Source organism: Beijerinckia sp. 28-YEA-48 (genome assembly GCF_900104955.1).
Taxonomy (GTDB): Bacteria; Pseudomonadota; Alphaproteobacteria; order Rhizobiales; family Beijerinckiaceae; genus Terripilifer.
In genome coordinates this window covers 344839-402509 of record NZ_FNSI01000002.1, presented here as the reverse complement: position 1 = coordinate 402509, position 57671 = coordinate 344839, and the positions used below count along the sequence as shown (strand labels likewise).

Below are 57671 nucleotides of genomic sequence, written 5' to 3'. Positions count from 1 at the left end.
TGCGAACGCAGCGAGAGCGCCGTGATAGTACGGCGCCATCGGCCCGCGTAGTTGCGCAAAGCGAAGCATCAGCCGAGGGGAGGGACTTGCAAGCTCATGATCGATGTAATGTGAGACGCCAGCGGCCCGCGCGCCCGGAACAAGCGCGTCCGAAAGGGACTCGACCGCGGCGACTTCGTCCGGAGACAGGATTTTAAAGGGAAGGTTTTTCGCCCGCGCTTCGCGCGGATTGAAGAGTGACAGGGGGGTGGCGACGGCCAACGACGCGCCGCTGACTTTCAACAATTGCCGGCGATCCATGAGGATAATGTCTCCCACAAAACCCGCAGCGGACGGAAACATCCGCCCCCTCAAGCCCAGACTTCTTTAGACTAGCTCTAATATTGGACGGAGAAAATGTTCCAGGCTAGCTCGCTGGAGCAACCCTGCAATGCATTGGGTATGCGCGCGGCAGCCATGATGGGAGCAGAGCTAACGGATGCTATCGACGCTCCCTCATCCGTGCATGCCGGAATTTCCACGAGGCTCATTGAAATCATATTGCTTCTGACGATCGCGGGATCCTCCGCGGGACGATTTCGAGCATTCTAATTACTGCGCTTCCGGCCGGCGCCCGCGAGGAGGCGTTGGCGGCGGGGTCGACAATTTCTGTACCAAACCGGTTGATTTCGATCGGATCGCCTCCAATCCTCTTTCACGCTCCAGATCACAACGCCCCAAACCGGCTGTTGACCTTCCAGTCACTGAAAGCACTAGCGTCGCCAGACATCATCAAGCGGTGTCGTCGCAGACGTCGCGCATTCTGACGACGAGGCGGTTAAATGACTAGGAAGTTCAAGATATTGCTCTTCACTTTAGCGGCCGTAGGCTGTGCGGTGTTTGTTTATCTCAATGGGATACCCGCCATCGTCAGCCAAACACTGACCTTGAGCGAAACTGGCAAGAGCGTGTCGATGACCCCGCGACCACCGCAGGTCCCGGTCGCCGAAGTCGTCACGCGGATGATCGCGCGATCGTCGGATTTTACCGGTGTCGTCGCAGCCACCAAAACGATCGAGCTACGGCCGCGTGTCGGCGGTATGCTTGAATCCGTCAGCGTGCCGGAGGGTGGCCTCGTTGAGCGGGGCCAGTTGCTCTTCCAGATCGACCCTCGTTCATTTGAGGTTGCGCTCCAGAACGCGGAGGCGCAACTGCAACGGGCCGAGGTTCTGCTTTCTCAATCCGAGACTGATCTCGACCGATCACAGCGGCTGCTCCCGACCGGAGCCATCTCTAGCAAGACCTTTGATGACGCCTTGTCCAGGAAGCGGGAGCGGCAAGCACAGGTGCTGGAGGCGAAGGCAGCAGTAGCTGCAAACAAGCTCAATCTTTCCTATTCCCGGGTGACCGCCCCGATCGCCGGACGTGTCGACAGGGTACTTGTGACGGAAGGAAACCTCGTCACCGGGGCATCCGGAGCTGCGGCGACATTGCTCACCACGATCGTGTCGGTTGACCCTGTATATGTCTATTTTGATATCGATGAAGCGACCTACCTGAGTTTTCTGAGCCAAATCCGTCCCGAGACCGTTGGGCGCAAAGGCACTTCATTCCCGGTGGAAGTCGGGCTGACCGCCGAGAGCGGCTATCCGCATACAGGCACCTTGGACTTCCTCGGGAATCGCATCGATCGTAGTACCGGGACGATCCGCGCCCGAGCTGTACTAGCCAATCCCGACGGCCGACTTACACCAGGGCTGTTTGCGCGGGTGAAACTTGCGACGAGCGCGCCCCGAGAGACCGTTCTCATCGATGACCAGGCGGTCGGAACCGATCAGGGACGCCGCTACGTCCTGGTGCTGGGGGCCGAAGACAAGGTCGAATATCGACCGGTTGAATTGGGCGCGATGAACCAGGGACTGCGCGTCGTTGCAAGCGGCCTCAACCCTGGGGACACGATCATCATTAAGGGGCTTGTCCGCCCTGGCATGCAGGTTATCCCGAACCGGATCGCGATGGCGCTCGATCTGCGTTCAGGTGGCGGCGTTGCCAATGGCGACACGCAGGAGGCCCGTCGATGAACCTGCCACGTTTTTTTATTAATCGTCCGATCTTCGCGATTGTCCTCTCGGCCCTCATGCTGATCGCGGGAGCGATAGCATTGTTTCGGCTCTCGTTGAGCGAATATCCGTCCGTCACCCCGCCGACCGTGCAGGTGACAGCCAGCTATCCGGGAGCCAACCCGCAGGTGATCGCGGAGACTGTGGCCTCGCCACTCGAGCAGTCGATCAATGGTGTCGAGGGCATGCTCTATATGAGCTCACAGGCTGCCACAGACGGCAGAATGACGCTCACCGTCACTTTCGCTCAAGGCACCGATCCCGACATTGCCCAGATCCAGGTGCAAAACCGCGTGTCGCGTGCGCTGCCGCGCCTGCCCGAGGAGGTTCAACGCATCGGCGTCGTGACCCAAAAGACGTCGCCCGATGTCCTGATGGTGGTGCATCTTGTATCGCCCGACAAACGCTATGACCCTCTCTATATCTCCAACTTTGTGACCCTTCAGGTCCGCGACTCAGTCGCCCGCCTACCAGGAGTCGGCGACGTCCTCATATGGGGCGCTGGTGAATATGCCATGCGCATCTGGCTGGACCCCGCCAAGATTGCCGCACGCGGACTAACCGCAAGGGATGTGGTCGCCGCCATTCGCGAGCAAAACGTCCAGGTTGCCGCCGGCTCGGTTGGCCAGCAGCCGTCCGATGCGGCCAGCTATCAGGTCACGGTCAATACGCTGGGGCGGTTGTCCAGCGAGGAACAATTCGGCGAAATAGTGATCAAGACGGGCGATGACGGGCAGATCGTGCGCCTGCGCGACGTGGCGCGGATTGGTCTCGGTGCTGATGCCTATGCGTTGCGTAGCCTGCTCGACGGTGAGCCGGCCGTCGCGATGCAGATCATTCAGCGACCCGGTGCAAATGCACTGGACGTCTCGAATGCCGTGCGGGCTGAGATGAAGCAGCTGCAACGAGGTTTTCCGGAGGGTCTGGAATACCGGATTGCTTACGATCCGACCGTTTTCGTGCGCGCATCCTTGGCGGCTGTCGTGCAGACATTGCTCGAAGCGATCATTCTCGTCGTCATTGTCGTTGTCTTGTTCCTGCAGACGTGGCGAGCTTCCATCATTCCGCTGGCGGCCGTGCCCATATCGCTTATCGGCACGCTTGCGGTAATGTATCTACTAGGCTTCTCCCTCAACACCTTGTCGCTGTTTGGGCTCGTTCTTTCGATTGGCATCGTGGTCGACGACGCCATCGTTGTCGTCGAGAATGTCGAACGGCACATCGGTCTTGGCGAAACGCCGAAGGAAGCGGCCCGCAAGGCGATGGACGAGGTGACCGCGCCGATCATCGCGATCACCTCCGTTCTCGCCGCGGTATTTATTCCGTCCGCATTTCTGTCGGGCCTTCAGGGAGAGTTCTATCGGCAGTTCGCCGTCACGATTGCGATCTCGACCGTTCTTTCGGCGATCAACTCGCTGACGCTTTCGCCGGCGCTGGCGGGCGTTCTCTTGAAGCCGCACGACGGCGGGTCAAGTCGCGATTGGCTCACCCGTGGCATCGATTTCGCCTTCGGCTGGTTCTTTCGCCTGTTCAATCGCTTTTTCGAGAGGGCCTCGAACGCCTATGTCGGCGCGGCACGGCGCGCCATCCGCATCAGCGGTGTGATCCTGGCACTTTATGCAGGACTTGTCGGAATGACCTGGATGGGGTTCCAGAGCATTCCGACCGGTTTCGTACCTGCGCAGGACAAATACTATCTCGTCGGTATTGCCCAACTGCCGTCTGGGGCATCGCTCGATCGGACGGAGGCTGCCGTCAAAGAAATGTCCAGGATCGCCATGGCGGAACCGGGCGTTGAAAGCGTCGTGGCCTTTCCGGGGCTCTCTGTGAACGGCTTCGTCAACCTGCCAAATGCAGCCGTCGTCTTCGCTATGCTCGATCCATTCGACCAGCGCAAGGATCCGTCGCTTTCGGCCAATGCGATCGCTGGACGGCTGATGGGCAAGTACAGCCAGATTCCGGACGGTTTCGTCGGCATTTTTCCGCCACCGCCAGTGCCAGGGCTCGGAACAATCGGCGGTTTCAAGCTCCAGATCGAAGACCGCGCCGGCCTGGGGCTTGAAGCTCTTGCCAAGGTGCAGGGCGAGATCATAGCGAAGGCTTCGCAAGCGCCGGAGCTCACCGGCATGATGGCGAGCTTCCAGTTGAACGCGCCGCTGGTTCAGGTCGATCTCGATCGGGTTAAGGCCAAAGCACAAGGTGTTCCGTTGACGGCCATCTTCGAGACACTGCAAGTCAATCTGGGCTCTTTGTACGCAAACGATTTCAACCGTTTTGGCCGCACCTATCGCGTGATCGTCCAGGCGGATGCGCCATTCCGCGCGGAAGTAGACGACATTGCGCGCCTGAAGGTTCGCAATGCCGCAGGCGAGATGGTGCCCCTCGCGGCCCTTGCGGCTGTCGTGACCAGTTCGGGACCAGACCGGGTGATGCACTACAATGGTTATCCCTCGTTCGATCTCACAGGAGGTCCGGCGCCGGGCTATTCGTCCGGACAGGCGACAGCGGCGATCGAGCGGATCGCGCGTGAGACGCTGCCTGCCGGCATGACATTCGAGTGGACCGATCTGACCTTCCAGGAGAAACAGGCTGGAAACACGGCGATGATTGTGTTTCCGCTCGCGGTCTTGCTGGCTTTCCTGATCCTGGCAGCGCAGTACAACAGCTGGTCATTGCCTTTCACGGTCCTGCTGATCGCGCCGTTGGCGTTGTTATCTGCCATCGTCGGTGTTTGGCTCTCGAATAGCGACAACAACATCTTCACCCAGATCGCATTTGTCGTCTTGGTCGGTCTTGCGGCCAAGAATGCCATTTTGATCGTCGAGTTCGCCCATGAAGAGGAAAAGAAGGGTCGCGCTCCTGTTGCAGCTGTGCTCGAAGCGGCACGCCTGCGTCTGAGGCCGATCCTGATGACGTCACTCGCCTTCATCGCGGGTGTCGTGCCACTGGTCGTTGCGACGGGAGCCGGTGCGGAGATGCGCCATGCCATGGGCATCGCTGTGTTCGCCGGCATGCTGGGCGTGACATTCTTTGGGTTGATCCTGACGCCTGTGTTCTACGTCGTCATCCGAAAGCTGGTGTTGCGGCGAGCCGCCAAATCCGGGGTCAACGCGGTGGCGGCTGTCGAAGGCGATCCCCTGGGCTAACGCGTGAAGCGCAAGAGACAATGCTGTGTTGGAGGCGGAGAGATGAAGCTCCGCCCCCGAAATAGCTCGTTAGCTTGCGCCGCTCACGGTGGCGGGATAGCCGGCCACTTCGAGCGCGTGTGCGAAAGCCGCGCCGTCGGAATTGGCTTCGATGGTTACGGTCTGGGTCTCGAGGTCGACATCGACCTTGGCGCCCGCGTCGATGCTCTGGATCGCTTTCGTGACGGTTCCGGCGCAGTGGCCACAGGTCATGTCGGGTACGTTCAATTTTAACATTGGCTTCTCGTGTCTCGTCATCGGCATAAGCGCCGTTTCTTGAAGCTGCACGTTCCGGCCAGGGGAAGGTCAAGTGGCATATCGTCCTCGTAATCTTCAAACACTCCGCTGACTGAATTCGATAAATATCATTTTAAAACAGCATCTTAATGAGGTGATGAAAATCTTGTTCGTTTCCTGTTGACCTTCCCGTAACTGGAAGCCCTAGCCTCCGTTCATCAAATTCGAACAGAGGACAGAAACGATGAACGCCGCGCCCCAAATACCGCCCGCAGCTGTCAGGCAAAACTTCCCGATCGAGGGCATGACCTGCGCATCCTGCGTGCGTCGTGTCGAAAAGGCGATCGCAGCCGTGCCGGGTGTTACAGCGGCCACCGTCAACCTCGCCACCGAAAGCGCCGATGTGACCTTTAGCGGCGCCATCGATTCCGCTGGTATCATCGCAGCGATCCGCGGGGCCGGCTATGACGTGCCCGTCGAGAAGATTGAAGTCGATATAGAGGGCATGACTCGCGCGTCATGTGTGAACCGTGTCGAAAAGGCGATTGCCGCTGTTCCAGGCGTGAAGTCTGCCTCGGTCAATCTTGCTACCGAACGCGCGACCGTCGAACTGCTTGCGGGCTCCGCGCCACGCGCGGCGATTGACGCCGCCATCCGCAAAGCCGGCTATGAGCCGCGCCGCGCGGAGGCAGCGGCGACTTCAGCTGGAACCGACAGTCGCGAGGACTCCCGCAAGCGCGAATTCTTCACCCTCAAGCGCGATTTTAGTATCGCTGCTGTGCTGACGCTGCCGATCTTCGTGCTGGAAATGGGCTCCCACGCCTTCCCGGCGCTGCACCACTGGCTGATGGCGAATTTCGACGATCAGCCGCGCTACATCGCCTTTTTCGTCCTGGCGACCATCGTCCAGTTTGGCCCCGGCCTGCGCTTCTACAAGAAGGGCGTGCCGGCGCTTATGCGTCTCGCGCCCGACATGAACTCCCTGGTCGTTGTGGGCTCGACCGCGGCCTGGGCCTATTCCGTCGTTGCGACCTTCGCGCCGGGCGTGTTGCCGGACGGCACGGCCAACATCTACTACGAGGCCTCCGCTGTCATCGTCACACTCATCCTGCTCGGGCGCCTTCTCGAAGCCAAGGCCAAGGGCCGCACCAGTGAAGCGATCAAGCGGCTGATGGGCCTGCAGGCCAAGTCCGCCCGCGTCGAGCGCAACGGTCAGTTTGTTGAGATCTCGCTCGATGAGGTGATCGCGGGCGACGTCATCCAGGTGCGCCCCGGCGACAAGGTGCCGGTCGATGGCATCGTGCTGTCGGGTTCCTCGTTCGTCGACGAAGCGATGATCTCCGGCGAGCCTATCCCGGTCAGCAAGGGAGAAGGTGCTGAGGTCATCGGCGGTACGATCAACAAGACCGGCAGCTTCACCTATCGCGCCACCAAGGTCGGCGCCGATACACTACTCGCCCAAATCATCCGCATGGTCGAATCTGCGCAGGGCTCAAAGCTGCCGATCCAAGCGGTCGTCGACAAGGTGACGGCCTGGTTCGTGCCGGCCGTCATGGCCGCAGCCGCATTGACCTTCCTGGTCTGGCTGTTCTTCGGTCCGCAGCCGGCTGTCGCCTTCGCACTGGTCAACGCCGTTGCCGTGCTGATCATCGCTTGCCCCTGCGCCATGGGGCTTGCTACCCCGACCTCGATCATGGTTGGCACGGGTCGCGCGGCCGAACTCGGTGTGCTCTTCCGCAATGGCGAGGCGCTACAGTCCCTGAAGTCGACGGAGGTCGTCGCTCTCGACAAGACCGGTACGCTCACCGCCGGCAAGCCGGTGATGACCGATCTCGAAGTCACCAGCGGTTTCGAGCGGGCGAAGGTCCTGGCGCTCGTCGCTTCTGTCGAAGCCCAGTCCGAACACCCGGTTGCCGCCGCCATCGTCACTGCCGCTCAGGCTGAACGCCATTCATTGGGTGAAGTCAGCGCCTTCGAAGCTGTGCCTGGTTTTGGTGTCAGCGCAAAGGTTGGTCCGCACCAAGTTGCTGTTGGTGCTGACCGCTACATGGCGAGGCTCGGCATTGCCGTGGACACTTTTGCCGATATCGCAAGTCGTATGGGCAAGCAGGCCAAGACGCCGCTCTATGCGGCCCTCGACGGCAAGCTCGCCGCCGTGATCGCGGTTTCCGATCCGATCAAGCGTTCGACCCCGCAAGCCATACGTGCCCTGCAGGCCATGGGTCTGAAGGTCGCGATGATCACCGGCGATAATCGTCGCACCGCGGAAGCGATCGCCGCCCAGCTCGGCATCGACGAAGTCGTCGCCGAAGTTCTGCCCGACGGCAAGGTCGACGCGATCAAGCGCCTCCAGGCCAACGGCCGCACCGTCACCTTCGTCGGCGACGGCATCAACGATGCGCCGGCCCTGGCCGAGGCTGACGTTGGCATGGCGATAGGCACGGGCACGGACGTTGCGATCGAAAGCGCTGATGTTGTGTTGATGTCTGGAGATCTGCTCGGTGTCGCCAATGCGATCGCTTTGTCGAAGGCGACGATCCGCAACATCCAGCAGAACCTGTTCTGGGCCTTCGCCTATAACGCGGCCCTGATCCCGGTCGCGGCCGGCGTTCTCTATCCCGTTAGCGGCACGCTGCTGTCGCCGATGCTGGCGGCTGGCGCGATGGCCCTGTCCAGTGTCTTCGTCCTCGGCAATGCGATGCGGCTGAAGCGCTTCCAGGCGCCCGTCAAGGAGACCGGCACAGCTGTTGGTGCTCCTATGTTTGCCCCAGCCGAGTAGCAACCTACGGCCCGCCATCCTGGCGGGCCGATCCTCCTCTTCCTGCCATGAGGATTGTCATGTCGAAAGCGCTCCATATTGAAATCTACACCACGGTGACCTGCCCGGACTGTCTGGCACTGAAGCGTTGGCTGAACACGCAGAACCTGCCTTTCATCGAGCATGACTTGAGCAAGCCAGAGATCGCGGAGGAAGCCAAACGCCGAACCGGTGTACGTGTCGCGCCCATCACCATCATCGACGGCAAGTTCATCTTTTTCGGCACGTTTGCCATGCAACGCAGCGGCATCGAGGCGCTTCTCGATCTCAGGAAGAGCGCCTGACCATCGCCCTCTCTCTTTCACGCCGACGTCTTCTTAACGACCACAATGGATCTACATCATGCATCGTCGGGAATTCTTGAAACTTTCAGCAACAGGCGCTCTGACAATGACAGCCCCCGCTCTCTTCGCTTCTCCCGGCAACGGCCCCAAGATCGTCACGGCGGCCAAACGTGTCATCGAAGTCAAGGGCAAAGCAGCCAATGTCTTTGGCTTGAGCCAGCCTGGGGGCGACCATGCTCTGGTGATGAATGCGGGCGAAAACTTCCGCGTGCGGCTCGAAAATCGCATTGGTGAGCCAACCGCTATTCACTGGCACGGGCTCACCCCGCCGTGGCGGCAGGACGGGGTCGCTGGTCTTTCACAGGAGGCGATCCCGGACGGAGGGCGCCACGACTATGATTTTCCGGTCGTCCGTCCCGGCACATTCTGGATGCATTCACATATGGGATTGCAGGAGCAACGTCTGCTTGCCGCACCTCTGATCGTCCTCGATCCAGCAGAGGCTTCAAAGGATGTCCAGGAGGTTGTGGTGCTGTTCCATGATTTCACTTTCCGCGACCCAGAAGAGATCCTCGCCGAGCTCAAGGCTGGCGGTCACGACATGGCGGCTGGCGCGGCGCCGGGACATGCGGCAATGGGACATGGCGCAAAAAGCCGGAGACCGATGGTTCACGGCGGAATGAATCATGGTGGCATGCAGATGGCCCGTGCGCCTCATCTGCAGGATGTGCGATATGACGCGCTCCTTGCCAATGACCGTGCGATGGATGATCCGGATGTCATTTCCGTCGAGCGAGGTGGATGCATCCGTCTTCGCCTTATCAATGGCGCCGCCAGCACCAATATGTGGATCGATCTGGGCAGGCTGTCGGGTAAACTGATCACGGTCGACGGCATGCCGGTGGAGCCGATCGCCGGCTCACGCTTTGAGTTCGCGGTCGCGCAGCGGCTCGACATTCTGCTCGATCTCCCAAAAGAACGCTCCGCCTGGCCTATCTTCGCGATCCAGGAAGGAGGCCAGATGCGAACCGGAGTGATGCTCGCCGCCAAGGGCGCGTCGGTCGGCAAACTCGCAGCTACGGCTGACGAAAACTTTCCCGCTGTCGGCGCTGAATTGGAACAGCGGCTACGGGCCGCAAAGCCGCTGTTGGAACGAGCGGCAACCCGCAAGCACACCATGATGCTGGGCGAGGCGGGGAACTATGTCTGGACGCTCGATGGCGTGGTTCACGGCCAGGACAAGCCTTTGACCGTGCGGAGCGGTGATCGTGTGGAGCTGACCTTCATGAATCATACGTCGATGTCCCATCCGATGCATCTTCACGGGCATCATTTCCAGGTGGTGGCGATAAATGGGCGGCGTCTCGCCGGCGCGGTGCGCGATACGGTATTGGTGCCCGCTCATATGGGGGCGGTCACGATCGCCTTCGATGCCGACAATCCCGGCAAATGGGCGCTCCATTGCCACCATCTCTATCACATGGCCGGCGGCATGATGACATCGCTGGCCTATGAAGGTTGAGTGCGCGCTAGGGAAGCATTTTTACGGCGGCCCTGGAGAACAAAACACTTGAGCTTCCAGTAACTGGAAGCATTATATAATCTCCAGGTCACTCCAGAGAGAACCAGATGAATATCGGGGCTGCATCGGAAAAATCGGGACTTCCGGCCAAGACCATCCGCTATTACGAGGATATAGGTCTGCTGACGGCTGACCGCGCCAGTAACGGCTATCGCGACTATTCGATCGCCGACGTGCATCGCATGCGCTTCATCCAACGCTCGCGCCGCCTCGGCTTTTCAGTTGAGGAATGCCGGCAACTGCTTTCGCTCTACAATGACAAGGAGCGCGAAAGCGCCGACGTAAAAGCGCTGGCTAAGACGAAACTCGCCGAAATCGACCGCAGGCTGGTGGAGCTTACGGAGTTGCGCGATACGCTTCGCCATCTTGTCCGCAGTTGCCAAGGCGATAGCCGCCCCGACTGCCCGATCATTGAGGGGCTATCGAGTTCTCAACGCAAGCAGTGATTGACAACCTAGCACGACGAAAGAGCAGGCTGGCAATCCAACGGATCTTGATGAAGGAAGCAACTTCAGCTGTCAGTGAAGATCGCCGCGCTGAATGCCTCTTTATCGGATTTTCCCGCAGCCTCGCCAGCTCAAGGTTTTTGGGAAGTTTGTGCAATAAGTTGCTCGCGGAAGACGAGGTGTTCGTCATCACCTTCGTGAAGACTCTCCAAGCTGGGGAGGTATTTCGCCTGTCGCCCAACCGTTTCAGAATCCGGGCGGGCCGCGCTTCCTAGGGAACAATTTAAATTGACGATCCGCACCCTTGTGATTAGTGTATGCACGAATATATATCAAGCATACACGGAACGAGATCATGACTTGGCATGCTTTGGCGATAGCGGATGTTGGCGGACAATATTGCACCGCAATTGTCGTGGGTGGAGCGCTTTACGATCTAACGGGGGCGGCCAAGCACTTCGGCGTCAGCGAAGATCTTTCATCCATGGCAGCTATCATCGACCATTGGGGCAGCCTCCAACCGAAGCTCGCCGAAATTGCCGCCCAAATCGAGGAGAAGCGGCATGGTTTGGTGCCGCTGCCCGAAAGGGCCGTCGTTAAGGCGCCACTCGTGCCCAAGCGTATCTTCTGTGCTGCGTCGAACTTCGTCGAGCATGCGGAAGAGATGGGCACTGCCTTGGCGGCCAAGACGGACAGTCAGCCCTATATTTTCATGAAGGCGGATACCTCGGTTGTTGGGCCGCACGAGGCGATCTTGCTGCCTGATGAATCCACCATGGTGGACTGGGAAGTGGAACTGGCTGCCGTCATTGGCTTGCGCGGGCGCGACATTCCCCTGGAACGGGCGCTGGCCCATGTCGCCGCCTACACGGTATTCAACGACATTAGCGCGCGCGATCTTAGCCGCCGGACGGACTTTCCATTTAAGAACGACTGGTTCCGTGGCAAGAGCTACGACACGTTTGGCCCGACAGGCCCCTGGCTCGTCCCGGCCGCGCTCATTCCCGATCCGCAGAACGTTCAACTCAAACTGAGCGTTAACGATCAGATGATGCAGAACGGCAATACGAACGAGATGATTTTTACTTTGGCGGAACAGATCGCCTATCTCTCGCGTATGCTCACCTTGCAGCCAGGCGATATGATCGCCACTGGAACGCCGACCGGTGTTGGAATGGGCCGCAATATGTTCCTGAAACCAGGCGACACTGTTTCGGCGGAAATCCCCGCAATCGGTAGGCTGACCAACCCGGTAGAGTTGCTGGTGCGCGCCCGGGCTTGAACCCGGGCGATTCTATTTCGCCGGTGCCATTTCCACATTGCGAGACAGTAGACGCAGTACGCCGGAACTGAGGCGGGCATTGTGCTTGCGCATAGCCTCATAAGCCGCTTCCGGCTGCCCCGCCAGGATCGCCTGGACGATCGCCTCATGTTCCTCGTTGGAGCGTTCCATGCGCTCTTTCAGAGTGCCCGACTGTGACTGCCGGAAGGCCGCGAGGCGTTCGCGCAGCTCACGCGCCGATGTCGCGATTGTCTGGTTGCGAGCGCCGGCGCAGATGAGGTCGTGGAATTCGTGGTTGAGCTGAAGGTAAACCGCTTCCGATCTTGCCCCGCCCAGCTTCAGGGCCTGGCGGTGAATCTCCATTAGATTGCCCTTGTCGAGGGCAGTCATGCGCTGTGCCGCCAGTCTGGCGCAAAGGCCCTCGATCTCGCATTCCGCTTCCAGCATGTCGGCCAGTTGTGGAATGCCGATCTCCGCGACGATACCGCCTCGGCGGGGAATGAAATCAACGAGCCCGCGTGCGCCAAGCTCCCTCAATGCCTCGCGAATCGGCGTGCGGGACACGCCGAATTGTTCAGCCAGAACTTTTTCTTCAAGTTTCTGGCCTGGCGGCAGCGAGCCGCTGATGATTTGCTGCGCCAGTTCTTTGTAAATGCGCGATGAGTTCGTGCTCATGGCCTACGACGTCGCCGTTCTATTCCGAAATGATAACAATCGGCACGAAGCACTTTCAAGCTTCTGATGCAACCACGTTCTTGACTGCACCTTTCCAACCGGATTCGGTGATATCGAAGACAAATCCCTCGGGGGTCTTGTATTTGACCTCATAATAAACGTTCGGATCCTTTTCTTTCCGGCCGGTTAAATAGCTGCCGCCGGCAGCCTCGATCTTGTTGGCCGCATCGTCGAGATTGTCGACCCACATGCCGAAATGGATGAGGCCGTAATGCTCGCCGGCATCCTCGAACCCCGGAACCGGCTCCCCGGTGAATTTCAGCAGCGCGACATTGAACACGCCGTCGGTCATATACCAGCCGCGCATGGCCTTGCCGGCGCGGGTCATGCCAAAAGCGTTCTCGAAGAAGACTGCGGCCGCTTCCGGATCCGGAACCGAAATGGCGATGTGGCGAAGCTTGCTGGTCATGGATTACCCCTGAGTCTATGGCTGATTATAGCAGCCCTATGTGTATGCACAAAATATTATACGTATACTCGACTGGGTGCCGACACATCGCATGGCGAGGCATCGAGGCAGAACGATCATTCAGGTCACACCCATGATCTTGCTCAGGGTGGTGACATATTGGCCGAAAAGCGGATTGAGCCGCGTGGCGTCAGGCTGGCGGGGGCGGGGCAAGTCGATCTCGATCTCCTCGATAATCTTGCCGGGATGCGGCGACATCACAACGACCCGATCGGATAGGAACACCGCCTCGGAAATGCTGTGAGTGATCAGCACGACGGTTTTCATTTGTTCCTGCCAGATGCGCAGGAGTTCGACGTTCAGGCGATCGCGGGTGAGGGCGTCGAGCGCGCCGAACGGTTCATCCATCAATAGGATTTTTGGATTGAGCACGAGCGCCTGTCCGATCGCCGCCCGCTGCCGCATGCCACCGGACAATTGATGCGGATAGCTCTTGGCGAATTTGTCGAGCGACAAAAGTTTCAGCATGTCGTCGACGATCTGGCCGTTTGGGCCTGTGGAGATACCGCGGATCTTGGCGCCGAGCGCCACATTGTCTCGTACCGAGAGCCACGGCAGCATATTGCTCGACTGGAACACCACGCCAACTGACGTGCTAGCTTCCGATACCGATCCGCCGTCGAGTTCAACGGTGCCCGTGTCCCAAGGCAACAGGCCGGCAAGGATGCGTAGTAGCGTGCTCTTGCCGCAACCGCTCGGCCCGATGATCGAAACGAACTGCCGTTCGGGAATCGATAGATCGATATCTTCGAGCGCGACGACATCGGACGAGAAGGACTTATGCAAGCCGCGAATGTTGATCGCCGCCTTGTCGGAGATGAGTGCCTTTGTCTTGTTGTCCACTGCGAGCATCACTTCCTCGATTAAAACTGAATTCCGCGCCACCACACCCAGCGGCCGATGATTTCGAGCATCCAGTACAGCACCATGGATGTGGCGGTGATCACCAGAATGGCGGCGAACATCAGGTCCGTCCGCGAACTCGAGGCCGCCATCATCAAGTAGTTGCCAAGCCCATCCTGCGAGCCGACGAATTCGCCAATGATGGCGCCGATAATGGCGAGCGGCATGGCTACCTTGCACCCATCGATAAAGTTCGGCAGCGTCGCCGGTAGACGCAGCATCGTGAACGTCTGCCAGGAGGAGGCACGCAAGGCGCGGAAATGTTCTTCCAGATTGGCTGGCGTGCCGAGAAACCCGCCGAGTGTTGCCACCACGATCGGAAAGAAGGCGAAAAGGAAGGCCATGGCGCTTTTCGAAAACAGGCCATAACCGAACCAGACCACCATCAACGGGGCGAGGGCGCTTTTCGGCATTGCCTGTAGCGCCGTCACGAACGGATAGACTGTGCGCCGCGCGACCGGCGACGCATAAATCAGGACGCCGAGCAGCGCTCCGCCGATAACGGCCGCGACGAAGCCGAATGCAACTTCGATCATCGTGATGCCGACATTGTGCAGAAGATCTACCCGCGCGGTCCACAGCGCACTGGCGACTACGCTGAAGCGGGGCAGGAGATACGGCCGCACATTGAGGGCGGTAACAGCCACTTCCCAGGCCAGGAACAAAAGCGCGAAGAAGACGACAGGCTGCCAGACGTTCGGCGAGAGTGTAAACCACCTTCTTGCGGGCCGTTTGGCACGTTTCTGCCCGAATTGTTGTGTCGCGAGCGCCATGCCTCAGCTTCCCTTTTTCGCGGCCACGACTTGCGCCGGCGGCGGATTGATAAAGCGCGCAAACCGCCAACGATCGAAAGACTCGATGTTGCGCTCCCATACCTCCGGCTTGTGATTGGCATTGCGGGGAATCTGCAGCATCTCGCAATAGATCTCGACGTTGTTGCCATCGGGATCTTTGAAAACCAGAAAGCAGTTTTCACCGGGGCCGTGCTTGCCGATGCCGCGCACGATATCGATGCCTTTGTCCTGCAGAAACGTGGCGGCCTGTTCCATCTCTTCGAGCGAGTCGACGAGATAGGAGAAATGTTCGAGGCCAGGGCGGCGACCCGCTCCGGGCGCGTCATAATCCCAATCGCCATCCACCTGCGACAAGGCGAGATCGTGGTGATCCTCGCCAGCGCGGAGGAACACCATCTTGTCGTCGATCCAATCGGAGACTTTCAGCCCCAGAATGTCCGTGTAGAATTCGCAGGATTTCTTCACGTCCCGCACCATCAACACGATATGTCCGAGCTTCAATGGTTTAATGCCGATCATCGACGACCCTCCCGATGCCATGCTGCCGCATCGTCCTCACTTGAGAAATTCGTTCGTGTATAATTGTTTCACATCCAGCTTTTCGCCGACGCCAAAGGCCTCTGTGGTGAATTTGAAGGTGCTGGCCATGCGGTCATCGCGCAGGAAGCCCATATCCTTGCCCGGATGTTCGGGATCGCTGAGAAGATCCGCTGTCTGCTTGATCTGGCCAGCGAGGACGCCCTTATTCAGGGTCGGATAGAGGCCAGCGATGGCATTGACGCTGTCGTCGATGTTGGCGGCCATATAGCGATAGCCGCGATAACTTGCGCGCAGGAATTTTCGCAGCGCCTCCGGCCGTTCCTTCATCATCTTCTGGCTCGTCACGAAACCATTGCCATAGATATGCAGGCCGAAATCGCGATAGAGGATGTGGTTGACCTTCTTATTGGCCTGGGCGGCGGTGAAATCCAACAACGGCATGTTGGCGCCTTCCCAGCATTCGGCGAGATCGACACGTCCCTCGATTAAGGCGCCATTGATCACCGCCGGCTCCATGCGCAACAGCTTGATGCTGTCGGGCGGCAGGCCATTCATCTTGAGCCAGGCCGGCACAATGTTCTGTACCGGCGAGCCCGCGCCGCCGGCAACCGTCATCCCCTTGAGATCTGCGGGCGTTTTGGGATGCCGCTTGCCGTCCTCGACATAGCAGAGCCCGGCCGGCCAGCGCGCGTTGATGGCGCCGATGAGCACCGTGCGGCCACCATTGGCGTTGTTCAGAATGACGCTCGGGGGATCACCGTAGCCGACGTCGAAAACGCCCTGGTCAACCTCGTTCACGGTGCGCTGGCCGCCGTAGCCGCGCGTCAGCTCGACGTCCAGACCTTCCTCAGCGAAGAAGCCCTTGGCCTTGGCAACGATCGTTCCGCCGACGCTGCCTTGCGGCAACCACGCCATATTGTAAGTGATTTTTTCGGCAGCGCCGGCCGCAGCCGGCATGAAAGACAGAACACACAGAAGACCAGTCGCAACCTTCAATCGAAACATCTTGAAGTTCCCCGCCACGAGCAACAGTCAGCCGATATGGCTTGCGCCATCCGTGTATACGTTGACATCATTACGTATGCACGTCAATGGCTGCGTTTTGCTGCCGATGCGAAAGCCCGAAACGACCGGTCAAAGAGAGGGAAAAATAGAGTATTTATACGGGTATCTTGCGCCTCTGCGCGGTCGCGACAATCACCGATTTGCCGCGCTTCTGATCGTCACTGACGAGCTCAAGCAGGCCCTGGATATCAACGAGAGTGTTTCGTGTATACGTTAGCCGACGGCGGCCGCAGGGGGCTTGCCTGGTCCGCGACCGCCTGAGCTAGAACTTCGTCGGTGCGTGTTTGCAACAGCGTTGCTTCTTCCTGTAGCCACGACAGGAAGGCGGTCACGGCACTGTTCGCCGCATGGATCCGCATGAACACCGCATGATAGCTGCCGGCACTCGCTATCGGCGTGAAAGGCAAGATCTGCAGTTCCTGCCGGTATTCCAGATTGGCCAGGATCAGGGCTGGGACGAGGGCAATCCCCTGTCTGTCGCGCATGGCATCGAGCGCCATGAAGAAATGCCCGCATTCAACGTCGTCGGGGCACTTGGGCTCGTTGATCGCCTGGGTTGCGAGCCAGTCCGGCCAGGCATGCCGGCGCGATGACACGTGAATGCGGGGAAAGAGCGATAGGGCCTCGCTTAGGGTCAGCTTATGGTCCGAGGGGATCAGGCTTTTCGATATCACGGGAACCAGCGTGTCGGGCATGAGCTCAATGAACGAGAGCCCATCCCATTTTGTCGCCATGGTCAGATCGATCCGCGGCCCCTCAACCCCCGTCGTCTGCCCCATGGCTCGTCCAGGAGGCTGGCCGACCCGGATGGCGATCTCGATCTCGTTGCCGCCAGGGCTGAACGGCTCGATCGAGCTGATAAGCCGCAGATCGATCTTCGGATGTTTCTTCCGGAACCGGTGCAGCTTCGGCATCAGCCAGAGCGCGCCGATCGTCGGCAATACGGAAACGGTCAGCCGTGCCCCGTCGCTATCGGCGCCAAGCCGTGTGGCTGCCTCGTCTAAGACCCGTAACGCGGTCTTCGTCGCGTCGTAAAAATCCTTGCCGGCCGTGGTGAGGAGCAGGCGGCGAATTCGTCTCTGAAACAAGGCGATGCCAAGATCGCGTTCAAGTTGCATCACCTGACGGCTGACGGCCCCTTGCGTCACGTTCAGTTCTTGGGCGGCGAGCGTGAAAGACAGGTGGCGGGCGGCCGCCTCAAATCCCCTGAGGGTTCCGAGATTGAAACGCGGTGCGCGATCGGCATGCATTACCATTAGTCATGCATACGTTGAAAACAAATGGTTTGTCCAGCATCGCCGAAAACTCCATTTCTCGATCATTGGTTTCGTAAACAGGAAGCAAAATGATGCAGAAAGCGGGCGCTCCTCTGCGGGTCGCAATCGCCGGCCTTGGCGCGGTTGGCCTCAAGCTGGCCGAAGAACTCGACAAAGGCATCCCAGGCCTCAGCCTTGTGGCGGTCTCGGCCAAGAACATCGCGGCGGCGAAAGAGCGGCTGCGTCACCTCAAGACCCCACCTGCGGTGGTGGAGCTGGCGTCGCTCGAAGGCCTCGCCGACATCGTCATCGAATGCGCGCCGGCCGCGCTCGTGCGTCAGATCGTTGAACCGTTCGTGAGCGCCGGCAAGACCGCGGTCGTGTTGAGCTGTGGCGCGCTGCTCAACAACATGGATCTCGTCGACGTCGCCAAAGCGCATGGCGGGCAGATCGGCGTGCCGACCGGCGCTTTGCTCGGCCTCGACGCGGTGACGGCCGCCGCTGAGAGCACCATTCGCAAAGTGACCATGGTGACGCGCAAGCCGGTCAAGGGTCTGATGGGTGCGCCCTTCCTCGAAGAGAACAACATCAAGATCGAGGACATCAAGGAGCCGATGAAAATCTTCTCGGGTTCCCCACGTGAAGCGGCGGTGGGTTTCCCGGCCAACCTCAATGTTGCTGTCGCGCTCGGCCTCGCCGGCATCGGCGTCGACAAGACGACTCTCGAGATATGGGCCGACCCCGGCATCGACCGCAACACACACAGTATCGAAGTCGACGCGGATTCCGCCAGCTTCACGATGAGCATCGCCAACATTCCCAGCGAAAATCCAAAGACTGGGCGGATCACCGCGCTGTCGGTCATCGCCTATCTCCGGAAAATAAACGCGCCGCTGCGTGTCGGCACATAGGATCGCCCCATGGATCTCGGTATTGAAAAGAAAGTCGCGCTTGTTCTTGGTGCGGGCGGAGGGCTTGGGTCAGCGATCGCTGAGGCTTTGGCGCGGGAAGGGGCCATTGTCGTGGGCGGCGGCATTCGCGACGAAAGCCTGCAGCGCACGGCTGCACGGCTCAAGGATGCGCGCGGCCGTTTCCTGCCACTGGTATGGGATCTCGCGAACCAGTCGCTGATCGACGAGAAATTCGCCTGGATCGAACAGAATGTCGGTGCGGTCGATATTCTCGTCAATAACACGGGCGGGCCGCCACCGAGCGAGGCGCGCAACGTGCCGTCCGCCACATGGAGCGCGCAGTTCGAGAGCATGGCCCTGTCGGTGTTCAAGATTACCGATCGCGCGCTCCCCCATATGATCGACAAGAAATGGGGCCGGATCATCACCAGCACGTCGTCGGGCGTTGTAGCGCCGATTCCAAATCTCGGCGTGTCCAACACACTGCGCGCCGCGCTTGTTGCCTGGTCAAAAACCCTGGCACGTGAAGTGGCGCCCCATGGCATAACCTCGAACATCATTCTGCCTGGTCGTATCGCCACGGTGCGCATTCGCGCCCTCGACGAGGCGAAAGCCAAGCGGGAAGGGAAGTCGGTTGAGGATGTCGTCGCGCAGAGCGTCGAAACCATCCCCATGAACCGCTATGGCGATCCCGCCGAATATGGCGATGTCGCCGCCTTCCTGGCCGGCAATCGCGCCTCCTATGTGACCGGCACCGTCGTGCGCGTCGACGGCGGCTACATCCCCAGCATTTAACGAGATCACATCATGACGACGATCAATAGAGACGACATCATCGCCCGCTACTCCAAGGTCGACACCTCCAACGTGGCCGATGTGCTCGACGAGATGGGCTATCCCGACCAAGGCCTGGCGGCGGACTTTCTGCCTTATGTGTCTGGCGCCGAGAAGATCGCGGGTTTCGCCTATACGATCCGCGGCCAGATGACCCCCTATCCGCTGGGTGGCGACGCCGAGAAGATGAAAGCCTGCCAGGGCCTGTCGCCAGGCGACGTCTCGGTGTGGAGCGGCGATGGCGCGGGCATTTGCTATTTCGGTGAGCTCATCGCCATCGGCATGAAGGAGCGCGGTTGCGTCGGCGCGCTTGTTGACGGTGGCATTCGCGATTTACGCTATCTCAGCCAGCACGGCTTTCCCGTCTTCGCCAAATATCGCACTCCGGTTCAGTCGATCGGGCGCTGGAAGGTGAACGGCTATAACATCCCGGTGTCGGTGAGCGGTGCCACCCGCAAGGATGTGACGATTACGCCCGGAGACTTCATCCTGGCGGATGAGGACGGCGCCATCGCTATTCCGGCGGCCTTGATCGAACCTGTCTTGATCCGCACGGAAGAGCTGACGCGTCGCGAAGAGGATATTCGCGCCGAAATTCTCGGCGGCTTGTCCCTTGCCGAAGCTCTGAAGAAGTACGGCCACGTTTGACAGTAACGGATTGCGCGATGGACGGGGTACCAACAGTGGTGGAGTTTTCGATCGAGGAGAGTGTCTATCACACGCCTCGGGGCATCCCACTGATCGCGCGCATCTACCGACCAAAGGTTGAACGTAAAACAGCGGCTGTCGTTGACGCCCATGGCGGCCGCTGGTGCGCTGAAGATCGCCTGACCAATCAGGCGATCGATGGTGCCTTGGCTGCCGCCGGCGTTCTGGTGATGGCGATCGATTTTCGCGTGCCGCCCCAGGGGCGCTATCCGCTGCCGGTATCAGACATTAATTTCGCCATCCGCTGGCTCAAGCACCATGCGCAGGAGCTGAACGTCGACCCCGATTGTATCGGCGCCGTCGGCACGTCGAGCGGCGGCCATCAACTGTTGCTGACGGCCTTGCGGCCGGACGATCCTGATTTCGCTATCGATCAGCCCGAGATGAAGGAAAGTGCCAGTCTAGCATTTCTCGTCGCCTGCTGGCCGGTGTCTGATCCGGCAATCCGTTATGACTATGCGTTGAGCAAGGGCATGCACGATCATGTCGCTTGCCATGACGCCTATTGGACCAGCCGTGAGCAAATGGAGGAGGGCAGCCCGATGCGGCTGGTACGCGAGCGGCAGGCGACGCACTGGCCACCGCTCATGCTCGTCCAGGGAGCGGCCGACATTATTCTGTCACCTCACATGTCGCAGATTTTTGCCCGGGCTTACGCGGAGCAGGGCGGTTCCATCGCGCTGAACGAATACGAGGGACAGGGGCACACGTTCATCACCAAGGACCCAACGACAGCGGCTTCGCGCCAGGCGATCGCCGATATCATCGCCTTTGTTCAAGCGAGGCAGCCGCAAACGGAATGATGCGTCGGGTCGGCACAGGCCCGATGACGACCAACAACGCCTATGTGCAAAATGGGGGGATCTCGATGCGTTCATTCAACCGACGGACCGTCATCGCTGGCAGCGCGGCATTCGGCGCCGGCCTTGTTGCCACAAGATATGCGCGGGCACAGAGCCCGCAGGACTTCGCGGCCTCGAAGGCGTCTGCGAATCCGCTGGCGCAGCGCCGCGAGTATGTCATTCGCAACGCGCATCTGCTCACCATGGATAGTCAGCTCGGTGAAATCCCAGCCGGCGACGTCCACGTCCGCAACGGTGCTATCGTCGCGGTCGGCTCCAATATCAGCGCGCCGAACGCCGAAGTGATCGAGGGCAGAGGCATGATCTGCATGCCCGGCTTCGTCGATACCCATTGGCATTTGTGGAACTGCAATTGCCGGCAATGGGTGCGCACCACCGACAATCGCTATTCTTATTTTCCCCTGACCTCGCGCATCGGCGTCAGGACCACACCCGCCGACGCTTATCGCGCCGCGCGCTTTGGTCTGGCCGAAGGCCTGCTCTCGGGCATCACCACGGTTCATAACTGGTGCCACAACACCCGTGGCCCCGGCTGGGCCGATGCCGAGATCAGCGCCATGCGCGATATGGGCATTCGAGGCCGCTACTCCTATGGTGGCCCGCAACAGGGCCCGACCGACAAGGCCATGGATCTGGTCGATCTGGCGCGCGCCAAGAAAGACTGGTTCGCCGATCCCGCAACAACCGACAGCCGACTGTCGCTCGGCATTTGCTCGCGCAATCTGGTGCCCGGCCAGAGCCTGCGCGGCACCATCACCTTCGACATTGCCCAGCGTGATTGGGGTGGCGCGCGCGAACTTGGCTTGCCGATCACTTTACATGCCTCGCCCAAAGACCTGGTCTTCGAGCTGGAGAAACAGCGCCTGCTCGGCTCCGATGTGCAGCTCGTCCACCCCATGTTCACGGCCGCCGAGGAGCGGGCAATCCTCAAAAGCCGAGGCACCAGCTTCAGCTCGTCACCGATCGGCGAAGTACAGCGCCCGCCGGACGGGGGTGTGGTGCAGATCAACGAACTGTTGCAATCGGGCGTTCTGACCAGTCTCTCGCTCGACGAAACAGTCGCCGGTAATGCCGACTTCTTCAACGTCATGCGCGTCATGTTCAAATACGACAAGCATCGTGTCGGCGAAGGCGCCGACAATCTCGTCACCACCAAGCGGCTGGTCGAGTTGGCGACCATAGAAGGCGCCAAGGCACTCGGCCTCGATAAGCTCACAGGGTCGCTGACGGTCGGCAAGCGTGCCGATCTTATCCTGGTTGGAGGCGACGAGTTTAATATCGCACCCATGGCAAATCCCTGGGATGCGATCGTGCTTCACGCCCAGCCAAGCAATCTGTCACTGGTCATGGCAGATGGTCGCGTTCTGGCGAAGGGCGGCAAATTGAGTGGCATCGATCACGGCAAGATATTGCATGAGGTCCGGGAATCAAACACCCGTCTCGCTGCTTTCGCCGATCCGGCCTGAGCGAGAAACAGGTCAGACGTGAAGACGCAACTTGTGTAGGCAGTGCCTGCACAAGTTGCTTTCTTTTGACTGCAACATATGCAACCTGCAGATTATCGATGCAGCGCAGACATTGGACTTCATTTCATCTGCTTCTCATCGAGATTAGTTTTCCTACTATAGGGCATATAGCGCCCCCGATAGTCCTTCGAAGACTTGTGACGTTGGTTTCCTGATCCATAGTGCTCTGCACCGAGACAGCATTATGGGATCAGAAACATGGTGCCTTATGAATGCATCCTGCGCGCAGGTCTTTTCGCTACGGCAATCTTAACTTCATTGAACACCGGCCAAGCTCTTGCTGATGACAAGGGCGATGCCTTTTTCAAAGGCAAGCGGATGACGATGCTGATCGGCTCGTCTGCCGGCGGCGGTTATGATGTCTATGCCCGTCTCATCACCCGACATCTGGGGAAGCATATTCCCGGAAATCCAATCGTCGTTGCGTCCAACATGGCAGGGGCGGGGAGTAATGTCGCGGCGGCCTTCATCGCCAACTCGGCACCGAAGGACGGGACGACAATTGGAGCCCTCTATATGGGCGCCATCGTCGAGCAGCTCTTTTACGACAAGACGCGCCCGACCCATAATCCCCTGGAGTTCAACTACGTCGGCAACGCGAATACGGACTACGACGTTTGCGCCGTTCGCAGTGATGCCGGCATCAATTCCCTGTCGGATCTGTTTCAGAAGGAGATCATTTTGGGTGCGAGCGCACCAGGTGGCGCGACTTATGATTTCCCGATGCTTCTGAAGGAGCTGCTCGGCGCGAAGCTGAAGATCGTTTCTGGCTATCCCGGCTCCAGAGAGGTCAATCTCGCTTTGGAGAAAGGCGAGGTGCAGGGCATTTGCGGCCAGTCGTGGGGCGGCGTCGCCGCCATGTATGAGCCGATGATCCGTAGCGGCGCCATAAAATTACTCGCACAGGAGGCTGTCAGCGGGCATCCCTATCTGGACAGCATGAAAATACCGCTCACAAAAGTGTTCGCGTCCAACGATACGCAACGCGCCATCATGAATCTTTTCTATTCGCAAACAAGTTTTTCGAGGCCCTATGTGGTTGCCAAGGACGTGCCCGCGTCGAGGGTCACTCTGCTCCGCCAAGCCTTTATGAAGACGATGACGGATCCGGCCCTCGTCGCCGAGGCCGCGCGCGCGCAGATCGATATCGACGCGACGCCCGGAGAGGTCATGCAGAAGACGTTGGCGGAACTCTATGATGCCCCTGCTGATCAGATTCAGGCGATCCGCAAGATATACGCGGCCAAATAGGGATGGCTTCATGAGGCATTTTAAATGCTTGATTTAGAAATTCTAATAGTCGCGGTTTCGGCTCGAAGCGGCGCTGCGGCAATGCTAATCGAAAATGATGCCATAGGAGTTGTGATCATGTCGAAGTTACGTCACGTGGCGCTTATCGTCTCTGACCCGGAAGCCTCCGCAGCCTTCTATGAAAAGGCATTTGGAATGACGCGTTGCGGCACAGCCAGGCGTGGCATCTACCTGACAGACGGAACGATGAATCTCGCTCTCCTCAAAAAGGAAGGCGATAAAGAAAGGCTTGGTGTCTATCACTTCGGCATGTGGGTCGATGACCTCGACGACGCCGAAAAGGCCATTCAAGATGCCGGCGGTTCTTATCTGACGGGTCGACCGACTTCACCGAACTCCTACTATGAAGCCAAATACCGGGATCCTGACGGCATCGTCTTCGATGTTACTCACACAGGATGGGCTGGCGCCAAACAATAACCTCTGCATTGAGGCGACATCGATGACATCCAAACAAGTTGTTATTATTGGTGCCGGTCCGGTTGGGTTGAGCCTTGCTTTGGTTCTGACAAAATCAGGTGTTCCGGTCACCGTTATAGAGACATTGAACGAGTCCAACTTTCTCGACCAGGTTCCGCGCGCTGGGACTAATCACCCCGCGACCCTGGAAATGTTCGATCGCATCGGTCTCTATGAAAAGATCGAGCCGCGCGGCTTTCGCGCCCCGCTCTTTCACTATTGGGACCGGGGCGGCCCCACATTGATCGCAGAGTTTGATCACGCACTGCTGCGAAACGATACGAAATTTCCCTATGTGCTTCAGTGTGAGCGTATCAAGATCTGCGAGGAGGCGCTGGCCCTTGCGCTCGAGGAACCATTGTGCACGGTGTTGATGGACACGACATTCGTTTCTTTCACCCAGGATGCCAACGGAATCGTCGCAACCGCGAAAACATCGGACGGTGACGAAATCAAAGTTGAAGGTTCTTATATCGTCAGCGCGGAGGGCGCGCGCAGTATTGTCCGCCGCGATCTTGGTATCGACTTCGAGGGGTTCACCTATCCCGACCGCACCCTGAATATCGAAGTCGTCCACGATTTTAGACAATACGGCTTCGCGGACCGAAACTATATTTCGGATCCCGATGAATGGTCCAACCTGTTCCGTTGGGCTGGCCCCCCGGAACGTTGGCGCGTGCATTTTCCGACCAATCCCGACGATGATCCAGAGGTCATCACACAGCCCGAGGCCCTGCAGGCACGCCTGCAAGCCTTTATGCCGAGTTCGGAAAACTACGACATTCGCGGCAGTAATCTCTACACGGTGCATCAGCGCGTGGCCGCGAGCTTCCGAAAAGGTCGGGCGATTCTGGCCGGCGATTCCGCGCATGTGAACAGCCCGATCGGCGGCATGGGCATGAATAGCGGGATCCATGACGCATTCAATTTGGCCGATAAATTGATCGCGATTCTGCAAGACCACGTGGACGACGATATTCTCGATCACTATGACCGGCAGCGCCGGCAGATCGCCGTCAGCCATACTCAGGCACAGACCATTCGAAACAAACGGCTGCTCCAAGAGAAAGACCCGACGATACGTCAGCAAAATCAAGATGAGCTCAAGCGCACGGCCGGCGATCCCGATTTAGCCCGTAAGTTCCTGTTGCGCACATCGTTGTTACAAAGCATCCGCGACGCGGCGCTGATACAGTAGAATCTGTTCAGGAATCGCTGAGAATGCGGAAATGCGGGACCAGTGCCGTTGCCACGGCGCGCAGGCGGGGCAGGCATTCGTCCTGCAGCGCCGCGCGACAGACACTTGTCAGTTCCATCATCGCAGTCGGCATTTCACGCTTACGCCAGACGAGCCCCATCGTCCGGCTCAGACCTGGCGACGGCATCTCATGAATAGCAATTTCGGCGCCGGCTTCCAGTGGACCGAGCAGTTGCGAGGGTGACAGGATCGACCAGCCATAGCCGCGCGCGATGGCGCGCACGAGATCGCTCGACGATTCAAATGAATTGCCTCGAGGAATCTCCAGGCGGAGACGTCGCAGGTGTCGTTCGATACGCTGGCCGGACTGGGTGCGGCCAGAATATCCTAGGAAGGGGTGGGCTTTGATCAAGGCCTTCAGGTCGTCCACTTTAGCCACGACGCCCTTCGGCGTCGCAATCACATAGGACTCTTGTAGCAGTTCGAGATGGTCGAATGCGCTCGCATCTTCCAAGGCATCGGACGTGAAGGCGACATCGATCTCGCGGTTGATCAGATCCTGGGCGTGATTGATGGATAGTCCGCGAATGACCGCGACGTTCTGCGCGATCAATGATCGCGTCATGGTCGCGTACAGGATCGCCGGAACGAGATATTGCGCAAAGGTCGACAGGATTGCGATACGCAGGTGAGGCAATCGCCCGGCCGCCACATGTCTGACCTCATCGCGCATTTCTCTGGCCGCGAGAAGAACGGAGGTCGCTCGGTTCTGCAGAAGTTGTCCGGCAGGGGTCAGGCGAAGCGGGCGGATATCGCGATGAAACAGTGGCGCGCCAAAATGCGCTTCCAGAAGCTTGATCTGCTGCGAGATCGCGGACTGGGTGATCCCCAGCTGGCTGGCGGCCACCGTCATGCTTCCCGACTCTGCCACGCCGACAAAGGCTTCCAGGCTCTTCAGGAAATCAAAATCGCGGGCGGCGGGCTCACTCATCAGCGGTTCCAAATCATAAAGCCTGTCGGGTCGTCGTTTTAATCGGACCTCAGGGAGATACTGGCACGAACAGGTCTTCTGGCAAAAGCCGGACAGAGGCCATGTTCTGCTCATGGACATATTGACAGAGCGCGGACAAAGCAGCTCGGTTCTTTTCTATCCCATATGAAAAGAAATCCTTGCCAAACACACGTTTTGCCTCCTCGATGTGATCGATCAAGAATGGCAGCCCGAGTTGCAGCGCATCGGTATCGTAAAGTCCGTTCAGGGCGAAATCCTTGGCCTTTTCGAAAGCGGCGTAAACCGCAGCTGCGACCCAGGGGGTACGCTCGTAGACATCATTGCGAATGGCGATCGTATGCATGACGGGAAAGATCCCCGTCTTGCGATAATAAGCGATTTCGGCTTCCTTGACGTTTGGAAATAGCCGGTCGACGTTTGGATCGCGGTTCCGGAAGCTTTCGGGCATGTCCTGCGAGATCAGAGCGTCAATCTCGCCGCTGAGAAGCATCGCGTTTAGGCATTGCGTCGCTCCCAGCAAGGTCACTTTCAGGCCGGGCTCAATGGGCGAGGGCATAACCGGGGCAATGCCGTGATCGATTCCGCCGATAAACCAGTCTATCTCGTTAGCTGCTACGCCATACTCGTGCTTCAGCAGGCCCCGGGCATAGACGAGCGCGGTTGAGGTAAACCGCATCGTGCCGACCCGCCGTCCTCTCAAATCGCCGGGTTCGCGAATTCCACTTCCACGACGAATATAGATTATATCGTGGCGGAACATCTTGGAGAGAATGACGGGAATTGCCACGAACGGACAATTCGGGCCGCTCTTCATGCTGACGAGGGTAGCAAAAGACATTTCAGACATGTCGAAGTCGCCAGCGAGCATGCGCTCAAATGCTAGGCGTGGTCGCATGACGTCCACACGAAGATCAATGCCGGCAGGCTTGATGCGTCCATCGATGAGGGAGCGGGTTCGATCGTAGTTCCAGCAAGCGACGGAAAGGGGAAGATCGCTCATGCTTCAAGCCCTCACTGTGGGAAGCATGGACCGTAAGGGAAGACGAACGAGCTTGAAAGTCTCGCGGCAAATCATTTCATTTCGTTTTCCAGTTTTCGCGAATTTTGCTTAAGCGAGCTGGCTCGCCTATGTGTCTGAATGGCGACTGCTTCGCGATCATGTCGGTACGAAGCCAAGCAAGGTTGCTGCTGCATTCCAGGCATACGCGAATGGAATGCTATCGCCTGAGAGATTCGATGGCCGAACGATTTTTATAGGCCTCCCGGCGACGGCCTGCTAAGAAATCAGCGTAGCCGTTTGAACCCCTCTGACCTCCAGCGCATCCGAATTCTAGAATTAGGTTCCATAAGATAAATTATGCGAACTACATGTGTAGATGGGTGGATTCTACCTTGAAGTGGGACTTGCTAGAAGAGGGCGTGAAACGCAGATCCGCGACCCTGCGGTCTAATGTCTAAATGGGCGGTGTCTCAAAGAACGCCACTTCAGGCCGTCGATCCGTACGCGTTGTGATGATGCACTCAAGTGGTATATCGATTTTGTTGAAACAATATGGTTGGAGGAGCTAGACGTGACTGAGGGGCCCCCTCGATATGCCGAGATTGATCCAAACATTCATTCGCCGCTGCTGCAGGACGTTTTGAAGCGGGCCATTGCCGGTAGAGGTCGTGTTCCCACACCGTTCAAGGTTTGGTTGCACAGTGAAAAGCTGGCGGATGCGATCGAGCATCTGGGTACCATGCTCAACACTCAATCTAGCCTCTCTGAACGAGAATTCGAATTGGCGATCGTGTTGATTGCGCAGCATTGGGAATCGCCCTTTGTCATCGATGCTCATTTACGCTTTGTATCGAAAGCGGGAATGCCGGCACCTACCGTCGAGGCGTTAAAAGCGCGCTATGTTCCGTATTTAGAAACCGAGCGAGAGAAGGCCATCTACGAGATCTTCAAGGCCTTTGATCGGAAGGACGTAGCCACCGACGAAGTGTTCAACCACGCGGTCAAACATCTTGGTCGCAATGGTTTGGCTGAACTATTGGCATTCCTAGGTTATTACACCGCCGTTGCTATGGCGATGAAACTGCACCGGGAGCCCGTGCCCGAAGCGTGAGATCATCAGTGCAACTTAATGCCACTGGTTGCGATGATTGAATATCAGAATTTGCAACTCGAGGGTGCGGAACGTTCTTTGCAGGGTTAATTGGCACCAGCTGTTCGCAATAGTGCGTTGGTCTTGATCATAGCTATTAGCGGACGGACGCTATTGTTCGCCGAACTCCACGTAGCCACGCTGAGATTTCTGGCGAAGTATTTTTGTCAGCTCCGTGCTGCTGTAATTGAAGTTGCTACCACGCGGCTCTTGATTGGTTTGTCCACTCAGATTTTCCTCAAGCCGAAACTAGATTCTTGAAAGATCGCTCGAGTATCGCATCACTTGCCGCGTCGGATCTTGGATTGGGAGGCGCTGAAATTGTCACGGAGGGCGCTGCGCCAATTTTCTTCTCCTCGTGGCTGTCTCACGACACGGCCATGAATCAAGAAATGCCACCCGTGCGTGGCCGTGTGCATATGAACGACGACGCAATTCATCGCTTCGCAGATTACTCCGACCATTCGAATGAAATCCGCACCACGACCGGTTTCACGGCGCGAATAGCGGCATCAGAAGAACGAAATTCCCGATCACCGGAGACGGCCTCGAGAGCGGAGCCTGATGCCCCTCGGTCCGCGTCGAAGAGCATAGTCAGGCTGCACCCGCCAACGGGTCGGGCGAGCGCGCCGTTGCCCCAGTCGGCAGCGTAACCGGCATTGTCCCAATCGAATCCTAGGATCGTGAACGGCTCGCCATTTGCGGCCTCGACTTCCGCCAGCGTCGCACCGATGGCAAGGCGCCGCTCACCGGATCCAGGCAGTCGAATACTCCAAGCGCTGCCCTGCCGAAAGCGGATTGTGCTCGGTTGGCGGTGCCTCGACTTATCACGCCAGATGATTTCGATACGGCGCTTTGGGTCCTCAGGAAAAATAGTGGCGCCGGACTCCGTGAATCCTTCCCCGACATCGATGTCAGTGCGCTTCACATTAGTAGCGCCGAAAGCTTTCGCCAGCGCAACTTCGTCGGCGTTACGGGCGAAGGGACCGGTGCAATCAAGAACGGTAGGTGTTTGTGCGTAAACTGGCATCACTAACATTATGCCGGCCAAGGCCAAAACACGAATTGCCGGCAGAGCCGGCATACCTGAAGCGTCCCGCGTCATTCGAAGTCGCATGCTTTCTTCGTTTCGCTCAGTCAATTCGTGCTCCCTTTTGAAAACGCCGCTGGTGCACTTCAAATTCTGAAGCGGAATCTCTACCTCTTTATGACGACAGAAAGAATCAGTCCAAACCGCGGCATCGCTTTAACAATGTACGAAACCACTGGTGAGCCGCGTTGGACTGTTCCCGCTCATGCCAAACCACTGAGACATCAAACGGCGTAACTAAAAACGGGGAAGGGTAAGTAATGATCTCTTCTGGATCGGTAAAGGCTTGAGCGACTGACTTCGGCACCGACGAAATCAGATCGGAGTTGCGCACGATGTTGACCGCCATCAAATGGCTCGCGACCGAAATTGCGACCTTGCGCGAATGGCCCAATTTTTGGAGCGCATGATCGATCGGGGAATAGCGCCAGGTTTGAAAGGGCCGCAGAACGACATGCTTTGCGGCAACGTAGTCTTCCAGTGTCAGCGTCGCGGATGGGGTGCGATGACGCCGTGAAGCAATCACCACGGAAGATTCCCGGAATAGACGCATGACCCTGAAATTGTCAGGCGGCGGTTCGAATGCGTAGCTGATGAGGAAATCCAGGCGTCCGGATCGCAAATGCTCCGGACCATCGTTGCCGTATGTGGACTGCAGATCGAGCGTCACCTGTGGCGCTTCTGAGTTCAGCAAGGGCAGCAGGCGAGGAAGCAAAAGGGATATGACATGCTCCGGCGCATGGACGCGAAAATGATAGTCGCTCGATTGCGGATCAAATTCTTGATTGAGTGATGCCGCCTGACCGATCTGTTGCAAGGCATTGATGATTGGCCCTGCCAAGTCCTCGGCGCGGGCCGTCGCCGCCAAGCCGTGAGCGGTCCGGACGAAAAGCTTGTCTTTGAACACGATCCGCAACCGGGCCAGAGCGCTGCTGGTTGTTGATTGCGTCTGTCCAAGTTGCTGTGCGGCCTTCGTGACATTCCGTTCCTGAAACAGAGCAACGAAGACGCGCAACAGATTAAGGTCGAATGTTTGCATATCCAGTCCGCGCAAGCAGAAATAAAGGGGAGCATTTTCTGTCGCCCCCGCAAAATTGCAATGCGTGATTTTCCAAACGCCAGGTGGCCTGTTCTCAAATGGCCCGTTTTTATGTCCAAATTCTCGCAGAATGCGTTGGTGCGGCTGCCACGGTGAAGGCGGATGGATCGATGCCGTCGTCTTATCCTGCGTCTGGACGGCAAGCCATCCGGCCCCATCGACCGCATCGATAATGGTTATGGGATCAATTCGAAACCGTTTCCGAGACGCGACGCTAATGTGCACGCGAATGGGAGGTCGAGAATGACTGTCGTAAACCAGGCTCAATTTTCAACCGGCGGCACCGACGTCGATCGGCGTCTTCAAATTGGCGTTGATATTGGCGGCACGTTCACCGACGTCGTTCTTGAGGCGCCTCAATCCAGCCGGGTCAGCACCAAGGTGCTCACAACCCATACGGCGCCTGAACTTGGCGTCTTCGCCGGTATTCAATCGGTTCTGTCTCAGGCAGGGGCCGAGCCGCAACAGGTTGGCCTCATCGTGCACGGCACCACTTTGGCGACCAATGCCTTGATCGAGCGCCGAGGCGCCCGGACGGCTTTGCTGACGACCGCGGGTTTTCGCGACGTTGTCGAGACGCGATCTGAGGAGCGCTTCGAGCAATATGATCTGACGATCGATCTGCCGCAGCCGCTGGTGCCGCGAAAATGGCGATTTGGCATCGAGGAGAGGGTGGACGTAGAGGGAAATGTTCTGAAATCCCTCGCCACTGACGATGTCATGCGGCTCGTTGAAACACTGCGGCGGCAGGAGATCGAATCCATCGCGATAGGGTTCCTGCACAGCTACCGTTTTCCCGATCATGAGCGTCGTGTGCGCGATATCCTGCGCGCCTCCCTGCCGGATCTTTGGGTGACGATGTCCAGCGACGTTTCGCCAGAGATGCGGGAGTATGAACGTTTCTCGACAGCCTGCGCCAATGCCTATGTTCAACCGCTGATTGCAAGCTATCTTGAACGCTTGCAGGCGAAGCTCCGGGCGGACGGCATGACCGCGCCGTTGCGGCTGATGTTGTCGGGTGGCGGACTGACAACGGTTGAGACCGCGCAACGCTATCCGGTGCGATTGGTTGAATCCGGTCCTGCGGGTGGTGCCCTGTTCGCTGCCAGCATCGCCAAGCAATGTGAGCTCGATCGTGTCTTGTCGTTTGATATGGGTGGGACCACGGCGAAGATTTGCTTGATCGATGATCAAAAGCCCCTGATGTCGCGATCCTTTGAAGTGGCGCGCGTCTATCGCTTCAAAAAGGGCAGCGGGCTTCCGCTGCGCATCCCAGTGATCGAGATGGTCGAGATCGGTGCAGGAGGCGGCAGCATCGCGGGCGTCGATCGGCTTGGGCGCGTGACTGTCGGACCGGAAAGCGCTGGCAGCGAACCAGGGCCGGCATGCTATGGCCGCGGCGGCAGCCATCCCACTGTGACCGATGCTGACTTGGCGCTGGGCCGCCTCGACGCCCAGGCTTTCGCTGGCGGCTCCTTTATCTTGAACAGGGACGCCAGCGCCGACGTTTTGCACCGCGATATCGCGGCGAAACAGGGCCTTGATGTCGAAATGGCCGCATGGACCATCAGCGAAGTGGTCGAGGAGAATATGGCCAGCGCCGCGCGGGTGCATGCCATCGAAAGCGGCGTGGCGCTTTCCGATCGCACGATGATCGCCTTTGGCGGAGCTGCACCCTTGCATGCTTTGCGCATGGCTGAAAAAGTCGGCATCAACCGTGTGATTATCCCGTCCGGCGCCGGCGTCGGATCGGCTGTCGGCTTTCTCAAAGCGCCCTTGTCGTTTGAAATCGCGCGATCTCAGCATTCCCCACTCTCGCAGCTCGATATCGCCGAAACCAAAGCGATGCTGAATGAGATCACGAGCGATGCCTGGAAGGTCGTCGCCGAAACGGCGGGGCATGACCGGCTCACGACAAGTCTGACTGCTTTCATGCGCTATGCCGGACAGGGGCATGAAATCTCGGTTCCGGTTCACGCCTTTGTCGACAAGGCCGACGATGTCGCTACTTTGCGGGAAAGCTTCGAAGCGGAATATCTCAGGGTCTATAGCCGCGCGGTTCCCGCGGCCGATGTCGAACTTCTGAGCTGGGCCGTCACTGTCTCGGCTGATCGCGAAGCATCTGCGCCAGATCCGTCCGAATGTCGCCTGCGCCGTCCAAGCCCGTTGCGGATCGATAAACTGTTCGATCCGGATCGCGGTGGCTGGACTGAGGTCCAAATATATCACCGGGACTCCCTTGCGGCCGGTGATATCATCGATGGTCCCGCCGTCATTCAGGAGCGTGAAACCTCGACGTTGATTACCGCGGCCTTCCGCGCGCGCATCAACGAATGGGACTGTATCGACTGCACGAGGAAATCACAATGACCGTTGCGCAAGCCCTCGCCGCCGTTCATCGGCAAATCATGTGGACGCGTTTGATCGCGGTTGTGGAAGAGCAGGCGCGAACGCTGGTCAGGACATCCTTCAGCACTGCGGTACGCGAGGCCGGTGATCTGTCCGCCGGTGTTTTCGATCTGCAGGGGCGGATGCTGGCCCAAGCGGTGACTGGAACACCGGGCCACGTCAATACGATGGCCATCGCGGTTCAGGGCTTTCTCAAGAAGTTCCCCGCTGCGATCATGAAGAAAGGCGATGCTTATATCACTAACGATCCCTGGTTGGCGTCAGGCCATTTGCACGACATCACGGTCGTTGCTCCCGCATTCTATCGCGGAAAACTGGTGGCGTTTTTTGCATCGGTCATTCATCTCGTCGACGTGGGCGGTCGAGGCATGGGCCCTGATGCGCGGCAGGTGTTCGAGGAAGGCATCGCCATCCCCATGATGCCTTTGGTTCGCGGTGAGCGGCTGAACGCGGATCTGCTGGAAATTCTCCTCGCCAATACGCGCGAACCCACCCAAGTCGAGGGTGATGTTCATGCGGTGCTGACTGCTAGCGCCGAAGGAGAGCGACGGCTGGTCGAAATGCTCGAAGAGTTTGCGATCGACGATCTCGAGGAACTTGGCGTCTATATCATCGAGCAATCCTACAAAGCGACGCTGGACATCATCCGCACGCTCAAGCCCGGCGTCTATTCCAATAAAATGACGGTCGATGGCTACGGCGTCCCCATCACATTGCGGGCGACCTGCACGATCGAACCCGACAGAATCAAGGTCGACTGGGCGGGCACATCGCCGATGAGCCGCTTTGGTATCAATGTGGTGGAACCTTACACCACCGCCTACACCTGTTTCGGACTGCGCTGTGCCCTCGCGCCAGAAATTCCGAATAACTACGGCTCGCTTTCCCCTTTCGAGGTGACGGCCCCACCGGGAAGCATTCTGCATGCGGTTCGCCCTGCGCCGGTTGCCGCGCGCCATATCATCGGCTTGATGCTGCCCGACGTCGTCTTCGGTTGCCTTGAGCAAGTACTGCCCGGTGGCGTGCAGGCCGAGGGCGGCTTGATGTGGAATCCTTATGTGCGGGGCACGCGTTTGCCCGACGGCTCGCACAAGGCGTGGGAATCCTTCTTCTTCTCCAATGGCGGCACGGGGGCGCGTCCGACAAAGGACGGGATGTCGGCGACGGCTTTTCCGGCGGGAACCAGAAGCGTGCAGGTGGAAGCGGCCGAAATGGTCGCGCCCGTGATCATACTGAAGAAGGAACTGCGCACGGATTCAGGTGGGGCGGGCCGGTATCGCGGTGGCCTTGGCCAGACGATTCATATCTCCTCTCGCTCTCCTGGCTCATTCAGCGTTCAGGCCATGTTTGACCGGATCGATCATCCGGCCTTGGGCCGAAGCGGCGGGCAGCCCGGCGCCGTGGGCGCATGCCATTTGCTGTCCGGCGCCGCGATCGCTGGCATGGGTCTTCAGGAAATACCGGAAGGCGGAATCCTCGTTCTGGAGCTTCCGGGCGGTGCCGGCCATGGCGATCCGCGCGAGCGAGATCCGGAATTGCTGCGTCAGGATATTGCCAATGGCTACGTCACGGAACAGTCGGCCGCACGCCTTTACAGTGAAGCGACGCCCAGCGGCACAAGAGACGAGCAGCCAGCATACGATCATCCAGGCGTGGCGCGATGATGATGAACAGTCTCGCCAGAGGACACCATACCAGCGCGCCGGCACCAAGGCGGATTGCCAGCCGAATTTTGCGTCGACCGAAGCGGCAGGAACTGCAGAAGATCAGGTGTGATGTTTGCGTGGTCGGCTCAGGGGCCGCGGGCATATCCGCTGCCCTGGAGTCCGTCCGTCTTGGCAACAAGGTTTTGCTCGTAGAGGCTTCGCCGAGTCTGGGTGGTCAGTCGGTTCATAGCATCGTCGGAACGTTCTGCGGGTTCTATTCAAACGGAGCCGATCCCTATCAGCTTGTTTACGGCATAGCTTCCGAAATCATCACGGAACTGGGCTCGCGGGGTGCCATCAAAACCCGCAAAGGCCGTAACACAATCATACATGTCTACGACGAGGTCGCTTTATCCCGTTGGGTCGAGCAAAGTGTCGCGGCGACGGGAATTACGCCATTGCTGGGTGCGACCATCCGCGAAGTGTCGCTCAAGGCGCGCAAACTAGGTTCGATTGTCGCGGCCACCCGTTTCGGCGACGTCGAAATCGAGGCCGATCACTATATCGACGCGTCGGGCGACGCGGTGTTGAGCTGGTTGGCAGGATTGCAGGTTCAGGAAGCCGAGATACCGATCCGCGGCACGCAGATGATGACGCTCGATGGGGTCGATACGCCATCCCTGTTGCAGACGTCGCGCGATGAGGTGAACAGGCGCGCGCAATTGCTGTCGAACGAATATGGAATTTCCCGCAGGGACGGATTTACCTTCTCGGCGCCCGCCAGCGGCGTTGCTCTCGTGAATATGACGCATCTGGCGACGCCTATGGACGCCGTGAAAATGTCACGCGCGGTGTTGGAGGGGCGCGAGCAGGCGGATCGTGTGCTGAAGTTTCTCCAAACGGAGTTTCCGGCTGCGTTCGGAGCTGCACGCGTACGTAGTTATGGAACGGTAGGCGTCAGGCAAACGCGGATGATCAAGGGAACGCGGACACTGACTGCGGATCAGGTCCGCCAGGGAGCCCGGTTCGATGATGCTGTCGCCAGATGTAGCTGGCCCATCGAGCTGCACGATAACGACGAAGAAGGCTATTGGGAGGAGTTCTCGAGCGATCACATGCATTATGTGCCGCTCGGCAGCCTGCTTCCGCAGGAATGCGACAATCTGGTCACCGCAGGCCGATGCATCGATGCGGACCCGGTTGCGCTGTCGAGCGTTCGGGTCATCGGCCCCTGCATCGCCATGGGCGCCGCCGCAGCCCATGCCTGCGACCTCGCCGGGGCGAAGCCCATACGAGAAATCAACTTCGAGAGCCTGCGACATCGAATTCGAGACAATCTTGAACGCGCCGATGTCTGGGCTGGATCTGTAGCGCCGTAGGCGGGGAGAAATCCATGCGTGAAGAGTGCATCACCGATGAGACTGCGGACGTGCCTGTCAATGGGCCGGGTGTCTGGACGGGCGAGACATTTCGGAATGACACGTCCTGGCTTCATGTTCTCAATGGCGAACAACTGCGAGAGCTGCAGGCAGGAATCAAAATTTGGCAAGGCCAGGATATCCACGCTATCCGCAATCCCGCGGATATTCTGCCGAGCCTGCTGCCGCTCGTCGAGACAACGAAGGAGGAGATCGCTCGCCGCGGATTCGTGATGCTGCGCGGCTTTCCAATCTCGGAGTTGAGCGATGACGACAGCCGTCGCCTCTATTGGGCCATCGGCTTGCTGTATGGTCGAGGGTTGAGCCAGAACAGTCACGGAGACTTCGTGTGTCCGGTCACCAATACAGGTGTCGACTTTGGCTATGATGGAAGGCATTCGGCCAATGACGTGCGCGGCTACCAGAGCAGCGCGGATCTGAATTTCCATTGCGACCCAACCGATATCGTCGGGCTGCTATGCCTGCGCAAGGCCAAGAGTGGCGGCGAAAGCGCGATTGTCAGCTCAGGGGCCATCTATAACGAGATTGTTCGTCAGCGGCCGGACTGTCTGGCACGACTGAAACGCGGCTTTTTCTATGACCGCAAGGGCCAGAATTGGGGGGAGGAGCCGCCGACAACGCCGCGAATCCCCGTCTTCGTTAGGCATCCGGACCGCGTGAGCTGTCGCTACGGCCGTTCCTATATCAATGGTGGGGGCGGGAAAGCCGACGCACCACTCGACAATATGGATCGGGAAGCCCTGGACTTCTTTGATCTCACCGCGCGCCGAGACGATCTGGCGATGCAGATGGCGTTCGAGCCGGGCGACATCCAGCTCCTGAACAATCTGTCGGTGCTGCACGGACGCAGGTCCTACGTCGATCATCCGGAACCGCAGCGGCGGCGCTACTTGTTCCGGCTATGGCTAGAATGTTCGAACGATACGATCTGGGGCGAGGAAGATGACGTCATGCGTCACGCCTATGCGCGTTTTGGAAATCTGGGCTGGGACAGCGCGAACCGCCATCGGATCCGAGGTGTTGCTTAGCAAAAGTCTTGTTTCAATCAGAGAGTGGGAGATATCTGGATGAATCGTTTTTTCCTTTGTGCCGCGGTGTTGACGCTGGCGACGCACGCCTTCGCCGCCGATCCGTTGAAGATCGGGATGATCACCACCCTTTCGGGGCCAGCCGGTTATCTGGGGCAGGATATCCGCGATGGGTTTAATCTGCGGGTTGAGATCGAGAATGGGAAGCTTGGCGGCGTGCCGGTCGATGTCATCGTTCAGGACGATGCCCTGAAACCGGGTCAAGGCAAGCAGATCGCCGAACGGATGTTGAAGACGGATCATATTCGTCTATTCACGGGCATCGCATTTTCTAACGTGTTGGAAGCTGTTGCGCCAGATATCTTGGATGCGAAGGCCGTCATCATCGGCGCCAACGCGGCCCCGTCGTCCTATGCTGGCGCGGACTGCGACGCGAATTATTTTGTTGTCCCTTGGCAGAACACGGCGGTGCACGAAGCCGTTGCGAGCAATGCGAACGATTTGAACTTCCAAAAGGTTTTTATCGTCATGCCAAACTATCAGGCAGGGAAGGACGCCGTCGATGGCTTCAAGCGCTATTTCAAAGGTAAGGTCGTTGGAGAAATTTACACCCGCCTTGACCAGACCGACTTCTCGGTTGAATTGACCCAGATTCGTGCCGCCAAGCCGGACGCCGTCCTAGAGTTTCAACCGGGCGGATTGGGGATCACCTTCATCCGCCAGTACCAACAAGCCGGGCTTGAGGCTTCGATACCGCTCATCGTCTCGGCACAGGCCATTGATTCTCATATTCTAGCGGCAGTCGGGGACGCGGCGGTTGGTATCAATGTCTCGACGCACTGGAATAGCGATTTTGAGAATGCAGCGAACAAGTTGTTCGTCACAGAGTATACGAAGAAATACGGTCGTACGCCCAGCATCTATGCCAGCCAGGGATATGACACCGCTGTCGCCATTTCAGCGGCGCTGAAGCAGAACGGTGAAAAATTCGGCGACGTTACGTCCTTTCGCAAAGCGATGCTGAGCGCAAAGATCGAGTCCATCAGGGGCAATTTTCGCTTCGGAAAAAATCAGCACCCTGTTCAGGATTGGTGGGCGGCCACCGTGGTGAAGGGCGAGGACGGCAAGCCGAAGCTTGTGACGCGGAAGAAAATCATGTCCGACTACGGCGACAGCTTCGCCGCGTCGTGCAAAATATAGTCGAAAAGAGCGACCAGTGCTGTGCGAGAACGATTCCCGCATGGCCGGCGGTACCTCGCGCAATACCGTTTCAGGCGTTCTCCATGCGGTGGGTACGAAGGTTCCAGCGACGACGGTCTTCGAAAATCTCGGGCTGTTCTTGAACCAGGGTCGGTTGCGATGGTGAATGGCATCGGCGGCGACATCATCCAGACCAGCGGCAATGCGCGCTTCGAGAGCGGCTCCATCTAGTGATCGACATCGGCGCAGGCGCGTCGGACCGGTTCATTGCGGTGGGGGCGCGCGCACATGGCACGACATCCATAACAGCCACTCCGTCGCCTTCATGGGCTTCAACGACGCCTTGCGCGGCCATTGTGATGCCCGCACCTCCCCAAGGGTTCGGGGATCTCGGCTATCGGATCGATGCGGGGCGCTTCGGTTTCGAGTCCTTCGCCAATCTGGCTTACGTCGACCTGAGCACCACGGCTTCCAGGAGATGGGCGGCGCGGCGGCTGTGACGGGCCAGGGTAGAACCAGCAGCGTTACCTTCTCGACGCTGGGGCTGCGCGTCGCGAGCCAGTTTGATCTGGGTGGCATGGCCTTGACGGCGCGTGACACCTTGGGCTGGCGCCATACCTTCGGCGGGATGACGCCGCAGGCGTCTTCGCCTTCGCCGGCGGCGAGCGGTTTGCCTTCTCCGGTATCGCCATCGCGCGAAACGCGACGGCGGTAGGGCTCGATGTACAGATCACAGCGGCGGCGAGGCTTGGGATCAGCTATACTGGCTAATGCGCTGGACCGTACCTCGCGCTGAGAGGCGTTGGATCGGGGCGTCGTGCGAGAGAATGACGAACTGCGTTAGAAGGGTGATTGGCAATTTTAGCTCCACTGCAGAAATAATATACCTGTCGTGTTCTTTACTCTTGGCGGTTTCCACGCGAGACGTTCTGCGATCAGCTTTCTGGACTGACGAATAGTGCACTTGTCGTATTCCTAACTATCATACAGGTGGGATGCTCAAACGCCCTTAAGGGCCCGACTATTGAGTTCGCTGATTGTCGATTGGCACACCTAAGAAGGGAACGACAGGGAGATCGCAGCGACTGCTCAGTCCGAATTCGACACGAACGCGGCTCAATGCGTCGAGCGAGGTCGTTCTTGCAAGCCAATTTGCCGATGGCGTCACAAAAAGCGTTGAAAGGGACCAGCGGGCGCATCGTGGCAAACTCGAAGCTGCAGACGCAGTTCAAACAGGAGGGCGCCGATTTGATGGATGCGCGATCCATCGATTTCAAGGCGGAGTAGGCATGCCCGCCGAGGGGCATACGAGATCTAACCAGCGCGGCACGAACGGCGAGTGATCTCAATGATCCTCGCCGAATTCTTTCGCGGAATGCAGGCCATGTTGCCAGAAAGGCCTGCCGACATCGTCGATTCCTTGCACCCGCTCATCGACAAGACGTTGAATTAGAGCGTAGCTTGTTTTTCCGCGAGACGGCTCCGCTTCTTGTCGGTCCACTCCTGTAGATGCTGATGTGCCGATTTGGCGGCTTCAGCCATGTAAGCATCATCCACGGTCCAGCAGGTAAGCTCGACCCGCAAACCATTTGGATCGAAGAAGTAAATCGAATTCAGCGTGTGATGATCGGTGATCCCTAAAACGGAGATACCGGCTGCTTCCAGCCGCTTCTTGTATGAGACCAATTCATCTTTCGTGGCGACTTCCAAAGCCAGGTGATTGACCCAGGCAGGGGTATTTGCCGAAGGTTCGGGGGCGACGTTGTCGCCCAGATCAAAGAACGCTACGAACGAGCCGTCGTTCATTTTGAAAAAGAGGTGGCAATAGGGATTATATTCGCCAGTCGAGGGTACATGGTCTTCGCGCACGATGTGGGCCAGGGGAAGCCCGAGAATATCCTCGTAGAAGTGACGTGTTTCCTCGGCGTCACGACACCGATAAGCGAAATGATTGAGCTTCTGGATCGCGATGGTCATGCATCTCTCCTTAAGGCTTCGACATGATGCGAGCGAGTGAAAGACTTAAAGGCTCTTGGCGAAACTGAGCAGCCGATCAGCTGTCTCCGTGATCAGGTCCGTGCGGCCTGCCAGGTAATGATCGCCCCCTACGAGACGGTGGCGCTGTATCCGCCCCTTCGCGGCGCCTGCCCATGTGTCATTGTCGCATGGAAAGATGGAAGGGTCAGCCGTATGTTCGAAGAGCAAAACCGGAATGCTGGTCCGCGCCAGGTTGCTCGGTCCGTCGCCACGGCTGCGCGGTGACCACTGGCTTAAATAGCCTGTGAGCGAGGTGTAACGCCCCATGCTGTTGGCCGCATAGTTGAGTTGGCGGGGAGGTCCCCAGATGGTGATGCCGGGCGTACGGTCGTTCGGATCGATCGTCGGATCGAGGTTGCGCGGGTCAGCCAACGTGCGGTGGATGACAAAGGCCATATCGCGCGGCCCATCCGGCATGGAGCGCAGCTGACGCAGTTTGGCGTCGACCCAGGTGGTGATCCGTTCGACACGCTGTTTCTGCGCACGGCGGTATTTGTCCATGAAGGCCGGCGAATAGGCCGGGCCATTGGCAGGATTGAACATGTCGAGCGCCGGGTCGGTCGCAAGCAGGTCGTTCTCGTCGATCATTGAGGGGTCAAGCCAGGTCTCGATGATGCGAGAGCGGCCGAGATGGGCGGCGCTCAAGGCGACGCCATTGGCCGGCGGCATGTCCTCGGGAAACTGCTCGATCGGATCGCCAGCCGGCGTCGCCGTGATGTCGGGATTTTCGGCCTGGGCCTGATAGAAGCTCACCAGAGCGCCGCCACCGGAGTTGCCGATGAGCAGAACGCGCTCAAATCCCTGGCGGCGCAGCCAACTGACGCCGGCGCCGAGATCCTGGATGGCGCGTTCGAGGATCAGAACGGAATCGTTGCCGACATAGCGGGTGTTCAGGCCTAGCGTTGCGATGCCGCGTTCCGCCAGGGGTTCCAAGAGATAATGGGCGTGAAAATTGGAAGTCGGATGAATGACGATGGCAGCACAACGAGCCCCAGCGGGACGTCTGAAGACGCCCCAGATGCGGGGATTCATCATCTGTAGCCCGGATTGACTCTCCTGCATCGCACCTTGGCGAACAGTGATGCTGACCAATTCAGGCGTCATGCTTAGGCTCCTGTTGTTCTTGGGCGGCCGCGTAACCCGCCGCTGCCTTGTCAATAAATGCCGTCGCCCGGGCGACGTCCGTCATGTCCTGAAGCAGCAGCATGGTCAGGCGCGCCAGGACGGCGTTGGTGTTTTCTTCGCCCGCATCGGCAAGGCGTTTACATAATGTTGCGTAGAGATGTTCCAGGTCGTCCCGCGTCATGCTGAAAGCGCCTCCGTCTTGTGGCTCGTTGGCAGGCATTTCAGCGCGGCTTCAAAATGATGCGCCTGAGCTTGCTTCCAGCGCCCCATGACGTGGCCGTCGGGGCGCACGAGATAAAGGGTTCCAGGCTGGGCATCATAAAGGGTGAAAAGCCGCCCGGTTTCGTCCTGTGCGGACATGTCTTCCGGCGCTGCGGCACCGCGTGATAGTATGCGCACCGCGAGTGGAAATTTTTCGCCAAAGCTTTGGCAGGCTTTTTTGAGCGGTGCTGGCATTTCCGCTGTTTCGCCAAAATACAAAGCCGTGAAATGTGGGCCCAGCAGATCCGTCAGATGGCCATTCACGACGCTGCCATTCCGACCAATGCGCAGAGGGCATTCCGGCAGGACGGCACCGGGCACGGGGCCGGCGGCGAATGCGCCGGGCTCGTCGGTCATCGTCAACGGAGATTCAGTCAGTGGTGTGGCCGCATGCTGACGTGGAATGATGAGCTCGCGCAAGGCGGGTGTATCCTGAGCCAGCGACAGAACCGCGTCGCGGATGATGCGATGCGGCGTTGTCGGCGGCGACATGAATTCCGCACCCTGGGAGGCGTATCGCATATTGCCCAGCGCGGCGAAGTGCCGTTCGGCTGAGAAGCCGTCGAGCAGTTCGTCATTGGTCAGGCCTTTGATGACGAAAGCTAGCTTCCAAGCTAGATTATGCGCATCCTCAACCGCCGAATTCATGCCGCGAACACCGAAGATCGGCACCAGATGAGCCGCGTCGCCGCAGAACAGGACGCGCCCGTAGCGATAGCGCTCCAATGTCAGCGCGCTGGCTCGGTAGAGGCTGATCCAGACCGGTTCCCAGGAGCCCGTGATGCCGATCATGTCCAGATGCTTCTGGACGCGCTTCAGCACTTCTTCCGGTTTTGAGGCCCAGGCCTCCTCTTCCTCGCTGATCTGGTAGTCGAAGCGGATCATGCCACGCGGCTGCTTGTACATGAGCAACGTGCCGCCCGGCAGGGATGGCGGGTTGAACCAGCAATGGCGGCCGGCCCGGATGCTGTCGTTGTCGACACGAATGTCGATAATCACATAGCGGCCAACATGCCGCTGTCCCTGCATCCGCAGGCCGAGTTCCTTGCGCACGGTGCTCTGTCCGCCGTCGCAAGCAATCAACCAATCGGTGTCGAGTTCGTAGGCGCCGATGGGTGTTTCAACCGCGAGGCGTGCCCCAGCGTTCGACGATGTGACTTTGGTGACACGTGTCTGCCAGCGGATGTCGATCAGGCCGTCTTTGCGCTCGGCTTCCTTGACCATGCAATGTTCGATATAATTCTGCAGTTGGCTGATCGAGGGAGGGAACTTCTGTGTTTCATCCCCGGGCAGCTGCAAGCGGGCAATCTCGGTCAGACCGAGAAATGTCCAGGCTTCATTCCAGCGCAGGCACGTATCGAGAACGGCATCGGAGACGCCCAAGCGATCGAATATCTCCATGGTTCGGCGGGTGAAAGCCCCGGCGCGGCTGCCGGTGCAGATGGTTTCATCGGCTTCCAGAACGACGCTTGGAATTCCATAGTTTGCGAGGCCCAAGGCCACGGCAAGCCCGGTCGGCCCGCCGCCGGCGATCACGACCTTATGGCGCTTCCGCTCTTGTCCGTTCTCCAGATCGGGCAGGGCCGCGGCGTGGTGCTCATACGGAAAATACTCGGAAAATGTCGCTTCCACAGCGCTTCCCTATTGCTTGATCACTTTCGAAAAGATGCTGGTTCGGTCGTGACCGAACCAGCGCATTGAATCGCTTATTGATCCCGGCTCAGCGCGGGGCTCCGGTCATGATGTCGCCGGTCGGCGTCAACACGCCGCCGCGCACCGTCACGATTTGCATTTGGGTGATGGGGAAACCGTTGGTCGAAGCGGTGTTGAAGGTGATGCCCGGCAGCAGGTAATCGTTCTGCTGCTTGTCGACCTTCCGCGCGATTTCCATCAGTTCGGCGCGCTGGCCGGTCTTGAGTTGTTCAAGAAGCTTCACGAACGCTTCACCCAAGACAGCGCCCATCGGCTGCGCGGTGGGATCGAAGCCAGCACCGAAAAATTTCGCCATCGCGTCCTGGTAGGTCTTCATGGCATTGTCGTTCTTCCACTGCTCGGACGTCGGGTCCTTCAAATAGACAGCGCTGACGACACCTTCGATCATCGGTGCCGGCAGACGCTTGAGCAGGCCGGATGACGCGGTTGAGGTTTCAACGAGACGCAGAGGCGACCAGCCGATTTCGCTCGCCTTCTGCAGAGCTTGGGCTGCCGGGCGGCCGACGGCGAAGTTGAGGAAGACGTCGGCGCCGCTGGCCGCCAGTTTCACGATTTGCGAGTCGACGGTGGTGTCGGTGTATTCATAGCTTTCCGCCGCAACCACTTTTGCATTGCTGCCGGCCAGAGCGCGTTTCATGCCTTCCAGGCCGTCTTTGCCGTATTCATCGTTGGCATAAAGGATCGCGACCTTGGCGTCGGGCTTCACCTGTTTCAGATAGGCGCCGAAAATGCCGGTCTGCGTGGCGGGGACAGGCGGGAAGCCGATGGTCCACGGCCGTGCTTTGGGATCGGCGCCCCAGGCCGTCGCCGCGCTCAGAAGGTAAAGATGTGGGACCTTCTTGGCGTTCATATAGTCGACGATCGCCTGGTTTTCGTTGGTGCCGAAGACGCCGATAATGGCGAAGACTTGGTTTTGATCGACCAACTCGCGGGCGCCCGAGACAGCACGTGAAGGCTGGCCCGCGGCATCAATGACACGAAAGGCGATCTTTCGCGTCTTGCCGTCCGCCATTTTCACGCCGCCCTTTTCATTGATGTATTTGAAATAGGCGTCGATCTGGCGGTTGTAGATCGAGAGCGGAGCCGTCGGGCCGGAGAGCGGCGCGATCGTGCCGAGGGAAACCGTATCGTCGGTAATGCCTGGAGAGCGCGACTGCGCCGATGCCGGCGTGCCAAGCAACGAGATGGATAAGCCAAAGGCTGTCACAAGAAGAGATTTATGAAGCATTTCCCAGTTTCCTGCTTGCACGACGATGAGAGGAGAAGAAGTGCGGGAGCGATTGCACGCCCCGCATCAGGCGGCTGGGGAGGCTGACAAGCCCGCCAGGCAACAACAGAATGGTGAAAACGACGGCAACGGCGAAGCAAAGACCGGAGAGCGCCGGATCGATACGGCCAGTGTAGATCGGCAGAACGACAATGAAGAGGCTGCCAATAATCGCGCCCCATTCGGACGTCTTGCCTCCAATTACGAGCCCGATGATCAAGAGCGTGGCGAGGCCGATGGTGAAGTTCTCGGGCGCGACATAGCCGACCGTGATCGTGAAGCAGCTGCCCCCCAGTCCGGCGAGCAGGGTGCTGAAACCGAATGCCGCTACTTTCAATCGCGCAATATTGACGCCAAGAGACGTGGCAACCAGTTCGTTCTCTTGAATTCCGCGTAGGGCGCGTCCCAGCCGGCTGTTTCTGACTGAATAGGTGGCGATGAAACTGGCAATCGTAACAAGCAGCGCTACATAGTAAGCGCGCTGGTTGGCATCGATACCGAGCCATTCCGGCGGGTCCGGAAGGATCACGTTGATGCCGCGCACGCCATTAGTGAGCCAATCGAAATATTTGATGATCTGCGGTGCTGCGACGGCGATCGTCAAAGTGAGCGCGGCAAGAAAATGTCCGCGCAGCCGCAGGCTCGGAATGCCGACCAGCACGCCGAGGGCGAGCGACAAAATGGCGGCGACCGGGAACGTCGCCCAATAGGGAAAGTCGTATGTCTTGACGAGAACCGCCGTGGTGTAAGCACCCAGGGCGAAGAAGGCGCCGTTTCCCAGAGCGAGCTGTCCAGCAAGGCCCGTGATGATCACTAGGCCGAGCACGGCCGGGGCGTAAGAGAAGGCGGTCGCAAGCTGGAATGTCGCAAAAGAACTGACGACGAACGGCGCCACGATGGCGAGGACGAGCACGCCGGCGGTGCGCATCCAGCTTCCAATGTTGGATTGAGGCATCATACGCGCACCGTCCATTTCCGGCCGAACAATCCTTGTGGCCGCAGCGTCAGGATGGCGATGATCGACAGAAGCGGAATGCAGACACGCAGGTCCGAGCCGACAAGATAGCTTCCGGCGAGATTTTCCAGGACGCCGATGCCGAGACCTGCAACGACCGCGCCCACTGCGCTGTCGAGCCCGCCAACCGTGGCGGCCGCGATCGCAAAGATAATGATCCCTTGCATCACGTTGGGATCAAGGAACAGCCGCGGCGTGACCAGTACGCCGGCCAAGCAGCCAAGCGCCGCGGCAAGGCCCCATCCCAGCCCGAGCATGGTGCCGGGATTGATGCCCAGGATGCGGCAGGATTCTCCGTTCGAGACGGCAGCGCGCATCATCAGCCCAAGCTTGGTGTGCGAGAACAGGAAGTGAAGAACGAGGCAGATCAGCAGAAGAACGAGTAGGGTGCCGATCATCTGGTAGCTGAGTGCGTTGCCGCCGATCCTGAGCAGGCCCTCCGGGAACAGGGTCGGTATGCGCTGGACTTGATAAGACCAGATCAAGCCGGCGGCGGCATTGATGCCGATAAACAAGCCCAGCATGATGACGACAGCGGTCAGAGGTTGACGGCTCGCCGGCGAACGAAACAGCGCTCGCTCGATCAGCATGCCACCCGCCAGGGAAAATGCCATGGCGATCAGGACGGCCAGGAAAAGAGGAAGTCCCAGGGTCAGCGCGCTGAACGTGATGTAGGTTGAGAACATCGCGATCTCGCCTTGAGCGAAGTTGATCAACCCGGTCGAGCGATGAACGAGAACCAGTGCCAGAGCTAATGCGGCATAAATGGCGCCGCTTTCCAGGCCGTCGATGATTTGCTGCAGAAACGAGGTCACTTCGGCTGCCTTTGTTGCAATCACATACCTAGATAGATGCGGCGAATCTGATCGTCGTTGACGACGGCGGAGGCGGCGCCTTCGAAGGCTATGGAGCCCGTTTCGAGGACATAAGCCTTTTGGGCAACGTGCAGCGACAAAGCCGCATTCTGTTCGACGATCAGCATCGTCAGGGCGCGTTCGACGCGCAGACGATTGAGCGCGGCGAAAATCTCTTCCGTCAGCTTTGGCGCCAGGCCAAGCGATGGCTCATCAAGAAGCAGAAGCTGTGGCGATGCCATCAAAGCGCGGCTGATGGCCAGCATCTGTTGCTCGCCGCCGGACAGGCTACCAGCGAATTGTTTGCTCCGCTCTTTCAAACGGGGAAACAGATCGAAGACCATTTCAAGGTCGGCCTGCACACCGCTCCGGTCTCTGCGCAGGGCCGCGCCCACGGCAAGATTGTCCTTGACCGTCAGATCGTTGAAGGTGCCGCGCCCCTGCGGGACATGGCCTATGCCGGCCCGGGCGATGCGTTCGGCGGACCAGTTTGAAATGTCGCTCCCATCGAAGCGGATGACGCCATGGCGCCAGATCAATCCAGAGATGGCGCGCAGTGTCGTTGTTTTGCCGGCGCCGTTGACGCCGAGAATGACACAGGCTTCACCTGCTGTTACCTTGAGCTGCACGTCGCGCAGAACCGTGATCGGACCGTAGCCGGCGACGAGATGTTGCACCTGCAGGAGGCTCATGCGGCGCTCCCGAAATAGACGGAGGCGACTTCTTCGTTTCGCTGAACGTCCTGGGGTGTTCCGTCCGCGAGAACGGCGCCCTGGCTCATCACCACCACATGGGTGCAAAGATCCATCACCATGCGCATGTGGTGCTCGACCAAGAGAACAGTCAGGCCGCGATCGGCGCGTAGGCGGCGGATCATCTCTCCGAGCTCGTCGACCTCGCCATGGCTGAGCCCGCCGGCTGGTTCGTCGAGCATGAGAAGCTTTGGCGATGACATGAGGGCGCGGGCGATTTCCACCCGTTTGAGCGAACCATAGGGCAGGTTCGCTGCCCTCTCATCGGCGAGATGGGCCAGGCCAACTTCCGCTAGGCAGGCGAGCGCTTCGCTCCGTAGCCGCTGCTCTTCCTGGCGGGCGGACGGCAGCCGAAACGAGATCGCCAGAAAGCCCGATTTCGAGGTGGAATGCCCGCCGAGCAGAACGTTCTGAAGGACTGACAAGTCTCCATACAAGCCGACGTTCTGAAACGTGCGGCTGACGCCGAGATACACCACGTCACGCGGCGGGATTTCGCTGAGCGAGCGGCCGGCGACGCAAATGTCGCCGCTGTCGACGGGAACCAGGCCGTTGATGCAATTGAAGAGGGTGGTCTTGCCGGCGCCGTTCGGGCCGATCAAGCCACAGATTTCTTGCGTATGGACACGAAAAGAGACGTCGCGGAGCGCGGCGATGCCGCCGAAGCGGACGCTGATATTTTTGACGTCAAGGAAAGCCTCGCCCGGCTCCATCGCCGCGAGTTTTTGGCTCTTCTTATGTCGTTTGAAGGACTCCTCCATCCCTCGCCTCGTCACTTATCATCGTTATTTTGTCGATAATATAACGATATTATATCTTCATTTTCTTATTATCAAGATGTTTGTACGCCTTGAAGTGGAATGCAGACGCCTGAGAACAGAGGAAAATGTGGGTAGCGACCGCATATTTCCAAAATATCTTGGGTTTATCCAACGTTAGGGCAACTTCTCCGGTCGCGATGAGGCCTTCATGCTAGAATTAAGTCGGTAATTTATCTGCATCAGATTGATAATTTATCGGGAAAATGACAGTTTAAAGGGAAGCTATGACAAAGATCAAAGATCCGACCATCGAGACGAAGCTCCATGAGCCCATCGTTTCCTCCGCTCACCTCGCAGAGGGTGGTTCGCCCGCGCTCTCGGAGGTCGAATTCGGTCTCATTCTCGCCGTTCATGCTTTCGATCGCTGGATTGTCCGCTGTATGGCCGCCTCAGGCGTGCCGAACCTGTCGCGGCTCGAAGTCTTGATTCTGCATATCGTTCGCCATCGGGGGCGCCCGAAGAAGTTCGCAGACATTTCCCTCATTCTCGACATCGAGGAAGTTCATCTGGTCACTTACGCGCTGCGTAAGCTCGAGGCGCAGGGGCTGGTCAGCACGCAGCGCCAAGGTAAGGAAAAGCTTGTCGCCGTGACACAGCACGGCGCCGAGGTTTGCGCCCGTTACGCAGGCGTGCGCGAGCAATTGCTGGTCAAGCCGTTGCGCACGTCTGGCCCGTCCGAAGAAGCGCTTTCCGGGCTGGGCGAGATGCTGCGCGCAGTGTCCGGCTATTACAATCAGGCGGCCCGATCCGCAGCTACGGTGTGACCCATGAAGCGTCGGTCCGCTGTCGGCGCAGATATGAAGAAGTGGCGTCAGCCACTCGCTCACGGAGTTGATATCTATCATGCAGGCTGAGGAAAAAGCGCCCCGTTACATTGGCCACGCCGTTGCAAGGCTGGAGGATGAGGCGCTGTTGCGCGGCCAAGGCTGTTTCGTCGACGATATCGAATTGCCCGGGATGTTGCATGGTGCCTTTCTGCGCAGTCCGCTCGCTCATGGACGTATCCGGTCGATCGACACGGCCGCCGCCAAAAGCCTGGACGGTGTGCGCGCTGTCCTTACCTACGCCGACCTTCGTGCACTCCTGACGTTGGATCGTATCCCGCTCGCCATGCCGTCGGCGGCCATCCGCTACCAGGTCGATCCCTTCGTGCTCGCCCGCGACGAGGTTTGCCATGTCGGCGAACCCATCGCTTTGGTCATCGCGACAAGCCGCCATATCGCTGAGGATGCAATCGGCTTGATTGCGCTCGATCTGGAAGCCTTGCCGGTGGTAGTGGATCCACGCAGTGGGCTCCAACCGGACGCGCCGCGGGCGCGGCTCGAGTGTGCCGACAATCTGGTTGCGCGGACCAAAGCTCAGTATGGTGATGTCGATGGTGCCTTTGCTCGTGCGGCACACGTCATCCACGAACATTTTCACCTCCACAAGGGGGGAGGGCACTCCATCGAGCCGCGCGGGCTTGTGGCGCGTTACGAACCGATGGAGCGCCTGCTGACCGTTTGGGACAGCACCCAGATGCCGCATCAGGCCAAACGGATATTTGTCGCAACGCTGGGTCTCGATGAGACACAGGTGCGCGTCGTCGCCCCGGACGTTGGCGGCGGCTTCGGGCCGAAGTTCATTTTTTATCCTGAAGAGCTGGCTGTTGCCGCGGCTGCGGTTTTGCTGAAAACCCCGGTCAAGTGGATAGAGGATCGGCTTGAGAGTTTCACCGCAACGACCCAGGAGCGGGATCAATACTGGGATATCGAACTGGCGGCTGACAAGGATGGCAAGCTCCTTGGGATTCGCGGCCACCTCATTCATGATCACGGCGCCTATACGCCCTATGGCATCGCGCTGCCCTACAATTCCGCGACCAATCTGCTCGGGCCCTATGTCCTTCCAGCCTATCATCTCGACATTTCGCTCTGCCTGACCAATCTCGTTCCCGCCACGCCGACGCGCGGCGCGGGGCGGCCGCAAGGCACGTTCATCATGGAACGCCTGCTCGATCGCCTGGCCAAACAGCTCCATGTTGACCGTGCCGAGATTCGCAGCCGCAATCTCATTCAGCCGGACCAGATGCCCTATCGGACTTCGCTGACCACGCGGGATGGTGGCGCGATGATCTACGACAGTGGCGACTATGTAGAGTGCCAGCGGCGCGCACTGGAACTCGCCGGCTGGTCCGACTTCGAGGTGCGCCGAGCCGAAGCTCGGCGCCAAGGCAAGCACCTCGGCATTGGGCTTGCCAACTATGTCGAAGGCTCCGGACGCGGGCCATTCGAAAGCGCGGCGGTGCGGATCGGCCCATCGGGCAAGGTCATTGTCAGCACCGGCGCGGCGGCGCAAGGGCAGGGCACGGTGACCATGCTCGCTCAACTGGTTGCCGAAGTGCTGGGTGTGTCGCCGGCCTCTATCTCCGTGATCGCGGGCGATACCTCTGCAAGCGCGCTTGGCCTTGGGGCTTTTGCCAGCCGGCAAGCCGTGACGGCGGGCAACGCTGCGCATCAGGCGGCCATCCAGATTCGCGAAAAGATCTTGAAGGTCGCCTCCGAGGCGTTGGAAGCGTCACCGGACGACCTCGAACTCGAGGACGGCCGCGTATACGTGAAAGGTGTTCCGGGGCTTGGCCGCAGTTTTGCGCAAATCGCGACATCGTTGGAAGGCATGCCCGGTTTCCCATTGCCGGCCGGGATGACACCAGGGCTCTCCGCCGTGATCGATTTTCAGCCGGCGGCTTTGACCTATTGCAACGGCACGCATATCGCCGAAGTCGAGGTCGATGCTGCGACGGCGACCGTTCATGTGCGGCGCTATGTGGTGGTTCACGATTGCGGCCGCCTGATCAATCCGATGATTGTCGACGGTCAGGTGGTGGGCGGGGTCGTCCATGGCATCGGCAGCGCCTTATACGAACGCATGATCTATGGTGAGGATGGCCAGCCTCATACGGGCACCTGGGTCGACTATCTGATGTGCACCGCCGATGTGTTGCCCCGGATCGAGGTGCACCATATGGAATCTCCAACGCCCCTCAACCCGCTTGGGGTCAAGGGCGCCGGCGAAAGCGGCACGATCGCAGCGCTTGCTGTCGTTGCATCGGCCGTCGAGGACGCTCTGCGGGACGAGAACGTCAAAGTTTGTGAACTACCGATCACGCCCGCACGTTTACATCGGCTTCTGCATCCCAAGACGATGGCCGCGACATCATGAAATCATCGCCTTTCACCTATCATCGGCCGGCGTCCCGGGCGGAAATGCTGTCGTTGCTGCAGACGCTCGATAATGCTCGCTTGCTCGCCGGCGGCCAATCGCTCATGCCGATGCTCAATCTGCGTATCGCCGCGCCGGACCACCTCATCGACTTGAACAGTGTGGCCGGCCTTGGCGATATCGAGGTCGCAGAAGGGCATCTGAGAATCGGCACGATGGTGCGGCAACGGGCTCTCGAACGGTCCGATCTCGTGAACCAACATATGCCGATTTTTGGCGAGGCATTGCACCACATCGGGTTTCAGCAGACGCGCAACCGTGGCACGGTCGGCGGCAGCATTGCCCATATGGACCCGACCGCGGAGCTTCCCGTGGTGGCGCTTGCAACGGATGCTATGTTTGTCCTCGAAAGCGTGCGCGGACAGAGAGTCATAGCGGCGGAAACCTTGTCGACCGGCTATCTGACAACCCAGATCGAACCAGACGAGGCGCTGGTCCGCATCGACGTTCCCATTTGGTCGCAACATCATGGCTGTGCTTTCGAGGAAGTGACGCGGCGCGGCGAAAGCTTCGCGATCGTCTCCGTGGCCGCTCTGGTCGAACTCAGCCCGGAAGGCGCTGTCGCTCGGGCGGCCATTGCCGTTGGTGGCCTGGTCGAGGCGCCGCAGCGTGTGAAAGCCGGCGAGGCCGCTTTGATCGGTCATCACCCGAGCGAGGACGATATTCGGGCTGCAGCCCAGGCGGCGGTGGCACTTCCAGCCGACAGCGATATCTATGCGCCGGCTGACTACAAGCAGCATTTGGCGGGCGTGTTGAGCGAGCGGGCTCTGCGCCGGGCCATCACTCGGGCTGAAAGCAAAATGCATGTCTGATCGCCACACCATCACAGTGCGCGTCAATGGTGCGGAGCACCATGTAACCGTTGAGGCGCGAACGCATCTTGCAGACATGCTCCGGCATCAGATTGGTCTGACGGGCACCCACATTGGCTGCGAACACGGGGTCTGCGGCGCCTGCACTGTTCTGCTGGATGGAGCAACCGTCCGTTCCTGCCTGCTTCTGGCGGCGCAGGCCGATGGGCACACGGTTGAGACAATCGAAGGCGTTGCCAAATCGGACGAAGACCTCCACCCCATTCAGGTGGCGTTGGCCAAGCATCATGGCTTGCAGTGCGGATATTGCACGCCTGGCGTCGTCATGACATTGGTCGAGCTGCAACGCGACTTGGAAGGTCAGCCGGTCGACGAAGCGACTGTGCGCCATGCTTTGGCAGGCAATCTCTGCCGCTGCACCGGCTATCAGGGCATGGTCGATGCAGCATTGGCCGTTCTCAATGAACAGCGGAAATAGCTGACCAGCGCCAATAACCAATCCCCAGACGCTCGATTTGGTGCCCCATGAAAATTGCCATTCCTGATCTGATATCGAACTCCTATTTTCCTGCTCTCGCCGCCATCGAACTCGGCTTTTTCGCGGAGCAGGGGCTCGATGTTACCCATGAGCTGATTTTTCCGGTCGACAAGGCCTATCGCATGCTGCGCGATGGCGAGGTCGATTTTGTTGCCGGCGCTGCTCATGCGGCGCTTTCGGCTTTTCCGGATTGGCAGGGCGTCAATCTCCTCTGTGCCTTGTCGCGAGGGATGTACTGGTTCCTCGTGATGCATAAAGATTTCGCAGCCAAGCGCGGGGAACTCGATGTCATCAAGGGCAAGCGGATTGGCGCTGCCCCTTGGGTCGATATGGGCCTGCGCGCGGTGGTTCGCGATGCGGGATATGATCTTGATCGTGACGGGATCGAGATTGCTCCGCCGCCGATGATGCCGGGCGTGGGGCCTAATTTCGGTCTTTCGGCGGCACGGGCCTTGGAAGAGCGAAAGATTGACGGTTTCTGGGCCAACGGCATGGGCGCCGAAGTGGCGGTGCGCCGTGGCATCGGCGATGTCGTTCTGGATGTCAGGCGAGCCGATGGCCATCCAACCTGGTTCTACGCGACATTCGCCACGCTCGCGACGACGGCTCGAATGGTGGAAACATCACCGGAACGCGCAGCTGCGATGGTGCGCGCCATCGACCAGACTCATGCCGCCCTTAAAAAGGATGTTCAGCTAGCAGCGGCCGTCGGCCGGAAGTTCTTTCCGCCTGAAGAGGCGGAGCTGATCGCTGGCCTCATTCAACGCGATCTTCCTTACTACGACAGCCAGATCTCGAGCGAAGCGATCGAAGGGCTGGAACGGTTCGCACAAGGATCGGGGCTCGTGCAGGGCGGAGCGCCGATCAAGACCTTCGCGACTACGGTTCCGGCGGGTGACCGTCAGGCTTGACGCGATGCTTCAGCATCTCCGGTATGGCGAAGAACTTGCGGCGGGGCGCGCCGTCGGAAGCCGCGATCGTTTCGGCGTGCTCAATTTTCTTCCAGTCGGCGAAATCGGTCCATTGCACTTGTTGCCGATCAAGGATCTGCTGCAATGCCTGGAAGCCGGGTTTGCCGCCGATGCCAGTTTCCGCGCGGATGCGCTCGGCGACTTCCTCACCGTCCAGCCGGTTCGTGCCGATTTTCCCTGACGGTCCCCGCTTCAGCCAGCCGACGACATAAAGGCCCGGAGCGACAAGGCCATCCACGTTCTCGAGACGGTTGCCTGCGGCGGCAACCGCGAGATCGCCGATGGGACGGGCCTGGTATCCGATGGCCGCGACGATGAGCCCGCACGGCACGTCGAACGTCTCACCGCTGCCCACGACGCGGCCGTTATCGACCTGCGTGCGCTCGAAGCGGATCGCTTCCACGCGCGTCTCGCCCAGGACGCGGATTGGCCGCGCATTGAATTGAAAGCGAATGCGGCGCGGCCGGGACGTCGCATCTTCCTTGGCGAAAGCCTGGAAGCATTCGAGGTTCTTGGCTTTCAGCCGCCGTTCCCGTGGTGGCAGATTGTCATCCAGCGCCGCCGGAATCTGCGCCGGTTCGGCTAGGGCGACGACATCGTGCAGTTCGCCGAGTTCGCGCAATTCAACCGTGGTGAATTTCGCATCCAACGCGCCCCGCCGGCCGACGATATGGACGTCGGCGATTTGCGAGTTGCGAAGCTGCTGCAAGGCGTAATCGGCGATGTCGCTCGTTGCCAGATCTGCCGGCGGCCGCGACAGGATGCGCGCGATATCGATCGCGACATTGCCGTTGCCGATGACGACGGCGCCTGCCTGATCCAGTTGCGGGTTCAGCCCCGCATGTTCGGGATGAGCATTGTACCAGCCGACGAAGGCGGCTGCGCCATAGACGCCGGGCAGTTCGGCACCGGGAATATCGAGAGCGACATCGTAAGGCGCGCCGCTTGCCAGTACGACCGCATCATAAATTTCTCTCAACTCGACCAGGGAAACATCACGGCCGATCTCGACGTTACCGATAAAACGGACATTCGGCAGGGCGGCGATGCCGTCGAATGTCTCCTGGATTTTTTTGGTCGCCTGATGATCGGGCGCGACCCCGGAACGCACCAGGCCATACGGCGTCGGCAGCCGGTCGATCAGATCGATCTCGCAGTCCGGACATGCGGTCGTGAGGGCTTCTGCCGTGTAGAAGCCGGCCGGGCCCGCGCCGACAATCGCAAACTTGCGTGTCGCGCCGTTGACGGAATGTGTCATGGAGAGCGCCTTTGCCGGTCTGTTCAGCCGCCAGTTCTCAAATGGGGATCGGGCACCGTTCGCACTGAACGTCGAGCGTCTTGACGTGCGCGATGAATTGCGCGGCCCGCTTGATCGTCACGTCTAGAACGGCTTTGCCGATTTCGGCGGTAGCAGCGGCCGGATTGGAATAAGTGCCGTGCCCCTGGGTGCGCTTGTAGAACTCGGCCGCGGTCGGCTGATTGAACGCGATGTTCTGATCGAGCGGCGGATCCATCGGAAGATTGCTGGCAAAGTCGGCGAGCGGATGATCGGGCAGGGTCATGATCTTGTCGACCCGCACCAGCTCGGGGTGAGCATGCAGCATGAAGGACGTTTCGACATTGCCGGCATGATGGGAGGCATCGCGGCCATTGCCCGCCGCTTCGCACACTTCCTTGCGGGCAATCAGATGGGTGTCGATGATCGCAACATAGGCGCCGGTCTTGAATCTCAGTTTCGCCATTGCGATCTGCATCGGCGGAAGATTGGCGACCCGGTTGCCGTTGACGAAAATGATCTTCTTGAAGCCATGGGAGATCAAGCTTTCTCCGATATCGACGCAGACCTGCGTGAGAGTTTCCGGCCGCAATGTGATGCCGCCCGGATAGGCCAGGTGATGCGGCGACCAGCCGAAATGCATGGGCGGCGTCACCAGGACGCCTTCCTGCTTCGCAACGGCTTCCGAAACGTCGCTTGCCCAGGCGGTATCCACCAGAAGAGGCGTGTGATGGCCGTGCTGTTCGGTGGCGCCGACCGGCACCATCACGACGCTCTGCCTCTCAAGATATTCCGCAATATCCGGCCATGTCAGCTCGTGGAGCCAAACGCTTTTTGCCATGATTCTCTCCTCGGGGCTCAGTATGCCGGCTTTAGCGTGATGCAGGCGTCGGGTCGAATTCGTTTTCGAGCTTATCCTCTGCACCGATCCAGTCATCGGCGTCGTCGGGCACCGTGCCGGGCTTGCGGATTTTGGGCCAGAGGGCGGCATATTTGCGATTGAACTCGACCCATTTTTCGGCGCCAGGCGCTGTGTCGCGCATGATCGCTTCGGCCGGACATTCTGGCTCACAGGCGCCGCAGTCGATGCATTCTTCCGGATTGATGACCAGCATGTTGGCGCCTTCGTAAAAACAGGTCGCGGGGCATGACTGGAGGCAGTCTTGGAATTTGCAGCGGATGCAGGAATCTGTGACGACAAAGGTCATAAGCAGGTCCTTTTTGGGCGAGAACCAGAATTATTTGAGGATCGCGGAGAGATGCTCTTTTGACGGCGCGATATCTGTCACCAGATCGCGGATGACATCCTTGTCCTCCAGGGGCTCGATCTTGGCGCCCTTGGGAGTCAGTCGAGCGGTGCAGGCATAGGTGACAGAACCGTCGACCATGAGGGAGCATTCCTTGCAGGCGTTCGCATTGATGCAGCTGTAGCGAATCGCCAACGTCGGATCGACATGAGCACGGATCCACATCAGCGCATCGAGCACCGACATGCCCTCGACATAGGGGATGCTGAATTCCTGAAGTTGGAGGCCGGTTTCTTGCGTTCCACGGGCGACCAGAAGAGGAACCTGTTCTGTCATCAGCCTATCCGATCCCTAAACGTGTTTGGCTTTGGCGAGGGGCGCCCATCGCGATGCAATGGCGGCTCCTTCGAGGCGGAGGATTTGGTTGCGCTCGAAATCCGTGCTGGTTTCGGGATAGTCGAGGCGCTGATGGGCGCCGCGGCTTTCCTGACGATTGAGCGCCGCGAGCGTGATCATTTCCGCGACCTCGAGGGAACTGCGCAACTCGAACCATTCCTCAACCGTCGTGTTGAAGACCTGCCCTGGACTGAGCTTCACATGCGCCATATCGGTCGTGCGCATGCTCCGCAACCGCTCCAGTGCCTGTTGCAGGCTTTCCTGCGTGCGCGACAGCCCAACCTTTTCCCACATCAGTGTCTGCAACTCGCCCCATAGCTTGGTCGTTCCCGCCATTTCATTGGCGGATCCAGCTTCGGCGCGATGGTTGATTTCGGCGATCTGAGTGAGAATGGCCGCTGCGGCCCGATCATCCCACTGCTGCTGAACCGCTCCGACTTCGGCGGCGGCGAAGCGGCCGGCGCGCTCGCCAAAGACCAGCGCTTCGGGAATGGCATTGCCGGAAAGGCGATTGGCGCCATTGGCGCCGCCGACGGCCTCGCCCGCAGCGTAAAGGCCAGGAACGGAGGTTTTCATCTCGCCATCGACGCGGACACCGCCCATGTGATAGTGCGCGATAGGCGCCACCTCGACACATTGCTTGGTGAGATCGATGCCGTTCTTCGCCAACACGTCGATGGTCGGGCCAAAAGCAGCGCGCAGATCAGCTTCCGGCACATGCATGAAGCTCAGATAAGCACCGCCCGC

At 59.1% G+C, this 57671-nt stretch carries 55 protein-coding genes (2 of these 55 only partly in view); 28 read left to right on the top strand and 27 right to left on the bottom strand.

Translation table 11 applies throughout. The features are described 5' to 3' along the window. Positions 1-300, bottom strand: the 5' portion of a protein-coding gene (locus BLW50_RS29740) for a gluconate 2-dehydrogenase subunit 3 family protein (protein ID WP_170850467.1). It extends 243 nt beyond the left edge of the window; the window shows 300 of its 543 coding nt (coding positions 1-300); its start codon is at positions 298-300; the stop codon falls past the left edge of the window. Between the two features lie 521 nt (positions 301-821). Here BLW50_RS29740 and BLW50_RS29735 point away from each other — a divergent pair. Next, the gene (locus BLW50_RS29735) at positions 822-2060 is read left to right on the top strand and encodes an efflux RND transporter periplasmic adaptor subunit (RefSeq protein WP_090710657.1); all 1239 of its coding nucleotides are present in this window, start codon (positions 822-824) and stop codon (positions 2058-2060) included. Continuing rightward, positions 2057-5245 (top strand): efflux RND transporter permease subunit, encoded by a 3189-nt coding sequence (locus BLW50_RS29730; protein ID WP_090710655.1) that lies wholly within the window; start codon positions 2057-2059, stop codon positions 5243-5245. Before BLW50_RS29735 ends, BLW50_RS29730 begins: the two co-directional genes overlap by 4 nt. A gap of 69 nt (positions 5246-5314) precedes the next feature. Here the strand turns inward: BLW50_RS29730 and BLW50_RS29725 are convergent, their stop codons facing one another. After that, the gene (locus BLW50_RS29725) at positions 5315-5521 is read right to left on the bottom strand and encodes a heavy-metal-associated domain-containing protein (RefSeq protein ID WP_090710653.1); all 207 of its coding nucleotides are present in this window, start codon (positions 5519-5521) and stop codon (positions 5315-5317) included. A 244-nt stretch (positions 5522-5765) separates the two neighbouring features. Between BLW50_RS29725 and BLW50_RS29720 the strand changes: the two genes are divergently transcribed. The 5 genes from BLW50_RS29720 (at position 5766) to BLW50_RS29695 (ending at position 11933) form a co-directional block, all read left to right on the top strand. After that, the gene (locus tag BLW50_RS29720) at positions 5766-8300 is read left to right on the top strand and encodes a heavy metal translocating P-type ATPase (protein WP_090710651.1); all 2535 of its coding nucleotides are present in this window, start codon (positions 5766-5768) and stop codon (positions 8298-8300) included. Positions 8301-8359: 59 nt separating this feature from the next. Next, a complete protein-coding gene (locus BLW50_RS29715) occupies positions 8360-8623 on the top strand; it encodes a glutaredoxin family protein (protein WP_090710649.1) in 264 nt (87 codons plus the stop codon). A 106-nt stretch (positions 8624-8729) separates the two neighbouring features. Next, on the top strand, positions 8730-10145 hold the full coding sequence (locus BLW50_RS29710; protein WP_244544527.1) for a multicopper oxidase family protein: 1416 nt from the start codon (positions 8730-8732) through the stop codon (positions 10143-10145). A gap of 107 nt (positions 10146-10252) precedes the next feature. Then, positions 10253-10651: a Cu(I)-responsive transcriptional regulator gene (gene cueR, locus BLW50_RS29705; RefSeq protein WP_090710645.1), complete on the top strand. Its 399-nt coding sequence runs from the start codon at positions 10253-10255 to the stop codon at positions 10649-10651. A gap of 355 nt (positions 10652-11006) precedes the next feature. Further along, a complete protein-coding gene (locus tag BLW50_RS29695; protein WP_090710909.1) occupies positions 11007-11933 on the top strand; it encodes a fumarylacetoacetate hydrolase family protein in 927 nt (308 codons plus the stop codon). 12 nt (positions 11934-11945) lie between these two features. On the opposite strand, the gene BLW50_RS29690 is transcribed toward BLW50_RS29695, so the two are convergent. The 7 genes from BLW50_RS29690 to BLW50_RS29660 form a co-directional block, all read right to left on the bottom strand. Beyond that, on the bottom strand, positions 11946-12608 hold the full coding sequence (locus tag BLW50_RS29690; RefSeq protein WP_090710639.1) for a GntR family transcriptional regulator: 663 nt from the start codon (positions 12606-12608) through the stop codon (positions 11946-11948). A gap of 55 nt (positions 12609-12663) precedes the next feature. After that, positions 12664-13077 (bottom strand): VOC family protein, encoded by a 414-nt coding sequence (locus BLW50_RS29685; RefSeq protein WP_090710636.1) that lies wholly within the window; start codon positions 13075-13077, stop codon positions 12664-12666. Between the two features lie 120 nt (positions 13078-13197). After that, a complete protein-coding gene (locus BLW50_RS29680) occupies positions 13198-13989 on the bottom strand; it encodes an ABC transporter ATP-binding protein (RefSeq protein WP_090710633.1) in 792 nt (263 codons plus the stop codon). 11 nt (positions 13990-14000) lie between these two features. After that, positions 14001-14813: an ABC transporter permease gene (locus BLW50_RS29675; RefSeq protein WP_090710631.1), complete on the bottom strand. Its 813-nt coding sequence runs from the start codon at positions 14811-14813 to the stop codon at positions 14001-14003. Between the two features lie 3 nt (positions 14814-14816). Then, positions 14817-15353: a VOC family protein gene (locus BLW50_RS29670; protein WP_090710628.1), complete on the bottom strand. Its 537-nt coding sequence runs from the start codon at positions 15351-15353 to the stop codon at positions 14817-14819. A 36-nt stretch (positions 15354-15389) separates the two neighbouring features. Continuing rightward, positions 15390-16379, bottom strand: a complete 990-nt coding sequence (locus BLW50_RS29665) for an ABC transporter substrate-binding protein (protein ID WP_090710626.1) — start codon at positions 16377-16379, stop codon at positions 15390-15392. Between the two features lie 248 nt (positions 16380-16627). After that, positions 16628-17689 carry a LysR substrate-binding domain-containing protein gene (locus BLW50_RS29660; RefSeq protein ID WP_170850466.1) on the bottom strand — a complete coding sequence of 354 codons (1062 nt, stop codon included), beginning with the start codon at positions 17687-17689 and terminating at the stop codon, positions 16628-16630. Between the two features lie 98 nt (positions 17690-17787). Here BLW50_RS29660 and BLW50_RS29655 point away from each other — a divergent pair, with 98 nt between their 5' ends. The 8 genes from BLW50_RS29655 to BLW50_RS29620 all read left to right on the top strand — a co-directional run bounded on the left by BLW50_RS29655 (position 17788) and on the right by BLW50_RS29620 (position 25505). Continuing rightward, positions 17788-18606, top strand: a complete 819-nt coding sequence (locus BLW50_RS29655; RefSeq protein ID WP_090710907.1) for an aspartate dehydrogenase — start codon at positions 17788-17790, stop codon at positions 18604-18606. A 9-nt stretch (positions 18607-18615) separates the two neighbouring features. Next, positions 18616-19401 carry an SDR family oxidoreductase gene (locus BLW50_RS29650; RefSeq protein WP_090710622.1) on the top strand — a complete coding sequence of 262 codons (786 nt, stop codon included), beginning with the start codon at positions 18616-18618 and terminating at the stop codon, positions 19399-19401. A 12-nt stretch (positions 19402-19413) separates the two neighbouring features. Then, a complete protein-coding gene (locus tag BLW50_RS29645) occupies positions 19414-20088 on the top strand; it encodes an RraA family protein (protein ID WP_090710620.1) in 675 nt (224 codons plus the stop codon). A 17-nt stretch (positions 20089-20105) separates the two neighbouring features. Beyond that, positions 20106-20951, top strand: a complete 846-nt coding sequence (locus BLW50_RS29640) for an alpha/beta hydrolase (protein WP_090710618.1) — start codon at positions 20106-20108, stop codon at positions 20949-20951. A gap of 65 nt (positions 20952-21016) precedes the next feature. Next, on the top strand, positions 21017-22477 hold the full coding sequence (locus BLW50_RS29635) for an amidohydrolase family protein (protein WP_170850465.1): 1461 nt from the start codon (positions 21017-21019) through the stop codon (positions 22475-22477). 258 nt (positions 22478-22735) lie between these two features. Further along, positions 22736-23788: a Bug family tripartite tricarboxylate transporter substrate binding protein gene (locus BLW50_RS29630; RefSeq protein ID WP_090710615.1), complete on the top strand. Its 1053-nt coding sequence runs from the start codon at positions 22736-22738 to the stop codon at positions 23786-23788. A 24-nt stretch (positions 23789-23812) separates the two neighbouring features. Beyond that, on the top strand, positions 23813-24268 hold the full coding sequence (locus BLW50_RS29625) for a VOC family protein (protein WP_210186183.1): 456 nt from the start codon (positions 23813-23815) through the stop codon (positions 24266-24268). 22 nt (positions 24269-24290) lie between these two features. Then, positions 24291-25505, top strand: a complete 1215-nt coding sequence (locus BLW50_RS29620; RefSeq protein WP_170850464.1) for an FAD-dependent oxidoreductase — start codon at positions 24291-24293, stop codon at positions 25503-25505. Between the two features lie 7 nt (positions 25506-25512). On the opposite strand, the gene BLW50_RS29615 is transcribed toward BLW50_RS29620, so the two are convergent. Further along, positions 25513-26616 (bottom strand): LysR family transcriptional regulator, encoded by a 1104-nt coding sequence (locus tag BLW50_RS29615; RefSeq protein WP_090710611.1) that lies wholly within the window; start codon positions 26614-26616, stop codon positions 25513-25515. Next, positions 26546-27517, bottom strand: a complete 972-nt coding sequence (locus BLW50_RS29610; RefSeq protein WP_090710609.1) for a substrate-binding domain-containing protein — start codon at positions 27515-27517, stop codon at positions 26546-26548. The genes BLW50_RS29615 and BLW50_RS29610 overlap by 71 nt, the downstream gene beginning before the upstream one ends. A gap of 571 nt (positions 27518-28088) precedes the next feature. Between BLW50_RS29610 and BLW50_RS29605 the strand changes: the two genes are divergently transcribed. After that, a complete protein-coding gene (locus BLW50_RS29605) occupies positions 28089-28628 on the top strand; it encodes a carboxymuconolactone decarboxylase family protein (protein ID WP_139267787.1) in 540 nt (179 codons plus the stop codon). 490 nt (positions 28629-29118) lie between these two features. On the opposite strand, the gene BLW50_RS29595 is transcribed toward BLW50_RS29605, so the two are convergent. Together BLW50_RS29595 and BLW50_RS29590 are read right to left on the bottom strand one after the other, a co-directional pair. After that, a complete protein-coding gene (locus BLW50_RS29595; protein WP_139267786.1) occupies positions 29119-29808 on the bottom strand; it encodes a hypothetical protein in 690 nt (229 codons plus the stop codon). Between the two features lie 82 nt (positions 29809-29890). After that, positions 29891-30796, bottom strand: coding sequence for a LysR family transcriptional regulator (locus tag BLW50_RS29590; RefSeq protein WP_090710600.1), 906 nt, complete (start codon positions 30794-30796; stop codon positions 29891-29893). Positions 30797-31099: 303 nt separating this feature from the next. Between BLW50_RS29590 and BLW50_RS29585 the strand changes: the two genes are divergently transcribed. The 7 genes from BLW50_RS29585 (at position 31100) to BLW50_RS30810 (ending at position 39865) form a co-directional block, all read left to right on the top strand. Further along, positions 31100-33226, top strand: a complete 2127-nt coding sequence (locus BLW50_RS29585) for a hydantoinase/oxoprolinase family protein (RefSeq protein WP_090710598.1) — start codon at positions 31100-31102, stop codon at positions 33224-33226. After that, positions 33223-34929, top strand: a complete 1707-nt coding sequence (locus BLW50_RS29580; RefSeq protein WP_090710596.1) for a hydantoinase B/oxoprolinase family protein — start codon at positions 33223-33225, stop codon at positions 34927-34929. The genes BLW50_RS29585 and BLW50_RS29580 overlap by 4 nt, the downstream gene beginning before the upstream one ends. Beyond that, entirely contained in the window at positions 34926-36290 is a 1365-nt protein-coding gene (locus BLW50_RS29575; RefSeq protein WP_210186182.1) for an FAD-dependent oxidoreductase, read from the top strand. Before BLW50_RS29580 ends, BLW50_RS29575 begins: the two co-directional genes overlap by 4 nt. Before the next feature lie 14 nt (positions 36291-36304). Further along, on the top strand, positions 36305-37378 hold the full coding sequence (locus BLW50_RS29570; RefSeq protein WP_090710594.1) for a TauD/TfdA family dioxygenase: 1074 nt from the start codon (positions 36305-36307) through the stop codon (positions 37376-37378). 39 nt (positions 37379-37417) lie between these two features. Next, a complete protein-coding gene (locus BLW50_RS29565; RefSeq protein ID WP_090710592.1) occupies positions 37418-38578 on the top strand; it encodes an ABC transporter substrate-binding protein in 1161 nt (386 codons plus the stop codon). A 359-nt stretch (positions 38579-38937) separates the two neighbouring features. After that, positions 38938-39078 carry a hypothetical protein gene (locus tag BLW50_RS31210; protein ID WP_244544526.1) on the top strand — a complete coding sequence of 47 codons (141 nt, stop codon included), beginning with the start codon at positions 38938-38940 and terminating at the stop codon, positions 39076-39078. Positions 39079-39718: 640 nt separating this feature from the next. Next, on the top strand, positions 39719-39865 hold the full coding sequence (locus BLW50_RS30810; protein WP_170850462.1) for a hypothetical protein: 147 nt from the start codon (positions 39719-39721) through the stop codon (positions 39863-39865). Between the two features lie 162 nt (positions 39866-40027). On the opposite strand, the gene BLW50_RS29555 is transcribed toward BLW50_RS30810, so the two are convergent. The 9 genes from BLW50_RS29555 to BLW50_RS29515 all read right to left on the bottom strand — a co-directional run bounded on the left by BLW50_RS29555 (position 40028) and on the right by BLW50_RS29515 (position 48363). Further along, positions 40028-40555, bottom strand: coding sequence for a VOC family protein (locus BLW50_RS29555; RefSeq protein ID WP_090710588.1), 528 nt, complete (start codon positions 40553-40555; stop codon positions 40028-40030). 45 nt (positions 40556-40600) lie between these two features. Then, positions 40601-41719, bottom strand: coding sequence for an alpha/beta hydrolase family protein (locus BLW50_RS29550; protein ID WP_090710585.1), 1119 nt, complete (start codon positions 41717-41719; stop codon positions 40601-40603). Beyond that, positions 41709-41921, bottom strand: coding sequence for a hypothetical protein (locus tag BLW50_RS29545; RefSeq protein ID WP_090710583.1), 213 nt, complete (start codon positions 41919-41921; stop codon positions 41709-41711). Before BLW50_RS29545 ends, BLW50_RS29550 begins: the two co-directional genes overlap by 11 nt. After that, a complete protein-coding gene (locus BLW50_RS29540; RefSeq protein ID WP_090710581.1) occupies positions 41918-43633 on the bottom strand; it encodes an FAD-dependent monooxygenase in 1716 nt (571 codons plus the stop codon). Before BLW50_RS29540 ends, BLW50_RS29545 begins: the two co-directional genes overlap by 4 nt. 88 nt (positions 43634-43721) lie before the next feature. Beyond that, positions 43722-44942: an ABC transporter substrate-binding protein gene (locus BLW50_RS29535; protein WP_090710578.1), complete on the bottom strand. Its 1221-nt coding sequence runs from the start codon at positions 44940-44942 to the stop codon at positions 43722-43724. Continuing rightward, positions 44932-45909 carry a branched-chain amino acid ABC transporter permease gene (locus BLW50_RS29530; RefSeq protein ID WP_170850461.1) on the bottom strand — a complete coding sequence of 326 codons (978 nt, stop codon included), beginning with the start codon at positions 45907-45909 and terminating at the stop codon, positions 44932-44934. The genes BLW50_RS29535 and BLW50_RS29530 overlap by 11 nt, the downstream gene beginning before the upstream one ends. A gap of 26 nt (positions 45910-45935) precedes the next feature. Then, the gene (locus BLW50_RS29525; protein WP_090710899.1) at positions 45936-46811 is read right to left on the bottom strand and encodes a branched-chain amino acid ABC transporter permease; all 876 of its coding nucleotides are present in this window, start codon (positions 46809-46811) and stop codon (positions 45936-45938) included. A 20-nt stretch (positions 46812-46831) separates the two neighbouring features. After that, complete coding sequence (locus BLW50_RS29520) at positions 46832-47542, bottom strand: ABC transporter ATP-binding protein (protein WP_090710573.1); 711 nt, start codon at positions 47540-47542, stop codon at positions 46832-46834. Continuing rightward, on the bottom strand, positions 47539-48363 hold the full coding sequence (locus BLW50_RS29515) for an ABC transporter ATP-binding protein (protein WP_244544525.1): 825 nt from the start codon (positions 48361-48363) through the stop codon (positions 47539-47541). The genes BLW50_RS29520 and BLW50_RS29515 overlap by 4 nt, the downstream gene beginning before the upstream one ends. A 284-nt stretch (positions 48364-48647) precedes the next feature. On the opposite strand from BLW50_RS29515, the gene BLW50_RS29510 reads away from it, so the two are divergent. From BLW50_RS29510 to BLW50_RS29490, 5 genes are all read left to right on the top strand, one after another. Beyond that, on the top strand, positions 48648-49187 hold the full coding sequence (locus BLW50_RS29510; protein WP_090710571.1) for a winged helix DNA-binding protein: 540 nt from the start codon (positions 48648-48650) through the stop codon (positions 49185-49187). Positions 49188-49266: 79 nt separating this feature from the next. Then, a complete protein-coding gene (locus BLW50_RS29505; protein ID WP_090710569.1) occupies positions 49267-51624 on the top strand; it encodes a xanthine dehydrogenase family protein molybdopterin-binding subunit in 2358 nt (785 codons plus the stop codon). After that, positions 51621-52496, top strand: a complete 876-nt coding sequence (locus BLW50_RS29500; protein WP_090710566.1) for an FAD binding domain-containing protein — start codon at positions 51621-51623, stop codon at positions 52494-52496. Before BLW50_RS29505 ends, BLW50_RS29500 begins: the two co-directional genes overlap by 4 nt. Continuing rightward, positions 52489-52974 carry a (2Fe-2S)-binding protein gene (locus BLW50_RS29495; protein ID WP_090710563.1) on the top strand — a complete coding sequence of 162 codons (486 nt, stop codon included), beginning with the start codon at positions 52489-52491 and terminating at the stop codon, positions 52972-52974. Before BLW50_RS29500 ends, BLW50_RS29495 begins: the two co-directional genes overlap by 8 nt. Before the next feature lie 47 nt (positions 52975-53021). Beyond that, positions 53022-53945: an ABC transporter substrate-binding protein gene (locus BLW50_RS29490; RefSeq protein ID WP_090710561.1), complete on the top strand. Its 924-nt coding sequence runs from the start codon at positions 53022-53024 to the stop codon at positions 53943-53945. Here BLW50_RS29490 and BLW50_RS29485 read toward each other — a convergent pair. The 5 genes in view from BLW50_RS29485 to BLW50_RS29465 are tightly spaced (at most 37 nt apart) and all read right to left on the bottom strand, a layout consistent with a single transcriptional unit that may run on beyond the window. Further along, positions 53914-55263, bottom strand: a complete 1350-nt coding sequence (locus BLW50_RS29485; protein WP_090710559.1) for an FAD-dependent oxidoreductase — start codon at positions 55261-55263, stop codon at positions 53914-53916. The two genes, BLW50_RS29490 and BLW50_RS29485, sit on opposite strands and share 32 nt — an antisense overlap. A gap of 37 nt (positions 55264-55300) precedes the next feature. Next, on the bottom strand, positions 55301-56122 hold the full coding sequence (locus BLW50_RS29480; protein ID WP_170850460.1) for a creatininase family protein: 822 nt from the start codon (positions 56120-56122) through the stop codon (positions 55301-55303). Between the two features lie 31 nt (positions 56123-56153). Beyond that, complete coding sequence (fdxA, locus tag BLW50_RS29475) at positions 56154-56489, bottom strand: ferredoxin FdxA (RefSeq protein ID WP_090710554.1); 336 nt, start codon at positions 56487-56489, stop codon at positions 56154-56156. Between the two features lie 30 nt (positions 56490-56519). After that, positions 56520-56864 (bottom strand): 2Fe-2S iron-sulfur cluster-binding protein, encoded by a 345-nt coding sequence (locus BLW50_RS29470; RefSeq protein WP_090710552.1) that lies wholly within the window; start codon positions 56862-56864, stop codon positions 56520-56522. A 15-nt stretch (positions 56865-56879) separates the two neighbouring features. Next, positions 56880-57671, bottom strand: partial view of an FAD-binding protein gene (locus BLW50_RS29465; RefSeq protein ID WP_090710550.1) — the final stretch only. The gene runs 915 nt beyond the window's last position; only the last 792 of its 1707 coding nucleotides appear in the window; the start codon falls outside the window, past its right edge — the gene reads right to left on this strand; it ends in the stop codon at positions 56880-56882.

Coding starts and splice junctions, on each gene's coding strand:
- BLW50_RS29735 (WP_090710657.1), top strand. CDS start 822: ATGACTAGGAAGTTCAAGATATTGCTCTTCACTTTAGCGGCCGTAGGC.
- BLW50_RS29730 (WP_090710655.1), top strand. CDS start 2,057: ATGAACCTGCCACGTTTTTTTATTAATCGTCCGATCTTCGCGATTGTC.
- BLW50_RS29725 (WP_090710653.1), bottom strand. CDS start 5,521: ATGTTAAAATTGAACGTACCCGACATGACCTGTGGCCACTGCGCCGGA.
- BLW50_RS29720 (WP_090710651.1), top strand. CDS start 5,766: ATGAACGCCGCGCCCCAAATACCGCCCGCAGCTGTCAGGCAAAACTTC.
- BLW50_RS29715 (WP_090710649.1), top strand. CDS start 8,360: ATGTCGAAAGCGCTCCATATTGAAATCTACACCACGGTGACCTGCCCG.
- BLW50_RS29710 (WP_244544527.1), top strand. CDS start 8,730: ATGACAGCCCCCGCTCTCTTCGCTTCTCCCGGCAACGGCCCCAAGATC.
- cueR (WP_090710645.1), top strand. CDS start 10,253: ATGAATATCGGGGCTGCATCGGAAAAATCGGGACTTCCGGCCAAGACC.
- BLW50_RS29695 (WP_090710909.1), top strand. CDS start 11,007: ATGACTTGGCATGCTTTGGCGATAGCGGATGTTGGCGGACAATATTGC.
- BLW50_RS29690 (WP_090710639.1), bottom strand. CDS start 12,608: ATGAGCACGAACTCATCGCGCATTTACAAAGAACTGGCGCAGCAAATC.
- BLW50_RS29685 (WP_090710636.1), bottom strand. CDS start 13,077: ATGACCAGCAAGCTTCGCCACATCGCCATTTCGGTTCCGGATCCGGAA.
- BLW50_RS29680 (WP_090710633.1), bottom strand. CDS start 13,989: ATGCTCGCAGTGGACAACAAGACAAAGGCACTCATCTCCGACAAGGCG.
- BLW50_RS29675 (WP_090710631.1), bottom strand. CDS start 14,813: ATGGCGCTCGCGACACAACAATTCGGGCAGAAACGTGCCAAACGGCCC.
- BLW50_RS29670 (WP_090710628.1), bottom strand. CDS start 15,353: ATGATCGGCATTAAACCATTGAAGCTCGGACATATCGTGTTGATGGTG.
- BLW50_RS29665 (WP_090710626.1), bottom strand. CDS start 16,379: ATGTTTCGATTGAAGGTTGCGACTGGTCTTCTGTGTGTTCTGTCTTTC.
- BLW50_RS29660 (WP_170850466.1), bottom strand. CDS start 17,689: ATGCATGCCGATCGCGCACCGCGTTTCAATCTCGGAACCCTCAGGGGA.
- BLW50_RS29655 (WP_090710907.1), top strand. CDS start 17,788: ATGCAGAAAGCGGGCGCTCCTCTGCGGGTCGCAATCGCCGGCCTTGGC.
- BLW50_RS29650 (WP_090710622.1), top strand. CDS start 18,616: ATGGATCTCGGTATTGAAAAGAAAGTCGCGCTTGTTCTTGGTGCGGGC.
- BLW50_RS29645 (WP_090710620.1), top strand. CDS start 19,414: ATGACGACGATCAATAGAGACGACATCATCGCCCGCTACTCCAAGGTC.
- BLW50_RS29640 (WP_090710618.1), top strand. CDS start 20,106: ATGGACGGGGTACCAACAGTGGTGGAGTTTTCGATCGAGGAGAGTGTC.
- BLW50_RS29635 (WP_170850465.1), top strand. CDS start 21,017: ATGCGTTCATTCAACCGACGGACCGTCATCGCTGGCAGCGCGGCATTC.
- BLW50_RS29630 (WP_090710615.1), top strand. CDS start 22,736: ATGGTGCCTTATGAATGCATCCTGCGCGCAGGTCTTTTCGCTACGGCA.
- BLW50_RS29625 (WP_210186183.1), top strand. CDS start 23,813: ATGCTTGATTTAGAAATTCTAATAGTCGCGGTTTCGGCTCGAAGCGGC.
- BLW50_RS29620 (WP_170850464.1), top strand. CDS start 24,291: ATGACATCCAAACAAGTTGTTATTATTGGTGCCGGTCCGGTTGGGTTG.
- BLW50_RS29615 (WP_090710611.1), bottom strand. CDS start 26,616: ATGTCCATGAGCAGAACATGGCCTCTGTCCGGCTTTTGCCAGAAGACC.
- BLW50_RS29610 (WP_090710609.1), bottom strand. CDS start 27,517: ATGAGCGATCTTCCCCTTTCCGTCGCTTGCTGGAACTACGATCGAACC.
- BLW50_RS29590 (WP_090710600.1), bottom strand. CDS start 30,796: ATGCAAACATTCGACCTTAATCTGTTGCGCGTCTTCGTTGCTCTGTTT.
- BLW50_RS29585 (WP_090710598.1), top strand. CDS start 31,100: ATGACTGTCGTAAACCAGGCTCAATTTTCAACCGGCGGCACCGACGTC.
- BLW50_RS29580 (WP_090710596.1), top strand. CDS start 33,223: ATGACCGTTGCGCAAGCCCTCGCCGCCGTTCATCGGCAAATCATGTGG.
- BLW50_RS29575 (WP_210186182.1), top strand. CDS start 34,926: ATGATGATGAACAGTCTCGCCAGAGGACACCATACCAGCGCGCCGGCA.
- BLW50_RS29570 (WP_090710594.1), top strand. CDS start 36,305: ATGCGTGAAGAGTGCATCACCGATGAGACTGCGGACGTGCCTGTCAAT.
- BLW50_RS29565 (WP_090710592.1), top strand. CDS start 37,418: ATGAATCGTTTTTTCCTTTGTGCCGCGGTGTTGACGCTGGCGACGCAC.
- BLW50_RS31210 (WP_244544526.1), top strand. CDS start 38,938: ATGCCCGCACCTCCCCAAGGGTTCGGGGATCTCGGCTATCGGATCGAT.
- BLW50_RS29555 (WP_090710588.1), bottom strand. CDS start 40,555: ATGACCATCGCGATCCAGAAGCTCAATCATTTCGCTTATCGGTGTCGT.
- BLW50_RS29550 (WP_090710585.1), bottom strand. CDS start 41,719: ATGACGCCTGAATTGGTCAGCATCACTGTTCGCCAAGGTGCGATGCAG.
- BLW50_RS29545 (WP_090710583.1), bottom strand. CDS start 41,921: ATGACGCGGGACGACCTGGAACATCTCTACGCAACATTATGTAAACGC.
- BLW50_RS29535 (WP_090710578.1), bottom strand. CDS start 44,942: ATGCTTCATAAATCTCTTCTTGTGACAGCCTTTGGCTTATCCATCTCG.
- BLW50_RS29530 (WP_170850461.1), bottom strand. CDS start 45,909: ATGCGCACCGCCGGCGTGCTCGTCCTCGCCATCGTGGCGCCGTTCGTC.
- BLW50_RS29520 (WP_090710573.1), bottom strand. CDS start 47,542: ATGAGCCTCCTGCAGGTGCAACATCTCGTCGCCGGCTACGGTCCGATC.
- BLW50_RS29515 (WP_244544525.1), bottom strand. CDS start 48,363: ATGGAGGAGTCCTTCAAACGACATAAGAAGAGCCAAAAACTCGCGGCG.
- BLW50_RS29510 (WP_090710571.1), top strand. CDS start 48,648: ATGACAAAGATCAAAGATCCGACCATCGAGACGAAGCTCCATGAGCCC.
- BLW50_RS29505 (WP_090710569.1), top strand. CDS start 49,267: ATGCAGGCTGAGGAAAAAGCGCCCCGTTACATTGGCCACGCCGTTGCA.
- BLW50_RS29500 (WP_090710566.1), top strand. CDS start 51,621: ATGAAATCATCGCCTTTCACCTATCATCGGCCGGCGTCCCGGGCGGAA.
- BLW50_RS29495 (WP_090710563.1), top strand. CDS start 52,489: ATGTCTGATCGCCACACCATCACAGTGCGCGTCAATGGTGCGGAGCAC.
- BLW50_RS29490 (WP_090710561.1), top strand. CDS start 53,022: ATGAAAATTGCCATTCCTGATCTGATATCGAACTCCTATTTTCCTGCT.
- BLW50_RS29485 (WP_090710559.1), bottom strand. CDS start 55,263: ATGACACATTCCGTCAACGGCGCGACACGCAAGTTTGCGATTGTCGGC.
- BLW50_RS29480 (WP_170850460.1), bottom strand. CDS start 56,122: ATGGCAAAAAGCGTTTGGCTCCACGAGCTGACATGGCCGGATATTGCG.
- fdxA (WP_090710554.1), bottom strand. CDS start 56,489: ATGACCTTTGTCGTCACAGATTCCTGCATCCGCTGCAAATTCCAAGAC.
- BLW50_RS29470 (WP_090710552.1), bottom strand. CDS start 56,864: ATGACAGAACAGGTTCCTCTTCTGGTCGCCCGTGGAACGCAAGAAACC.